62 protein-coding genes, 1 pseudogene and 3 riboswitches (2 of these 66 cut by a window edge) are annotated in these 57671 nt (G+C 34.8%); of the genes and pseudogenes, 22 read left to right on the top strand and 41 right to left on the bottom strand.

The window, feature by feature from the left end; translation table 11 throughout:
* The 5 genes from trxB to QQS35_RS22080 form a co-directional block, all read right to left on the bottom strand.
* A protein-coding gene (gene trxB, locus QQS35_RS22100; RefSeq protein ID WP_285934429.1) for a thioredoxin-disulfide reductase crosses the window boundary here: on the bottom strand, positions 1-717 show its 5' portion. Its footprint begins 237 nt before the window's first position; the window shows 717 of its 954 coding nt (coding positions 1-717); its start codon is at positions 715-717; its stop codon lies beyond the left edge, outside the window.
* 126 nt (positions 718-843) lie between these two features.
* Positions 844-2142, bottom strand: a complete 1299-nt coding sequence (locus QQS35_RS22095) for an arsenic transporter (protein ID WP_285934428.1) — start codon at positions 2140-2142, stop codon at positions 844-846.
* A 16-nt stretch (positions 2143-2158) separates the two neighbouring features.
* Positions 2159-2509, bottom strand: a complete 351-nt coding sequence (locus tag QQS35_RS22090; protein WP_285934427.1) for an ArsR/SmtB family transcription factor — start codon at positions 2507-2509, stop codon at positions 2159-2161.
* 236 nt (positions 2510-2745) lie between these two features.
* Positions 2746-3660: a protease HtpX gene (htpX, locus tag QQS35_RS22085; protein WP_285934426.1), complete on the bottom strand. Its 915-nt coding sequence runs from the start codon at positions 3658-3660 to the stop codon at positions 2746-2748.
* 119 nt (positions 3661-3779) lie between these two features.
* Complete coding sequence (locus tag QQS35_RS22080) at positions 3780-4289, bottom strand: antibiotic biosynthesis monooxygenase family protein (RefSeq protein WP_285934425.1); 510 nt, start codon at positions 4287-4289, stop codon at positions 3780-3782.
* 240 nt (positions 4290-4529) lie between these two features.
* Between QQS35_RS22080 and QQS35_RS22075 the strand changes: the two are divergent.
* Positions 4530-5162 (top strand): annotated as a pseudogene (locus tag QQS35_RS22075) (alkaline phosphatase family protein); the annotation flags it as partial.
* An 88-nt stretch (positions 5163-5250) separates the two neighbouring features.
* Complete coding sequence (locus tag QQS35_RS22070; protein WP_285934424.1) at positions 5251-6531, top strand: MFS transporter; 1281 nt, start codon at positions 5251-5253, stop codon at positions 6529-6531.
* A 283-nt stretch (positions 6532-6814) separates the two neighbouring features.
* Here the strand turns inward: QQS35_RS22070 and QQS35_RS22065 are convergent, their stop codons facing one another.
* Positions 6815-7327, bottom strand: a complete 513-nt coding sequence (locus tag QQS35_RS22065; protein ID WP_285934423.1) for a type 1 glutamine amidotransferase domain-containing protein — start codon at positions 7325-7327, stop codon at positions 6815-6817.
* 199 nt (positions 7328-7526) lie between these two features.
* Between QQS35_RS22065 and QQS35_RS22060 the strand changes: the two genes are divergently transcribed.
* Positions 7527-8741 (top strand): MFS transporter, encoded by a 1215-nt coding sequence (locus QQS35_RS22060; RefSeq protein ID WP_285934422.1) that lies wholly within the window; start codon positions 7527-7529, stop codon positions 8739-8741.
* Between the two features lie 17 nt (positions 8742-8758).
* Here QQS35_RS22060 and QQS35_RS22055 read toward each other — a convergent pair whose 3' ends face one another.
* Positions 8759-9598: a hypothetical protein gene (locus QQS35_RS22055; protein ID WP_285934421.1), complete on the bottom strand. Its 840-nt coding sequence runs from the start codon at positions 9596-9598 to the stop codon at positions 8759-8761.
* 125 nt (positions 9599-9723) lie between these two features.
* A complete protein-coding gene (locus tag QQS35_RS22050) occupies positions 9724-10482 on the bottom strand; it encodes a TrmB family transcriptional regulator (RefSeq protein WP_285934420.1) in 759 nt (252 codons plus the stop codon).
* Positions 10483-10660: 178 nt separating this feature from the next.
* Between QQS35_RS22050 and QQS35_RS22045 the strand changes: the two genes are divergently transcribed.
* Positions 10661-11842, top strand: a complete 1182-nt coding sequence (locus tag QQS35_RS22045) for an MFS transporter (RefSeq protein ID WP_285934419.1) — start codon at positions 10661-10663, stop codon at positions 11840-11842.
* Positions 11843-12055: 213 nt separating this feature from the next.
* A complete protein-coding gene (locus QQS35_RS22040; protein ID WP_285934418.1) occupies positions 12056-12652 on the top strand; it encodes a LysM peptidoglycan-binding domain-containing protein in 597 nt (198 codons plus the stop codon).
* 55 nt (positions 12653-12707) lie between these two features.
* Here QQS35_RS22040 and QQS35_RS22035 read toward each other — a convergent pair whose 3' ends face one another.
* Complete coding sequence (locus QQS35_RS22035) at positions 12708-13541, bottom strand: cytochrome c oxidase assembly protein (RefSeq protein WP_285934417.1); 834 nt, start codon at positions 13539-13541, stop codon at positions 12708-12710.
* Positions 13542-13772: 231 nt separating this feature from the next.
* On the opposite strand from QQS35_RS22035, the gene QQS35_RS22030 reads away from it, so the two are divergent.
* Both QQS35_RS22030 and QQS35_RS22025 read left to right on the top strand, forming a co-directional pair.
* On the top strand, positions 13773-14003 hold the full coding sequence (locus tag QQS35_RS22030) for a Parvovirus coat protein VP1-like protein (protein ID WP_285934415.1): 231 nt from the start codon (positions 13773-13775) through the stop codon (positions 14001-14003).
* Positions 14004-14138: 135 nt separating this feature from the next.
* Positions 14139-15377, top strand: coding sequence for a GGDEF domain-containing protein (locus tag QQS35_RS22025; protein WP_285934414.1), 1239 nt, complete (start codon positions 14139-14141; stop codon positions 15375-15377).
* Positions 15378-15652: 275 nt separating this feature from the next.
* Here the strand turns inward: QQS35_RS22025 and QQS35_RS22990 are convergent, their stop codons facing one another.
* From QQS35_RS22990 to QQS35_RS22010, 4 genes are all read right to left on the bottom strand, one after another.
* Entirely contained in the window at positions 15653-15853 is a 201-nt protein-coding gene (locus QQS35_RS22990; RefSeq protein ID WP_407934003.1) for an SDR family oxidoreductase, read from the bottom strand.
* Between the two features lie 294 nt (positions 15854-16147).
* A complete protein-coding gene (locus QQS35_RS22020) occupies positions 16148-17686 on the bottom strand; it encodes a sensor domain-containing diguanylate cyclase (protein ID WP_285934413.1) in 1539 nt (512 codons plus the stop codon).
* 110 nt (positions 17687-17796) lie between these two features.
* Positions 17797-17877: riboswitch (cyclic di-GMP riboswitch) on the bottom strand.
* A gap of 91 nt (positions 17878-17968) precedes the next feature.
* On the bottom strand, positions 17969-18310 hold the full coding sequence (locus QQS35_RS22015) for a hypothetical protein (RefSeq protein WP_285934412.1): 342 nt from the start codon (positions 18308-18310) through the stop codon (positions 17969-17971).
* 114 nt (positions 18311-18424) lie between these two features.
* Positions 18425-18964: a GNAT family N-acetyltransferase gene (locus tag QQS35_RS22010; RefSeq protein ID WP_285934411.1), complete on the bottom strand. Its 540-nt coding sequence runs from the start codon at positions 18962-18964 to the stop codon at positions 18425-18427.
* A gap of 926 nt (positions 18965-19890) precedes the next feature.
* On the opposite strand from QQS35_RS22010, the gene QQS35_RS22005 reads away from it, so the two are divergent.
* The gene (locus QQS35_RS22005; protein WP_285934410.1) at positions 19891-20247 is read left to right on the top strand and encodes a SpoIIAA family protein; all 357 of its coding nucleotides are present in this window, start codon (positions 19891-19893) and stop codon (positions 20245-20247) included.
* A 90-nt stretch (positions 20248-20337) separates the two neighbouring features.
* On the opposite strand, the gene QQS35_RS22000 is transcribed toward QQS35_RS22005, so the two are convergent.
* Complete coding sequence (locus QQS35_RS22000) at positions 20338-20949, bottom strand: flavodoxin family protein (RefSeq protein WP_285934409.1); 612 nt, start codon at positions 20947-20949, stop codon at positions 20338-20340.
* 222 nt (positions 20950-21171) lie between these two features.
* Here QQS35_RS22000 and QQS35_RS21995 point away from each other — a divergent pair, with 222 nt between their 5' ends.
* The 3 genes from QQS35_RS21995 to QQS35_RS21985 are packed head-to-tail and all read left to right on the top strand — an operon-like array spanning position 21172 to position 23710.
* Positions 21172-22146, top strand: coding sequence for an ABC transporter ATP-binding protein (locus QQS35_RS21995; RefSeq protein WP_285934408.1), 975 nt, complete (start codon positions 21172-21174; stop codon positions 22144-22146).
* Entirely contained in the window at positions 22147-22794 is a 648-nt protein-coding gene (locus tag QQS35_RS21990) for an ABC transporter permease (RefSeq protein ID WP_285934407.1), read from the top strand.
* A gap of 13 nt (positions 22795-22807) precedes the next feature.
* Positions 22808-23710 carry an ABC transporter substrate-binding protein gene (locus QQS35_RS21985; protein ID WP_285934406.1) on the top strand — a complete coding sequence of 301 codons (903 nt, stop codon included), beginning with the start codon at positions 22808-22810 and terminating at the stop codon, positions 23708-23710.
* A 300-nt stretch (positions 23711-24010) separates the two neighbouring features.
* Here the strand turns inward: QQS35_RS21985 and QQS35_RS21980 are convergent, their stop codons facing one another.
* The 7 genes from QQS35_RS21980 to QQS35_RS21950 all read right to left on the bottom strand — a co-directional run bounded on the left by QQS35_RS21980 (position 24011) and on the right by QQS35_RS21950 (position 30101).
* Positions 24011-24241: a hypothetical protein gene (locus QQS35_RS21980; RefSeq protein ID WP_285934405.1), complete on the bottom strand. Its 231-nt coding sequence runs from the start codon at positions 24239-24241 to the stop codon at positions 24011-24013.
* Positions 24242-24336: 95 nt separating this feature from the next.
* Entirely contained in the window at positions 24337-24543 is a 207-nt protein-coding gene (locus tag QQS35_RS21975; RefSeq protein WP_285934403.1) for a hypothetical protein, read from the bottom strand.
* Between the two features lie 52 nt (positions 24544-24595).
* Positions 24596-24901 carry a DNA-binding protein gene (locus tag QQS35_RS21970; protein WP_285934402.1) on the bottom strand — a complete coding sequence of 102 codons (306 nt, stop codon included), beginning with the start codon at positions 24899-24901 and terminating at the stop codon, positions 24596-24598.
* A 211-nt stretch (positions 24902-25112) separates the two neighbouring features.
* Positions 25113-26849: a M56 family metallopeptidase gene (locus tag QQS35_RS21965; protein WP_285934401.1), complete on the bottom strand. Its 1737-nt coding sequence runs from the start codon at positions 26847-26849 to the stop codon at positions 25113-25115.
* Positions 26850-26858: 9 nt separating this feature from the next.
* Entirely contained in the window at positions 26859-27926 is a 1068-nt protein-coding gene (locus QQS35_RS21960) for a LolA family protein (RefSeq protein ID WP_285934399.1), read from the bottom strand.
* A 10-nt stretch (positions 27927-27936) separates the two neighbouring features.
* Positions 27937-29394, bottom strand: a complete 1458-nt coding sequence (locus tag QQS35_RS21955) for a sensor histidine kinase (RefSeq protein ID WP_285934398.1) — start codon at positions 29392-29394, stop codon at positions 27937-27939.
* Complete coding sequence (locus QQS35_RS21950; protein ID WP_285934397.1) at positions 29391-30101, bottom strand: response regulator transcription factor; 711 nt, start codon at positions 30099-30101, stop codon at positions 29391-29393. Before QQS35_RS21950 ends, QQS35_RS21955 begins: the two co-directional genes overlap by 4 nt.
* Before the next feature lie 213 nt (positions 30102-30314).
* Between QQS35_RS21950 and QQS35_RS21945 the strand changes: the two genes are divergently transcribed.
* The 3 genes from QQS35_RS21945 to QQS35_RS21935 all read left to right on the top strand — a co-directional run bounded on the left by QQS35_RS21945 (position 30315) and on the right by QQS35_RS21935 (position 33298).
* The gene (locus QQS35_RS21945) at positions 30315-30992 is read left to right on the top strand and encodes an NAD(P)H-dependent oxidoreductase (protein ID WP_285934396.1); all 678 of its coding nucleotides are present in this window, start codon (positions 30315-30317) and stop codon (positions 30990-30992) included.
* 271 nt (positions 30993-31263) lie between these two features.
* The gene (locus QQS35_RS21940; protein ID WP_331490917.1) at positions 31264-31740 is read left to right on the top strand and encodes a GNAT family N-acetyltransferase; all 477 of its coding nucleotides are present in this window, start codon (positions 31264-31266) and stop codon (positions 31738-31740) included.
* Positions 31741-32299: 559 nt separating this feature from the next.
* Positions 32300-33298 (top strand): hypothetical protein, encoded by a 999-nt coding sequence (locus QQS35_RS21935; RefSeq protein ID WP_285934394.1) that lies wholly within the window; start codon positions 32300-32302, stop codon positions 33296-33298.
* 165 nt (positions 33299-33463) lie between these two features.
* Here the strand turns inward: QQS35_RS21935 and QQS35_RS21930 are convergent, their stop codons facing one another.
* On the bottom strand, positions 33464-34069 hold the full coding sequence (locus tag QQS35_RS21930; RefSeq protein WP_285934393.1) for a YpjP family protein: 606 nt from the start codon (positions 34067-34069) through the stop codon (positions 33464-33466).
* A 191-nt stretch (positions 34070-34260) separates the two neighbouring features.
* On the opposite strand from QQS35_RS21930, the gene QQS35_RS21925 reads away from it, so the two are divergent.
* The gene (locus QQS35_RS21925) at positions 34261-35511 is read left to right on the top strand and encodes a hypothetical protein (RefSeq protein WP_285934392.1); all 1251 of its coding nucleotides are present in this window, start codon (positions 34261-34263) and stop codon (positions 35509-35511) included.
* Positions 35512-35736: 225 nt separating this feature from the next.
* On the opposite strand, the gene QQS35_RS21920 is transcribed toward QQS35_RS21925, so the two are convergent.
* The 7 genes from QQS35_RS21920 to QQS35_RS21890 form a co-directional block, all read right to left on the bottom strand.
* Positions 35737-36993 carry an MDR family MFS transporter gene (locus QQS35_RS21920; RefSeq protein WP_285934391.1) on the bottom strand — a complete coding sequence of 419 codons (1257 nt, stop codon included), beginning with the start codon at positions 36991-36993 and terminating at the stop codon, positions 35737-35739.
* A 181-nt stretch (positions 36994-37174) separates the two neighbouring features.
* Positions 37175-37870 carry a hypothetical protein gene (locus QQS35_RS21915; protein ID WP_285934390.1) on the bottom strand — a complete coding sequence of 232 codons (696 nt, stop codon included), beginning with the start codon at positions 37868-37870 and terminating at the stop codon, positions 37175-37177.
* 148 nt (positions 37871-38018) lie between these two features.
* On the bottom strand, positions 38019-39956 hold the full coding sequence (locus QQS35_RS21910) for an SEC-C metal-binding domain-containing protein (protein WP_285934389.1): 1938 nt from the start codon (positions 39954-39956) through the stop codon (positions 38019-38021).
* Positions 39957-40149: 193 nt separating this feature from the next.
* A complete protein-coding gene (locus QQS35_RS21905; RefSeq protein ID WP_285934388.1) occupies positions 40150-40287 on the bottom strand; it encodes a YvrJ family protein in 138 nt (45 codons plus the stop codon).
* A gap of 68 nt (positions 40288-40355) precedes the next feature.
* Entirely contained in the window at positions 40356-40568 is a 213-nt protein-coding gene (locus QQS35_RS21900) for a DUF2922 domain-containing protein (protein ID WP_285934387.1), read from the bottom strand.
* Between the two features lie 35 nt (positions 40569-40603).
* Positions 40604-40828 carry a DUF1659 domain-containing protein gene (locus tag QQS35_RS21895; RefSeq protein ID WP_285934386.1) on the bottom strand — a complete coding sequence of 75 codons (225 nt, stop codon included), beginning with the start codon at positions 40826-40828 and terminating at the stop codon, positions 40604-40606.
* A 280-nt stretch (positions 40829-41108) separates the two neighbouring features.
* Complete coding sequence (locus QQS35_RS21890; RefSeq protein WP_285934385.1) at positions 41109-42224, bottom strand: NAD(P)/FAD-dependent oxidoreductase; 1116 nt, start codon at positions 42222-42224, stop codon at positions 41109-41111.
* 337 nt (positions 42225-42561) lie between these two features.
* Between QQS35_RS21890 and QQS35_RS21885 the strand changes: the two genes are divergently transcribed.
* A complete protein-coding gene (locus QQS35_RS21885) occupies positions 42562-42759 on the top strand; it encodes a hypothetical protein (RefSeq protein ID WP_285934384.1) in 198 nt (65 codons plus the stop codon).
* Positions 42666-43037 (top strand): MFS transporter, encoded by a 372-nt coding sequence (locus tag QQS35_RS21880; RefSeq protein ID WP_285934383.1) that lies wholly within the window; start codon positions 42666-42668, stop codon positions 43035-43037. The genes QQS35_RS21885 and QQS35_RS21880 overlap by 94 nt, the downstream gene beginning before the upstream one ends.
* Positions 43038-43080: 43 nt before the next feature.
* Here QQS35_RS21880 and QQS35_RS21875 read toward each other — a convergent pair whose 3' ends face one another.
* From QQS35_RS21875 to QQS35_RS21865, 3 genes are all read right to left on the bottom strand, one after another.
* A complete protein-coding gene (locus QQS35_RS21875; RefSeq protein ID WP_285934382.1) occupies positions 43081-43383 on the bottom strand; it encodes a hypothetical protein in 303 nt (100 codons plus the stop codon).
* 136 nt (positions 43384-43519) lie between these two features.
* Positions 43520-44029 carry a type 1 glutamine amidotransferase domain-containing protein gene (locus tag QQS35_RS21870; protein ID WP_285934381.1) on the bottom strand — a complete coding sequence of 170 codons (510 nt, stop codon included), beginning with the start codon at positions 44027-44029 and terminating at the stop codon, positions 43520-43522.
* Positions 44030-44071: 42 nt separating this feature from the next.
* Positions 44072-44212, bottom strand: a complete 141-nt coding sequence (locus QQS35_RS21865) for a hypothetical protein (RefSeq protein WP_285934380.1) — start codon at positions 44210-44212, stop codon at positions 44072-44074.
* 139 nt (positions 44213-44351) lie between these two features.
* Between QQS35_RS21865 and QQS35_RS21860 the strand changes: the two genes are divergently transcribed.
* On the top strand, positions 44352-45416 hold the full coding sequence (locus tag QQS35_RS21860; protein ID WP_285934379.1) for a DmpA family aminopeptidase: 1065 nt from the start codon (positions 44352-44354) through the stop codon (positions 45414-45416).
* A 241-nt stretch (positions 45417-45657) separates the two neighbouring features.
* Here QQS35_RS21860 and QQS35_RS21855 read toward each other — a convergent pair whose 3' ends face one another.
* Together QQS35_RS21855 and QQS35_RS21850 are read right to left on the bottom strand one after the other, a co-directional pair.
* Positions 45658-46332 (bottom strand): peptidylprolyl isomerase, encoded by a 675-nt coding sequence (locus QQS35_RS21855; protein ID WP_285934378.1) that lies wholly within the window; start codon positions 46330-46332, stop codon positions 45658-45660.
* A 113-nt stretch (positions 46333-46445) separates the two neighbouring features.
* Complete coding sequence (locus tag QQS35_RS21850; RefSeq protein ID WP_285934376.1) at positions 46446-47147, bottom strand: class I SAM-dependent methyltransferase; 702 nt, start codon at positions 47145-47147, stop codon at positions 46446-46448.
* 153 nt (positions 47148-47300) lie between these two features.
* Between QQS35_RS21850 and QQS35_RS21845 the strand changes: the two genes are divergently transcribed.
* Positions 47301-47804, top strand: coding sequence for a metallophosphoesterase family protein (locus QQS35_RS21845; protein WP_285934375.1), 504 nt, complete (start codon positions 47301-47303; stop codon positions 47802-47804).
* On the opposite strand, the gene QQS35_RS21840 is transcribed toward QQS35_RS21845, so the two are convergent.
* Positions 47801-48208 (bottom strand): GNAT family N-acetyltransferase, encoded by a 408-nt coding sequence (locus QQS35_RS21840; protein ID WP_285934374.1) that lies wholly within the window; start codon positions 48206-48208, stop codon positions 47801-47803. The genes QQS35_RS21845 and QQS35_RS21840 overlap by 4 nt on opposite strands.
* A gap of 37 nt (positions 48209-48245) precedes the next feature.
* Positions 48246-48833: a YdcF family protein gene (locus tag QQS35_RS21835; RefSeq protein ID WP_285934373.1), complete on the bottom strand. Its 588-nt coding sequence runs from the start codon at positions 48831-48833 to the stop codon at positions 48246-48248.
* 695 nt (positions 48834-49528) lie between these two features.
* On the opposite strand from QQS35_RS21835, the gene QQS35_RS21830 reads away from it, so the two are divergent.
* Positions 49529-51001, top strand: a complete 1473-nt coding sequence (locus QQS35_RS21830) for a potassium/proton antiporter (RefSeq protein WP_407933999.1) — start codon at positions 49529-49531, stop codon at positions 50999-51001.
* Between the two features lie 50 nt (positions 51002-51051).
* Here the strand turns inward: QQS35_RS21830 and QQS35_RS21825 are convergent, their stop codons facing one another.
* From QQS35_RS21825 to QQS35_RS21815, 3 genes are read right to left on the bottom strand one after another with little or no spacing between them, the layout of a single operon-like run.
* Positions 51052-51846, bottom strand: a complete 795-nt coding sequence (locus QQS35_RS21825) for a histidinol-phosphatase HisJ family protein (protein ID WP_285934372.1) — start codon at positions 51844-51846, stop codon at positions 51052-51054.
* Between the two features lie 46 nt (positions 51847-51892).
* Complete coding sequence (locus tag QQS35_RS21820; RefSeq protein WP_285934371.1) at positions 51893-52159, bottom strand: DUF3006 family protein; 267 nt, start codon at positions 52157-52159, stop codon at positions 51893-51895.
* Between the two features lie 7 nt (positions 52160-52166).
* On the bottom strand, positions 52167-53441 hold the full coding sequence (locus tag QQS35_RS21815) for an MBL fold metallo-hydrolase (RefSeq protein WP_285934370.1): 1275 nt from the start codon (positions 53439-53441) through the stop codon (positions 52167-52169).
* 137 nt (positions 53442-53578) lie between these two features.
* Here QQS35_RS21815 and QQS35_RS21810 point away from each other — a divergent pair, with 137 nt between their 5' ends.
* Positions 53579-53992, top strand: a complete 414-nt coding sequence (locus QQS35_RS21810; RefSeq protein ID WP_285934369.1) for a hypothetical protein — start codon at positions 53579-53581, stop codon at positions 53990-53992.
* A 58-nt stretch (positions 53993-54050) separates the two neighbouring features.
* Here QQS35_RS21810 and QQS35_RS21805 read toward each other — a convergent pair whose 3' ends face one another.
* A complete protein-coding gene (locus QQS35_RS21805) occupies positions 54051-55553 on the bottom strand; it encodes a sodium:solute symporter family protein (RefSeq protein WP_285934368.1) in 1503 nt (500 codons plus the stop codon).
* A 400-nt stretch (positions 55554-55953) separates the two neighbouring features.
* A riboswitch (SAM riboswitch) is annotated at positions 55954-56070 on the bottom strand.
* 35 nt (positions 56071-56105) lie between these two features.
* Complete coding sequence (locus QQS35_RS21800; RefSeq protein ID WP_285934367.1) at positions 56106-56774, bottom strand: sulfite oxidase-like oxidoreductase; 669 nt, start codon at positions 56772-56774, stop codon at positions 56106-56108.
* 68 nt (positions 56775-56842) lie between these two features.
* Positions 56843-56948: riboswitch (SAM riboswitch) on the bottom strand.
* Positions 56949-57451: 503 nt separating this feature from the next.
* Between QQS35_RS21800 and QQS35_RS21795 the strand changes: the two genes are divergently transcribed.
* Positions 57452-57671, top strand: the 5' portion of a protein-coding gene (locus QQS35_RS21795) for a UvrD-helicase domain-containing protein (protein WP_285934366.1). 2006 nt of this gene lie beyond the right edge of the window; 220 of the gene's 2226 nt are visible here — the first part of the coding sequence; it begins with the start codon at positions 57452-57454; its stop codon lies off the right edge, out of view.

Below are 57671 nucleotides of genomic sequence, written 5' to 3'. Positions count from 1 at the left end.
GTTATGTCCAATCGCTATAAACAGGCCGTCTGTTTCTATCAGTTCTTCTTCACCTGTCTCATTGTCCTTGACGACCAAGCCTCTCACCTTGTTATCTTCACTTTTGACTTCAATAGGTGTTTTATTAAGGCTCCAAGATATTTTTTCGTTTTCATTGGCACGGCTTTGCATAATCTTAGATGCTCGAAGTTCATTTCTACGATGAACAATTTCAACTTCACTTGCAAATTTGCTTAAAAAACTGGCTTCTTCCATTGCGGAATCTCCTCCACCAACAATGACAACTTTTTTACCACGGAAGAAGAAACCATCACACGTTGCACACGTACTTACGCCTTTTCCAACATTTTCTTTTTCACCAGGAATATTTAACATTTTGGCAGAAGCACCTGTGGATATGATTAGTGACTCTGTTTCGATTTCTCCTATCCCATTCACTTGTAATTTATATGGTTTTTTAGAAAGGTCTACATCTGTCACCCAACCATTTTTAAAGACTGCACCGAATTTTTCTGCTTGTTTTCTCATATTATTGATTAGTTCCGGCCCCATAATCCCATCAATAAACCCAGGGAAGTTCTCTACTTCTGTAGTCAAGCTAAGTTGGCCACCTGGCTCGATACCCTCAATAACAATTGGATTCATGTTTGCTCTTGCTAAGTATATAGCAGCTGTTAAGCCTGCTGGTCCCGTTCCTAAAATAACTACTTTTTCCATGATAAAACCTCCTAACACTAATATTTTATTTTAACTCGTAAAGCTAATATTACTCACCTGATTCTACTCTATTGCAAATTAGATAATGTTTTGTAGGAATATACTTTATAACTGAAAAAATTCGCATTAAATAATCAATAACCATAGATACAAACCAATAAGCGTGATAAACAGTATTGGTATGGTTAAAATAATTCCTGTTTTAAAATACGTGCCCCATGATATCTTGACCCCTTTTTGATTTAGAACATGAAGCCAAAGTAAAGTTGCAAGTGAACCAATTGGTGTAATTTTCGGTCCCAAATCAGCCCCAATGATATTTGCATAAATAAGCGCTTCACGCATGACACCCGACGTATCCGTTTCAGCTATTGCTAGTGCATCAATCATCACTGTTGGCATATTATTCATAATTGAAGACAAAATTGCAGCAATAAAGCCCATCGAAATTGTCGCAAAAAATAGCCCTTGTTCCGCACTCGCTTGAATAACCTTCGCTAGAACATCTGTCAGCCCTGCATTTCTTAGCCCATAAACGACAACATACATTCCAATGGAGAAAAAAACAATTGCCCACGGTGCACCCTTTATTACTAATTTTGTGTTAACCGCTTCACTATTTCTAGCCATCAGTAAAAAGAAGATTGCGATAACTCCTGCAACAATTGAAACAGGAAGATTAATAAATTCACTCGCAAAATAACCTATTAATAGTAGAGCAAGTACATACCAAGATAAACGAAACATTTTCTTGTCTCGAATCGCTTCTACTGGTTCCTTTAATTGTGTTAAATCATAATTTCTTGGAATGCTTTTTCTAAAGTATATATAAAGTACTAGTAGCGTTGCACCAAGCGAGAAGAAGTTTGGAATAATCATTCGAGAAGCATATTCGACAAAACCAATCTCAAAAAAGTCAGCAGATACAATGTTAACTAAATTACTTACTACTAATGGTAGTGAAGTAGTATCAGCAATAAATCCACTTGCCATAATAAATGGAAAGACCATTTTTTCACTGAATTTCAAATTACGTACCATTGCTAAAACAATAGGTGTAAGGATAAGCGCTGCCCCATCATTAGCGAAAAATGCGGCAACAACTGCACCTAATAAACTTACATAAATGAACATCTTTACACCATTACCTTTTGCAGCCCTTGCCATATGTAGTGCAGCCCATTCAAAAAATCCAATTTCGTCTAGTACTAATGAAATAAGAATAATAGCAACAAAAGCTAACGTTGCGTTCCATACAATCTGTGTTACTTCTATTACATCACTAAATCCAACAACTCCAACTAACAATGCAAGAATAGCCCCTCCACATGCGGACCACCCAATTGACAAACCTTTAGGTTGCCAAATTACAAACACCAATGTAATGATAAAGATTAACGATGCCAAAATAACTGATAACGACAATTTCCTTTCCCTCCAATTAACAACATGTTATGCGCGTGCCCTGTTCCTCTAATTCTTTTAATTTATGATCTTGGCTAGGCAGTTGACCAAGGACCTGTTGAACAAAACAATAATATGAATTATCCTTATTAAGCGAGTAGAAAATCCATTGCCCTCTTCTCTCTTCTTTCACTAAACCAACATCTCTCAATTTTCGAAGGTGTTGACTGATTGACGGTTGACTTGTTTTAAAAATTTCCACGAATTCACAGACACAACAATCATGACTATCCAAAAGTTTAACCATAATCAAACGTGTTTTATCACCTAACAATTTTAAAGTCATTGCTACTTTTTCAACATCCATCACTTCATTCGTTTTTAGCATCTCAAGACACCTCCTACGCGATTCGTATATAAGTATATAATAATATACTTATATACTCAAAGGATTCGATTCCTATATACCCTTTCACCCTGAATTATCCACTTTTTAAACAAACATTTGTATTCAATTCTTTAATTATCTACATCAAATCAACATTTATGCCCATTTCCACTGATTAAATCTACTTGCATAAAAAAAGCTGTTCAATTTTTATTGAACAGCTTTTACTTTATTATTTATCGTTGTTCTAAACGTGCAATTCTTTCATCTAAATCAGGGTGAGAGGAAAAAAGTTTCATTCTACGTTTCCCACTAATTTTCATTGTTTGAATTGCAGAATCATCCGTACGGTCATTAACTTTTGCTCGTTCTACGTGATTTTTTAATGAACGCAATGCATGAGCCATTTTATCACGACCAGCTAAATCGCCGCCCCCACGGTCAGCATGAAATTCACGATGACGTGAGTATGCACTTACGACTATACTACCCAAAATTGAGAACAAAATTTGGAAAATAATAATTGCTGCAAATTGAACAACAAAACGCAGTTCCTCACGAACGAAACGAGACGCAATAATCGCTGCAATTCTTGAGAAAAAGACAACAAACGTGTTGACGATACCTTGTAATAATGTCATTGTAACCATGTCGCCGTTTGCCACGTGCGCAACCTCGTGTGCAATAACACCTTCAACAGCATCATCATCTAAGTTATTAAGTAAACCTGCTGAAACAGCAACAAGTGATCTTTTTTTCGAAGGACCTGTCGCAAATGCATTTACTTCAGCCGATTGATAAATACCAACTTCTGGCATATGAACTAATCCTGCTGCACGAGAAAAACGGTGAACTTTCTCCACAACAGCACGTTCAGCTGATGATAGAGGACCGTCTGGATCTAATACTTTTACCTTCATCATCTTTTTGGCTACCCAGCGAGAAATAGCTAAAGAAAAGAAAGAACCTATGAAACCTACTAGTATACTGAATACCATCAGCGAACCATAATTGATTCCTAAACCAACACCAGAATCATTCACAAAAGTGCCGCTAACACCTGTATAAGTTGTAATTAACGTCCAGACAATTACAATCGTTGTCATGACAAGAATATTTGTTAATAAAAAAAGTAATAATCGTTTACCCATATAACCTTCGCCTCCATTTTTTCACAACGTACTTGTACTATTTTAACACGATTGTACCGATAATGAGAAATTAAACTACTTCTCTTAGTTATAAATTGTTTTATTATATAATACTTTACTTAATTAAGTTTTATACTACTAATCGTATAAGTCTCTACAAAAGATGGACGAGGGAAAATTTGTGGCTGTTGTTTATCTATACCGGTTGAAGTTCCGCGTTTTTTATGGGCATGCTGATAGGAAGTCGATGTTTGCCAATTCTTAAAATCACTTTCTTTTTCCCAACATGTGAGTACAACATACGTATCTGAATTCAACGGGCGACATACTCTTATCGCGAGAAAACCTGGTTCATCCTCTATTTTCCTCGCCCGCTTTTGAAACCTTTGTTCAAACTGACTCCTGCCATCAATGGTGACTGGAATATTATTAAAGACTGCAAAGCAATCACTCTTAATCGTAAACGTCCCATCGATTACTTCATAGACCTTTTCTTCTTCTGTAAAAACATCTATCTTTAGCTCTTTTTCACTTTCTAATAAATACATTGATTGATCAGAATTACTCATTTTGAATGTCGCTTGATTAATATAGTGTTTATCTATATCTTTCAACAAATATATGTACATGTATATCACTCCTTTATCTGAGTCAATTTCACAATTACATTATTCAGTCATATGCGACAAAATTGGTATTGTGAAATTGATTAATCTATATACATTATATACCCTATTACGTTTTCATTTAAATAATTAATCTTGAATGACCATCTTCCCCCCTATGCACCCCATTGTTTCTACTATATGATTAAACTAGCTTACATTCTTAGTCCTTATTGGAGGTTATGATGACAAAACTTACAGACCACCTTAAAGGATGCTGGTCTATATGGGAACGCCACAATTGTTGCCCTTGGTGATCATAGTGCATTGGATGAATCTTATGCAATTAAACCGAACGTCCTACTACGTGAACACGACCTTATCCAAGTCAACCAAGCAGGAAAAGTGAAGGACTGGAAAGCATACTGTAAAAGCTGTGATGGTTCTGCTTATATCTATATAAAAGATGAATCGGATACAAAAACGAAGACAATCGTTTCCGATCTTTTCAAGAAACTTGTTCAAGATGATAAAAATGGAATAGAAACAATACTTACAGGAAAACAATCCCAGAATAAAGGGGCAGATGGCAATGCTCTATTCCTTTTAGAAGCAAAAAAAGACTATTATTTCAAAGAATTTATGACTGGGGAATTCATCGATAAGATTACCAAAAAGGATGTAGAAGACGGTCGCTATACACATGCTAGTCATGGATATTCCCCAACAAAAGAAAACTACAGTACGCTATTGATGGCAAAGGGAAAAGGAATCCAGCCTAATACAATCATTCCTTCCATGCATCTCATTGATGAAGGTCCAACCTTTGCAAGAATGCTCGGCCTCAATCTTGGCAAAACGGATGGACGAATAATAGATGAATTGTTAACAATGTAAACAGTATGTAAAATTTTACAATTGTTAGTTTTCCAAACTACTTTTCTTGTAATATGGAAGTACAGTTTACTAGGAGGCGTAATTACTTATGAAACGTTTTACCAAATCCGAAAATAGCTGGATGTTCTACGATTGGGCGAATTCAGCTTATTCGATTATTATTACAACAGCAGTATTTCCGCTATTTTTTAAAGCATCCGCAACAAATGCAGGGATCAGCGGTCCTAATTCTACCGCTTACCTTGGTTACACCATTTCTATTTTCACATTTATACTAGCTATGTTGGGCCCTATTTTAGGAACTATCGCTGACTACAAAGGTTTAAAGAAAAAGTTTTTCACATTTTTCTTTTTTCTTGGTGTTTCAGCAACAGCCTTATTAGCCTTTATTCCTAGTGATCAATGGCTTCTTTTACTCGTCTGTTACACGTTCGCAGCACTTGGATCAACCGGCGCTAATATTTTTTATGATGCATTTATCGTTGATGTGACCACAGAAAAACGTATGAACCGTATTTCTGCTCGTGGCTATGGATTAGGATATATTGGTAGTACGATACCATTTATTATAAGTATCGCAATTATTGTTCTATCTCAAAATGAATTACTACCAATCTCAACAACAATTGCAAGTAAAATTGCTTTTCTAATAACCGCATTATGGTGGGGGATTTTCGCGATTCCGATGTTTAGAAATGTTCATCAAATACATTATATTGAGCGAGAATCACAACCGATTATAAAAAGTTTTAAACGGCTCGGTAAAACAATCAAGGAAATCCGGAAGTACCGTGCCCTATTTTTGTTCTTACTAGCCTATTTCTTTTATATTGATGGTGTAGGGACAATCATATCCATGTCGACTTCCTATGGTAGCGACCTAGGGATTGGAGCAACAGATCTACTGATTGTTTTATTTTTTACCCAAGTTGTAGCTGCACCTTTTGCAGTACTTTACGGAAGGCTAGCCGAAAAGTTCACAGGCAAGAAAATGCTTTATGTAGGAATTATCATTTATATTATTGTATGTATCTATGCGTACTTTCTTGAAACTACACTTGATTTCTGGATTCTAGCAATGCTTGTCGCTACATCACAAGGTGGTATCCAAGCCTTAAGTCGCTCTTATTTTGCTAAGCTCGTTCCAAAAAAGAATGCAAATGAATTCTTCGGATTTTATAATATTTTCGGAAAATTCGCTTCGATTACGGGACCCTTATTAGTAGGGGTTACTGCGCAACTTACTGGCAGTTCCAGCATGGGAGTTTTTAGTTTAGTGATTTTGTTCATTATAGGTATCATTATCCTTTACTTTGTTCCCGAACCAAAAGAAGTTTCTGTACCTGAAATAACTAGCAGGGTCTTATAACATGTAATTTAAGGAACAAAAGCGTAGGCGCCTTGCTCACCCCCGACAAGCTTAAGCCGAACCTCTATGTGGTGCCCTTTACCACAAAGAGGTTCGACTTAAGACCTCGAGGGGGTAGGCGCTGTAGCTGGACGTAGCACATGCTAAGAGTAAGTTATCCACAGGACATTTAATCTATAATCTCCTGGCTATGCTAAAATAAATAAGGGATAACACTATTTATGTGTTATCCCTTCAACTTGAATTTGTTCTCATTACATAATTCTACAAAACTATCAGAAATTTAGTGGAGCAAATGAAGAGACTCTTTAATAAACGCTGGAATATCATCAGGCTGTCTACTAGTAACCAATTGATTTTTTGAAACAACAACCTCTTGATCTTTCACAGTTGCTCCAGCATAAGCAAGATCCGTTTGTATTGACTTAAAGCCAGTTACCTCACGACCTTCGAGAGACTTCGCTGTAATTAATAATTGGGGTCCATGACAAATAGCTAAAACAGGTTTTTCAGCATCCATAAAATGTTTAGCAAACGTTACGAAAGTCTCGTCCCCACGAAGTTGATCAGGAGAAAAACCACCTGGAATAAACAATGCATCAAACTCTTCAGGTTTTGCATCATGAATACTTCTATTAATGACAACAGATGCTTCTCCTTGTTTACCTGTTACATGTTTTCCTTCTTCCTTTTCTATTGTTATAACTTCATGACCAGCCTCTTTAAAAGCATCAGCTGGTTCTGTAAATTCAACATCCTCAAAATAATCTGTTATGACAGTAGCAATTTTCGCCATTGTGTATCACTCCTTGATAACTTTTTCTATTTCACTACTAATATAGGTGTACCACGTACAGTGAACAGTAAACATTCCTAAAAACATTTAAAACTCTAAAATAATTTATCAGTACTTATTTATTGCAATATTACAGTAAACGTTTACACTTCAACTATATAAAAAAGAATTGGTACATACATAAAAGGGATGAGTTTCCATGAAAGTTGAATCTAAATTTAATTACTACATATTATTAATCGTTGTTTTTGGTGGATTCCTTATGTTTGGTATTTCAGAAAACATAAAAGGCCCCGCCCTCCCTGAAATCCAATCTGATTTCAGTGTGAGCGAAGCACAACTTGGTACGCTACTCGCATTAAATGCACTTGGTTTTCTGCTAGCATGTTCTTTCACATCTACTTTAATTAATAGAATAGGTTTAAAGTTAACTAGTGTACTTATGTTTGGCTCCATGGCATTATCAGGAGTTTTTATATATCTATCAAATAGTTTTATTTTCTTGTCTGCTTCGTATTTCTTTTTAAATATCGGAAACGGGATGCTTGAAATTAGTTTGGCGATTGTTGCAGCAAGAATTTTTACAAAGAATACTGGAATGATGTTAAATCTATCCCATTTCTTTTATGGACTAGGGTCTACTGTTGCGCCAATATTTGCTGCTTCCATGATGGGATGGTATGTCTATAATACAGAGCTTGGTTGGCGAGGTATGTTTTTTGTCATGCTTTCTTTTTCACTTTTACCGTTAATCCCTGTGTTACTAAGTAAGTTTCCAAAGGATGACCACGAACAAGAGGATCGGATTTCTTTAAAGCAATTAATCCATGACCCTATTGCTTGGTTGATTGTTTCGACACTTAGCTTTGGAGTAATCGCAGAGCTCGGTATGGCAAGTTGGCTAGTTAATTATTTAGTTAAAGTCTATGAATGGAAAATAAACGATGCTTCCGAACTTCTGTCATTATTTTTCTTGCTGTTTATGTTTGCCCGACTTTTGCTTGGATCTATTACCGATAAATTTGGCTATGCAAAATCTATCATCTTCTTTTCCGCTTTTGCTGGCCTTTGTGGAATCTCCGCGATACTAATTGGCGAAAAAGTAGCGCTATTATTTGCGATTGCAGGAATCGGAATTGCCCCAGTTTATCCTACTGTCATGGCATTACTAGCAAAGCGCTACCCGAAAGGTACCGATACAGCAATTACGTTCACTGTAACGTTAGTAGGTATTGGAGGTGTATTTGGTAACTTACTCATTGGATTTCTGATTGATTTTGCAACTAAAATAACAGAAAGTAACACACTAGGTTTTCAGGCTGGATATGCATTCATTTCTTTTTCCGCACTTATGTGCTCTCTATGCTGTGTTGTCATTTTTGTCCAGTTAAGAAAACAAAATCAATTACTATAGTTATAAATAACATTCAATTAATTTTTCATTTTTTTAATGAACCATTGAAGATAAATAAAACGGAATAGAAGAACACTAACTAGAAGGATAATTACAAAATAATACACATGCCAAAAAGGTGCAATATGCATGTAGCCATATTTAATTAACAAATGGTCAATAATCCATTCAGAAGCTAACAGAATTAAAACAGAATACCAGCGAAACCAAACGGTGACAACTATTGTTACCGGAATCATCCATATGAACAGTATTAGTGCATTTCCGGCAATATGATCTCTTAGCGGATTAGAAAACCACCCCACAGAATAATAATGCGTTGAAAACTGCATAACCATAAAAAATCTTAATGTAGTAACGTAAAAACAGATAGCCATGTATATGGTAACCAGTTGGGTAAAAATAGATGGTTTCTGAAGTGATTGATACCAATTTTTGGCTAGGTAAAACCCTATCAACAAAAGAAAACCTGTGTACCAGGTTTTCCACCAGTGATGCTCATATACATCTACAGCTAAAAATAGTTCTTCAATTCCCATGAAACCAACGGAAATGAGTATAATCCATAAGAAATTTAAATGAAAACCAGCAATAGCCATCGCAACCGTTGGGACCAAAATACCTTGTGAGAATATCGAACCAAATGTGGAATCAAACCACAAAGATTCTGAGAGACCCGGTTTGTACTGATAACTATTGAAAACGATTAGTACAACATAGTCTACAATATACGCTATACCTGAGATATAGAGAAAGGTTTGAATTAATCGCTCTCTATCTGATAATTTCTTAATAGTAATAATGAATATAGCAAGGCTAATAATAAATAAAAACAAAAACCACACATAGTTAGGCATTGTTACTAAAAACTCTCTTTCCACTTAAAGATTTCATATTTAATTATTATAACCAATTCACAGCAAATCACTCTTGAAAATTATACAATTGGCAGCCTAGTTTATTCCCAATTCCACCTTTAGTTTTAATACCTCAGTTTTAACAATGCCTCTCGAATATGTTTATCTTTCATTATCGTATCTTTATACTTTTCTGTTATTTTCGTTAACGCAACATCATGATAGAAAAATTCAGTGAAAAACTTAACAAGCGATCGAGATTTTGTTCTAATTGCTTGCCAATCTGTTTCCTCTATCCCAGCAAATAGCATTTCTTTTTCATCGATAATTAAAATTCGGTTTCTTTCTAAGGTTTCGTGTTCCTCATCTGGAATTAACGTTGAGACGTTCGGAATGGAAGTCGATAATTCACCAACCGAATGAATATTAACACTAATTCCCTCTGTACGTTTTGTTTCTAATGTGGGTAGAAATAAATTCAAATCGTCTGCCCATCCAGAAATAAAAATAGAATCTGTCGCTTGTTCTATAAGCTGTTTTAGTAAGACTTGAATAGAGACATCCTCTTTTAACGTCCAGACCCGATCATCTATTGGGGTTTGTTTTATTTGTGTGTCTTTTAGTTGCTTCACCTTTTCATCGAAGTCTGTTTTCAATTTTTCAATCATAGACGTAAGTGGAAGTGCAGCATATAATCGTTTTTTTTCTACTGTCGTTTCAAGAATTATCCCTTTTTCAGTCATCCGGTGTAGCACTTCATATACTTTGGATCTGGGGACCCCAGAAGTCTTCACAATCGCTGTTGCATCTAGTGGAAAATCTACTGTTACTAGTGATTGATATACTTTGCTTTCGTATTGCGTGAATCCGAATTGTTGTAACATCTTCTAACTCCTTGGTAAGTTATAATTTATTTTCATCATAGCATAATCATCTTTTTTGTATGCGAAAAGTTTTGCTTTGTATAAAATTTCTCAAGAGTGAAATTAAATTTACTCTTGTTTTCCTCCGTCAATAAAGTTACTATTGTAGTGGTAACATTACAAGAAAGGACGTAATCACATGGATAAACGAGTTTATTTATTAACCATAGTTTCGTTTGTTGTTGGAATGGTGGAATTAATTATAGGTGGAATTTTGGACTTGGTTGCTACTGATTTGCATGTAAGTCTTGGAAAAGCAGGACTTCTTATCACTGTATTTTCACTTGTATTTGCGGTAGCAGCTCCGATTTTATTAAATATAACGAGGCACATCGAGCGAAAAAGATTAACTTTATTTGGCTTAGTTGTTTTCTTATTAGGTAATGTATTAGCAGTTATCAGTCCGTCTTATAGTATCTTACTAATCGCACGGATTATTTCGGCTGCAAGTGGGTCATTGCTTGTAGTTTTGTGCGTAACAATGGCTTCCAATATTGTAACAAGAGAATATCGCGCACGTGCTATTGGCATTGTCTTTATGGGTGTTAGTGGTTCACTTGTATTAGGGGTGCCAATTGGACTCATGTTAGGAAATGCTTATGGATGGCGTGCACCTTTTATATTAATTACATTGTTAACCTTGCTTTCCATAATGGGTGTATATCTATTCATGAGTAAAATTCAACCAAAACCTGCCATTCCAGTAGGTGCGCAATTACGCACATTAAAAAATCATAAAATACTTTTTGCACAACTAACTACCTTTTTATTTTTGGCAGGGCATTTAACATTATATGCTTACCTAACACCCTTCTTAAAAGAAGCTCTAGGTTTAAATGCGGGATGGGTAAGTATCGTATATTTAATATTTGGTATTGCAGCGGTTGCTGGTGGGGGAATTGGTGGAACATTAGCAGATCGATTTGGAACAAAACCAACCATTATATCTGTCATTATCGTGTTTGGGTTATCTATTTTTGCGATTCCATATACAACGTTCGCCTTACCATTATTCTTAGTTGTAATGATAATTTGGAGCATGCTTAGCTGGGCAATCACACCTGCAATGCAAAGCTATTTAATAGATTCATCACCAGAAACTTCAGATATTCAGCTAAGTCTTAATAACTCTGCACTTCATTTCGGAATTGCATTTGGTTCTTTGATTGGCGGAATTGTAATTGAACACGCATCCGTTGAACAAAATCCAACTGTTGGTGGCTTGTTTGTTATCATTGCACTTGGCGCTGCTATTTACTCTATGACCAGTAGAAAATATGTAACTATTCCAATGCACACTAATAAAGAAAATGCATTTTAAAATATGCTAAACAGGCACCTCTCTTAGGCATCGTCTAAAAGAGGTGCCTATTTTAATATTCTGGATAGTTATAAGCCTTTACCTTATTTTCATCTTCACAATATGACAAAAACATGAATTTTTCGACAAAAAATCCGAAATTCATGTTTAATCTTTTGGATATGCAGGAATGTGTATTATGTAAGTTGATACTACAAAAGGAGGAGTTAGACAATGAGAAAACTTTCTAAAATTCTGGCACCTACCGTAGTAGTAGGATTAGTGTTTGGAACTGTTGGTTATTCGGTTAGTGCCGCTACGGAAACGGTAGAATCGGGTGAAACACTGTGGGGAATTGCACAAGAACATGATGTTTCCACAGATGAGTTAATTAATTTAAATAGTGATTTAGACCCACAAATGATACCAGTGGGAACAGAAATTCAATTGGATGCAAATGAAAACAATAATGGTAATGAGAATACCACCGGAGAAATGGTATCACACACAGTACAACCTGGTAACACACTGCTAGGCATTGCAAGCCTTTATGATGGGGTAACTTTAGATAATATTTATCAGTTAAATGAAGGAATTGATCCTTATAACTTGATGGTAGGATCGGAAGTAACCGTAGTAGGAAATAACAATCAGTCTAGTGAAAGTACCGATGGAGATGTAGTTTATCATATCGTTCAACCAGGTAATACGTTTAATGAAATTGCAAGTGTTTATAATTATGTAACAGCTGAAGAAATTATGAATGCAAACCCTAATGTTAATGCTTCATCACTTCCAGTTGGCACTGAAATCGTGATTCCACTTGATTAATAGTTTTTAATATCATTTAAAAGGAGTATTCAGAATTGGATGCTCCTTTTAATTTCTAAAGATTGGTATATTGTCGTTTAAATATCATAGGTAGGATTAACCATAACAATTGACTCCCCAACAACATGACTCCACCGTTTTTTTGTTCCTCTATTGGTGGGAAAGGAAGTAATGTCTCTAAAAAGTCACTGGGTAATGTTTGAATAGAATCTCCTGCAGGAAGACATACTGATAACGCAGTTAGCAAAAGGTCAAAATCCATGTATATTATGTATAGATTGTTGTTCATAAATAGGAGTACCAATTCTATTGGTAGAAACAAAACCATATTCCATAGACCATAAAAAAATTTATTTCTGTAGGATAAACGATTTCTTTGATAATCTATTGGAAAAATCGGGCTCCATACTAGAAGTGCCGTAACAAACATAGTCAATACATATAAATAATTTAAACTGTAACTCATTCGCACATAATCAAATACTCCTGGAATGTGATAAATAATAAACATTCCGTGAAACAAAACAATAGCAACAATTGGATTGGTAAATATGTTATATCCCTTCCTAAAAGTGGAATAGGAAACAAGCTTGGAAATGATTTCAGTCTTCATCCCCACTAACAACAATGGAACAACAAATAAAAACAGAATAATCATTTGAGCAATATGTGCTCGAAAAATAATTCTCCCTAAAATATTTAATGGGCTTCCTAGTGCGATATAAAACAAGGCCATGCCAATTATAAAAATAACCGTTTTTGATACAGTATGTTCTTTTGAAGTAGGTAAAAGAAATAAATAGAATACGATACCTAGTAATACTACTAATAATATACCTGCATTCCATTGTGCTAAAAAACTGAAGTTAGCTAATATATCCCCTATCACTTTGTTCACCCTTCGCAAGAGTCCTATTAAGATTAATTCTCTGCTCACTTTTAAATAATGTGGTTTAAGTGTCATTAATGTCAATAGTATTTTTATCAAGTTCCCTGTTGGAGGTATCCTCCTTCACTTCTTTTTCTAAAGAAGGTTATCCTAATAGGATATCTTCCCAATCATATGTTGCTTACTAACATAAACTATAGATAACCTTTATAAAAAAGGAGCGAGATAAGTATGCCTTGTTATAAGGATTATCGATATTGCGGACCACGCTGCAGTGGGCCTGGTGCCCCTATAAATCAATTAGACGCTATATGTATGCAGCATGATGCGTGTTACCAAAGATTTGGAGCTAGTCCGCGTTGTGATCAACTTTTTTTGAATCGAGTCAGGCCATTTATCGGTCAACCTGGACGTATTGGAAGAGATGCAACTTTCATGTATAGGGTTATGCAACAAAAATAAGCTTTTTAGTATGGGAGATTGTTAACATGCAATCTCTTTTATTTTTCATTAAAAAGTTATTTGAAAAATGACAATTTATAGTAAATTATACTGTATAATAGGTATAACTTTTCATAAGGGAAGGAAATTAGTCCTATGTCGAAAGCAAGATTGTTTGATTTTTCATTATTATTCGTTGCATTATTAATTGCCTTTAATTTTAATCATATTGTGGTAGATACACCTATCTATATAAAGGCTTTACTTATTTACTGGATTTTCTCTAGTTTATACTATCATTTGAGCATAACAAGCAAAAAAGGGAAAGCAAATATTGATTATGGCATTAGTTACACTTCTTCTTTTGGCATTTTTGCTGGTCCATTAGGTGTATTAATTTTTGAAACGTTATATCGCTTTACTGTTTATTTTTACAAAAAGCAGACTAAAACAGCGGACCCTGGTGAATTCCTAGATACTTTTTATAATATAGGTACTTTTGTTATTTGTGGATCCATTGGCTATTATTTATATGAACTCTTGTTTCCTTTTTTTCATCCGTTTCCCTTTGGATATTGGCTGTTAATATTACTATTAATATGTATTATTACTTCCCTTTCTTCTCTTCTTTTATCTATTGTACTTTATATACTTGGTGATATAACTTCTGTTCGAGATGTTGTCGATTTGCTTTTCAGAAGTAGGAGCATTCTTGATATAGGGAAAATCACCTTTACCAATGGACTATTACTTATTTTTCTACAAGAACAGAGATGGGAAATGCTTATTATTCTATTTCTACTGAATTATGTTGTTAGCCTTTCTTTTTATTCAAAGTCTCAAAGTCTTCAAGATAAGGTTGAACGAGATCAGTTTGAAAAGATGGCCTATACCGATTTTCTAACGAACATATATAATCGCGCCTTTATGGATAAAAAAATGGTGGAATTAAATGATACAAAGGAATACATAGGAATTGTAGTTGCTGACATTGATACGTTCAAGAAAATTAATGATACATATAACCACGCAGTTGGTGATCAAGTTATTCAAGACTTTGCAAATAAGCTAAAAAGTTATCTAGCAGAAGATGATTTATTATTCCGAAGTGGTGGAGAAGAATTCACACTATTTCTTAGACAAAGAAACTTTCAAGAAAACGTAGATTTAGTTAAAAGTATAAGATACGGAATCGAAAATACCTCCGTTAAATCTGAGTATAATAATGAATCTATTACTATTTCCTATACTGCTTCTTATGGATTGTTTTTCTTTCAAGCGAATGACCACATAACGATGGAAAAAGCATATGTGCAGGCTGATCAACTACTACTTCAATCTAAGAAGTTAGGTAAAAATAGAGTTTCAGTAAAAAATGGCCTTAGTTATATTTAAATATGTTCCAAAAGTTTGTTGTTTATTACAAATAATATGTAAAGTGCGCACTAAGTATTTTTTACATTTGTAAAATTCTTTTCTGTTTGAATGGTGATTGAGTTGTAATACTTCGTTCCGGCAGAATACTCCGCTTTCCACGGGCACGAAGACGATGAGACCCCACAGAGTATGGAAAGCTCCAGTGAAATGACATCGCACGCAGAAAAAGCGTTATTCTTCAAGGAGACTCAGCGCAAGCCCGTGGAAAGCGTAGTGAATTTCGCAGTGCCTGATTATATGTCATCCTGATAGTTTGTAACCTCATCTTCTTTAGAAACGTCCGCTTGAACTGTAATCACTTCTCCATACTTTTCAAGCTTATCCTTAGCTTCTTTTAGAGAATCAGCATCTAAATCAACTAGAGCTACTTTCGCTCCTTCTTTAAGAAAATCCGCAGTTGTTTGTTTTCCAATACCACTTGCACCACCAGTAATAACTGCAGTTTTATTTTATAATTTTTCCATGGTATTCAAATCTCCTTTCAACAGCTTTACTATCATCTAATCTTGTAATCTATTCTATATATAAAATGTTCCACCTATAATAATTCACTAAACTTCAGATTCTTTTAGTAATATTCAAATAATCCACGACATCATCGGGTATCAGGTGTATAGGTGGATGTTGCTTTATCTATAACTCCTTTATTAAAGCTTTTATTATGGAAGACTTTTACTACCAACATTTTAATCTCCTTTTAGAAACATACAAAAAGCCGAGCGCTGGTTTTAATCACTGCTCGACTTTTGTTCAGGTATTTCCATCTGTAAATTCTTTTCTTGATACATCCGGTAATCAGCAACTTTAAAAAGCGAATCCATTTCCTGTCCGTCTATTGGATAAGAACTTATCCCAAAACTAGCAGAAATTTTTAAAGGCATATGATATACTATTTTTAAAGGAGAAAATAAGTTTTGTTTTATTCTTGTTATTAGTTTATTTGTCTCTTCTATTCCAGAAGATAGTAGCACGAACTCATCTCCACCTAACCGAGCAATAAAGTTTCCTTCCTGCACTTCATCTTGCAATGTATCCGCGACAAACTGGATTGCTTGATCTCCAACTTGATGACCATAGTTATCATTAATTTGTTTTAACTTATTTAGGTCAAGTAGGATAAAATCAAATGGATTTTGCCTTTCCAATAAGGAATCAAATTGCTTCTGAAAAGCAGCTCGATTAGGTAATCCTGTCATTATATCATGATAAGCAAGATACTGAACTTGAGCATCTTGCCTTTTTGCCTCTGTTATATCTTTGACCATCACAAATTGGAGTAATTCTCCTTCTACCATTACAAATTCCGAGTCCACAGTAACTATTACTTTGTTCCCTGCTTTATTTTCAAAGGTAATCTCCTCGTTTATCATCTTTTGCTGTTTTTTAAAAGCGTAGTTATACTGAGAAGTATATGTTTTTTCATTTATATTTAAATACTTCAACACAGATGTATTTATGATATCTTGCCTATTAACACCTAAATATGTTGCAACTAATGGACTTGCTTCACGGATATTTGCGTTTATATCCATAATCATAATTCCTAGTGGGGATCTGTCAAATAAAATTTGATACCGCTTTTCGTAAGAAGATAAATAGTCGTACTTTGACATGCTTATAAAAATGGCACCTGACCAGAATAGTGTTCCATGGGGAATAAAATAAGCCATTATTCCTATAGAGGATTGCTGAAATACTAATCCTACAATTGTCGTTGTTACAGACCATACTCCGAACAAAAGCATACCCTTCAACCAAAGTTTTGCCGCTTGGTCCCCCTTTTTCATTTCTGCAATCGTTAAGCTTATATTTATTGCTAAATAAACAATACCAATAAACCATGTGAGGTATAATCCAATACCTGGAATAAATATTGGCGGGTCCGCAATGGGATCAAATTTATATATCATCCAAGATTCAAATGGAGTTGTAGCTAAAAGAACTATACCTGGTATAAACAAAAGACTATATATTTGAAAGCCCTTTTTCTTATACTTATTTGTATTCAACAGCCACAAATGTAATGTTAATAAAGCACAAATTTGAATTGAAGCATTTATCCAATAAAGACCGATACTATCGAATAAAGACCCGGGAATAAGATAGGCTGTGTACATACCTAGGAACCAAAAAGATAAGACAACAAATAAAACACTACACGTTTTATGCTTAGCACTTTGACGGTTATTGCTATAAATTATTCCTGCGAAGAATAGATACAAACTTGAAGGAATCAAATAAATAATAGACAAAAACAGAATATTCATATGCCCACCTACTTTCATGGTTGAGAGAAATTCACAGATATAACAAATAGAAAAATTCTGGAAAAATAAAAAAAACTGCCACAGCAGTTTTTTTGATGTAGAATACATCTTATTGCAACCCGGCTATCTAGCTATGCTGTAGACCCGTGGCTTTGCGTCCCATGCTTTCACATGGTTTGCTAAATAATATTTATTTTCTTGTACTCTATTATAGTACATTTTCACTATACAGAGAACTATTTTTAAAATAAATAGTTTTTTTTTACCATTTTCATTCTGGATTTACTCTACTAGCTTTATTATTTTTTCTGATTGAATTAGATAATCATCATAATCTTTTCTTTTTAAAGTAATTATACCTACTAACGTAAGCTCACTTAGTATGAGGAGAGCCAGTCCCATTAATAATCCATTTATAAATAATGATTCACTAATATCAATGGAATAAAAAAACCAAGAAAAAATTGCAACTACTCCGTGCAGTACGTTTAGCATCGTTGCAAAAATAACACTTTCCTTAAATAAACCTGTGTCTTTTATCATATATCTAGCAGCAAAATAACTAACAAAAAAAGCAGCAATCATAAACATTATGAATAAGACAATCGCTATCGTCGTGTACATTCACCCGCTCCTCCTCTACAATTATGTCTATTAGACTATATGCAAGGATAAGATTACATATCACTAAAAAAAGCTAAGACCTTTTTTATATAAAGATCCTAACTTTTTTTTGAATTATTTCCACTCTTTTTTAAGTAGAGAAAAGATTAAAGCATCATGAGATTGATAATTCTGATAGAGGTATCCCCTTAATCGTCCTTCTTCCATAAAACCTATTTTTTTTAACAGGTTGATGGAAGCAGTGTTATCGGGAAATGTTACTGCACCCACTCGAAATAAATTCAATTCCTCAAATGAATATCTCAAAACTTCTTTCATTGCCTCTGATGTCAGTCCCCGGTTCCAGAAATCTGGATGAAGTTCATAACCTACCTCTGTTTTTTTACTCCACGCATTTAAATTATTCAATCCAATTGTTCCAATAAATTCATCTTTATTTTTTGTTATTAATCCCCATCGAATACCACGGTTACATTTATATGTATTATGAAACGATTCAATTATTTTTGAAGCTTCATGGATACTATTCACTTTATCCATCCCATAGTATTTAATTACTTCATCTTTTGACATTATTTCAAAAAACGACTTTGTGTACTCCTTACCAATTTGTACTAATTTCAATCGTTCTGTTTCAAGTGTTGGAAATCTCATACTATCTCCCCTAACCTATAAGCTAGACCTATTTAAAATGTCTTTTCAATGAATCACATTTATAATGGCTAATTAGCAAAGCGGAAATCAAACATAGCAATTACATTTGATTTATAACGTTTTAGCCTTACAACTGAGTTCAGTTTATTTATTTTTAAAACTTACAAACACCACAAATGTAAAACAAACCAAAAACACTAGGCCTATAGATAGTAATATACTTATAAACATATCCATGAATGAATTGCCTCCCAAATTGAAATCTTCATAACGTTCTACCCTTATGAATATAATAATAACAAATTATTCCAGAAATTTGTATAGAAGAATGGATCTAAGTACATTTTTTAGTCTGCAGATGTAAAAAAACAACCTTGCCTCATTAAACTTAGAGACAAGGTTTATAATGTCTTCTTAATTTTTTTTTAGATTAAAGGTAAATTCCTTATCTGGATTTATGTTTTTACATGATGTCTCACAAGTTCGATTTAATTCACAACTCGTTCATAAACCTTTTTATTTCTATTGACTAACTTAATCAATGTTCATGTAGTGTATCCAAATTTATTCAAAGGAAGAAGCGGAAAGTATGTGATAAATATAACAGAAATAAGTGTTTTTTTAATGAGCTTCAAACTTACTTTTTATGCTCGTTCTATAGAATTATATGTCAGTTTTTTGCTTTCATTTGCCAAATAATCATCATATATTAACTTTCAAAGCTCATTTATGCTTAGAGCTCTATAATCTATGCCCCTCTCCATCTATGCACTTACCTTTGCTTAAGCCTTCTGCTTTTTATAAAGGAACGAACTGTACACGTATTTTATCGAAATTCGATAATTTTTCTTTTAAGACCCTATGTTTGCTAAAGTTGTTAGCCGGGTACCGTTTTTATATAGATAAATAAAGGAGGATTGCTAGACATGCTTTCAGTAAAACAAAATCCATTAGATATGGTGTTCGAAATTAACGTAGATGGAAAAATAACCTCTTCAGATATGGAGAAATTCAAAAGCCACTTCAAACGTCAAAAAGAAATGCATGAAAAGGTCAACCTTTTATTAGTCATCCATGATATAAAAGGATACTCTTTTCAAAATTTAATGGATGATTTAAAATTCGAAGCAAATAATTGGAAAGAGTTTGGTAAAATTGCAGTGTTATCTGATAAGAAGTCCATTGCTACCGCTACAAAAATAGGAGGTTATTTACCAAAAATTAATATGAAACACTTCGATATGAATGAAAGAAATCAAGCAACAGACTGGTTAATCAAATAAACTCTTCTGCATCATAAAAAACCCGATTCAGTTTATAGAATCGGGTTTTCTTATATATATATAAATACTTCTAAGCTTTTTCCATTTCCTTTACAACAAATTTCCCTTAGCTGGAATCGGTTGTTTTTCTAGCATTTTTGCAAAATGCATAACATTATAGGATAGAGTTTTTGTATTTTTTAGTGTAAACTCATTATCTTGCCCACCTTCTATATACGATGGGCCTGGTCCTGCTTCCCCTACCCAATAAGCATCGACATTTGGAGGTATAGTAAAGCCAATATGTTGTAAACCATAAAGAATCGACTTAGCCGCATCTTTGCCGCCGTCTTCATTTCCAGTGACAATTGCGCCACCAACTTTATTGTAGTAAATGGACTGACCTTTGTCATTTGTTTCAGAGCTCGATGCATATAACCGTTCCATTACAAGTGTTGATACACTACTTTTTTCTCCAATCCAAATTGGTGTACCAATAATAATAATGTTGGCTTCCTTCACTTTCGCTAGAATTTGTGGCCACTGATCACCTTGTCCCATGTCAGGCTTCATTCCAAAAGCGATATTATAATCAGCAACTCTAATTTCTTCTGTTTCAACTCCCTCTTTTTCTAACCATTGTTTTGACTTTTTAATGAGGGCAGAAGTATTCGACTCTTCATCACCCATTTTTAATGAAGTATTTAAATAAATTGCTTTCATTCTATATTCTCCTTTCCTTATTTAAAGATTGAAACTTTATGATATTACTCTTTCCCTTCCTATTCCACATGATAAAATTATCAAACTTCAGGAAAATCTTTAGAAGTAACGTCAATAATTCGGAATCTTTGACTGTTTAAGTTGGTATTTATAGAATAGGTTGTACTTAAGTAAAAGAATATCACCAAAATTTTACAATAATAAATAAAGGAAGTGGCAAGGTTGATTACATTTAATAATGTAACAAAGACTTTTGAAGATGGAACGAAAGCAGTAGATAATGTTTCATTTACTGTAAATGAGGGAAATCTAGTTACATTAATCGGTCCAAGTGGCTGTGGGAAAACAACAACGATGAAAATGATTAATAAATTAATTTCTATTACTTCTGGAAAAATAACTATTAATGGAAACGATATTGCACATGAAGATGATGTTGAATTACGTCGAAATATAGGTTATGTCATTCAACGAATTGGATTACTTCCGCATATGACTATCGAAGATAATGTTGCTTTAGTTCCGAAATTGAAAGGCTGGAAAAAAAGCGAATATCTAAAAAAGGTAGATGATTTACTCGATATGGTTGGCCTTGAGCCTAACATATACAAAAAAAGATACCCACTAGAGTTAAGCGGTGGTCAGCAGCAACGAATCGGTGTAATTAGAGCATTGGCTGGTGAACCACCCATCATCTTAATGGACGAACCTTTTAGTGCCCTCGATCCTATAAGTAGAGAACAGCTTCAAGACGAATTAAAACTACTGCAAAAGAACATACATAAAACCATTGTATTCGTCACCCACGATATGGATGAAGCATTAAAAATAGCTGATGAAATTGTTGTTATGAAAGAAGGAGGAATAGAGCAAATTGCTACTCCATCTCAACTTCTTCAACATCCGGCCAATAATTTTGTTGAATCGTTTATTGGTGAGGATAGAGCGAAGCGAGCTATAGTGTCTGGCGAAACTCGAAAAGCTAATGCTATCATGCAACAATTACCATCAACACTTGAAACAAGCAATATGCATGTAGTAACTCAGGATACAGCTATTCAGGAAGTTGCACGTGTTATGTTACTAAAAAACACAGATACTATTATAGTTACTAATTCCACTGGTGCGCCAACTGGATTAATAGAAAAAAACCAATTACTTCAAGAACTAGCTGGTATTAAAGAGGAGGTACAGTAATTGGAGGCCTTTCAAGTTTTTTTAGATACAATTTTAACTAGACAGGATTTAATTTTAAAAAGTACGCTTGAACATCTTTATTTATCATTTTTAGCAATACTCATTGCTGTTGGAATCTCTTTACCACTTGGGATTTACATTTCTAAAAAAAGAAAAGTGGCCGAGTTTTATATTGGAATTACTGCAGTTCTCCAAACAATACCGAGTCTGGCACTATTTGGCTTCCTCGTTCCAGTCTTAGGAATAGGGGCGGTTACTGCTCTTGTAGCACTAATTATTTATGCCCTTTTACCAATCCTGAGAAATACATATACAGGAATTACTGGAGTTGACGAAGGTATTATTGAAGCTGGAGAAGGAATGGGAATGACGAAACGACAAATTCTATGGAAAATTCAATTACCACTATCCCTACCTTTTATGATGGCAGGAATTCGGACAGCGACAGTCTTAACAGTTGGTGTGGCTACACTAGCTACATTTGTAGGTGCTGGAGGATTAGGTGATGTGATTTGGAGAGGACTTCAGTCGTGGAACAATAGTCTTGTGTTAGCAGGTGCCATACCAGTTGCTTTAATGGCACTATTATTTGATTACATTTTAAAGTTAGTAGAGAAAAAAGTTACACCTAAAGGGATTAATTTATAAAGGAGATATTAACATGAAAAGAAATACGTTTTTTTTAACAATAATAATCACATTACCATTAATGCTCGCTGCTTGTGGTGAAAACGGAGATGCCTCTAAAGACCCACTCGTTGTTTCAGGTAAAAACTGGACAGAGCAATATATCTTATCTCAAGTACTCGCCATCTATATTGAAGAAAATACAGACTACCCTGTTGAATTAAAAGATGGATTAGGTGAAGTTGCTGTATTAAATCCAGCGCTTGCAGACGGTGAAATTGATATGTATGTAGAATATACTGGAACTGGCTTAGAAGCTGTACTTGATGAACAAGCCGAACCCGGTGAATCTAGTGATAGTATCTTAAATAGAGTTAGAGAAGGGTACGAAGAAGAATATAATGCTACATGGCTTGAACCATTAGGATTCGAAAATAACTACACACTTGCCTATACAGAACAGGCAGATTTTGAAGCAGAAACCTATTCTGATGTTGCTGCAGCTTCTGAAAATTTATCCTTTGGCGCACCTCATGCTTTTTATGAGCGACAAGGTGATGGATATGACGCATTTAAAGAGGCTTATGATTTTAACTTTGCTCAAACCGAAAGCTTTGATCCTAACGTGATGTATAAAGCTTTGCTACAAGGAGAAGTTGATGTAATTCCGGCATTTACAACCGATGGTCGGATTGAACGTGAAAATATTCAAACAACAGAGGATGACCTTGGTTTCTTTCCAAAATATGATGCTGCTATTGTGATTAGACAGGAGATTTTGGAAAATTACCCTGAGCTTGAGGAATCTTTAAATGGTTTAGCAGGACAAATTTCAGAAAGTGATATGCAACAAATGAATGCCAAAGTTGATATTGATGGAGAAGAATACGAAGCAGTAGCAAGAGAGTTCCTTGAGTCAAAAGAACTTATTGAATAAACAATCAACTTTAAAATCCTTTTATTAGTAACAGATTTTCTTTTCGAGTGCAAAACATACTTTTATCAACCATCATAGCACTATAATAAATCACAACCATTTAAGAATGTCTTAAATCCTTATTTATGAACGTTTATGAAATTTAACAATTGAAGGTCATACACTAACTAAGAGGTTGAGAATAGATATCTCAACCTCTTAGTTGATATGATAAAGTGCTCGATTTTTCAAGTAACTTTTTAGAACCAATCCTAATTTCATCTAATTATTTCAGTAATCGAATATTCAACAAGAGAACCTTTAATTTTCAGGCATGGTAAAGGTCACAGAGATACCATCGTTTTCTTCAATCTTCCTTACTATTTCATTAAGAATTTCTAATGCTCTTTCATGTGATTCGTACTTACCTAAATCTTTACTCCACTCATCTAAACTCGCACTTCCAATAATACCGTGAATTTTTTTACCTTTTACAGTAACTTCTTTTACATTTATTAAGCTTTGTTTATCTTTTGTAACAATCCATAACATAGATAAATCCATCCCCTTCAATAGATTTTCACTTTTATTTGTAGCACGATCTACTTATTGCACCTGTATGTAAACCTGTTACTTTTTGTTAGGACCTAGTTATTATATTGCATGTTTAACTTCGTTTGTCTATATAATTGATTTGCTCGAGATACGCTAGAAATGAATAAAGCTAGATTGATAAAAAAACAAGCTAACCATAATTCTTGATCATAGACTGCTAATATGATTGTTACCACACTAACAAATACAGCAGAAATGGATCCGACCAATAATGTTCTATCTTTTAGAATAGGGTTCACTTCTGTCCCTCCCTTGATCGATATAAGTAATACACTTATTTTTGTCACGAGCCTATTTTTTATAATCCATAAACCACTTGCGTAAATTCTTTTTATTAAAATACACATTTCCGTTCAAACGAATATAGGGTACATCTGGGTATTCCTTTACCAATACTTTTGTATCTGCTTTAGGGATACCTAAAAACATTTCCAATTCATCCTCATTAACTAATTCATCTTCATTTTCCTCATTTAACTGGTCTATTAAAGTCTTTTCACTTGAATGCAAGCCTGTTCCTATACAATATCCAGCTATAGCAATGCCGACTCCAATTGCTATAAAGTCCAACTCAAGAAATATATGCCAAAAACTCAACAGCCATCACCCCTTATCTTCATCAGAAAATAATATTGACTAAAACTAAAGAAATAGTAGAAATAGAGTAGATTACAACTGCTATCAGTCTGTTTTCAGATGGTATTCCCTTCACTTTAATAATTCGGATAAACTTAAAGGATAAAAATATAAATAAAATTAGTGATAATAAAAGGACGTTATCCATGTTCCTATCTCTCCTTAACCTTAGTTAGCGAGCCTTTAACTTCCTTCTTATAAAAAAGGACTCTTTAAATCGATCTATGAACCAACGCCTTCGAATTCCTTTTCCCCAAGTAAAATGATAATTTGCTAATACGTTTACGCGCCAATACATTGGCGGATGAGGCATCATTTGAAATTCTAACAAGCGCATTAGCCATGGGGAGCGGTCAAGTGAAGATTCTTTTAATATTTTTTCATTTTTCACTGCACTGTATTCGAAAGTTTTCTTTAAATCCTGATCCTGTTTAGTAGCTAAAGTTGCTAAGCTTTTAGCCATTTGTTCAGTTCCACCTTCTAGATAAGTAGCACCTAGATGATCCGCCCTGACCTCCATCCACTGCGAATAAAAAGACTGATAAACCGGAAACATAATCATGACAAACCAAATAATAAAAAATAGCAGTATGAGTATAGATTCAAGATCAGTTACTTGATCGATAATGAATAACATAACTCCTAAATAAGACGATAAAAAGGCTACATTACATAATTGTCCCCACAAAACATCATGCTTTTTTACATGGACAGCTTCATGGGCCAAAATTCCTTCAATCACCTCTATTGGTAATTTAAGTGTAGCGGTCGTGAGAGTTACCATTGACCTTCCAATGTTCATTCCTGTAGCAAGGCCATTATATTGAGCAGACTCTGTCTCATATACAGTTACTTTTGGTATTCCTGCTTTTGTAAAAACACGTTGTGCTGCTTTTATCACATCTGGATTATTTGTTACTTTTGCATCCATCGCTATTTTTAGGACCCGATCAGAAATATATAAATTAAATAGCCAAAATAGTATTGCAAAGCAAAACATTACTAACACAGGTGCTTTCAAAAAGTATAATAATAGTAAAACGCCAGTATAGGCGGATATTCCTTTTACCGTCATTGCGAAGTAAAGTTTACCCAGTAATCGTTTTATATTTTTCTTATGGTAAAAAGGGAACACCGTAACCTGCTCATCACTGATATTTTCTAACGGAATTTGTTCTTCAAGTAGTGCTTTCCATTCTTCTACTTGTTTGATAGTTAGATAAACAGTTTCTCCTGGAAACTGAAGCTTCAGCACACGCTGAAAACTAGTTGTAAAATCCGTATTAGATGTGAACAGGGTGAAAAAAGGATGAAGTTTTAGAATATCTACAGCTGATTCCATCGTAACCGCTTGTAAATCTGCAATAGGGAATTTTCTAGAGTCCAACCGCGACACAATAAAAATACTTGCTTGATCATCTTCAAAATAATATAGTTTTACATGTGAATACGTGATGATTCGTTTTATCATAACCGTCACGGCTGAAAGCATCCCATAGGCAATAATGAACTTTAATGGACTTGCTTCTGGTCCATATAGCAAGAATAAAATAGCTCCTGCAAAAACAACGAAAGCAAATCCAACATCCAGGAAAATCCGTGAAATATTTCGTGTAACCTTTATCTGTTCAACACTAACCTGGTTCAATTCTTGTTTTAGTTCTCGATACTTTGCTTCGCCATAGGTTAACGAAAATGCGGCGGTCCATCCACTTGAAATAAATGCAATATACATAAACCCATCTGGGAAATCGTACATATAAAAGACAAATCCAACTGCTACGAAAGCACATATTACCTCAACCGTAACACCTAATTTCTTAATCCACCTAGATACTAGTTCACCACACAAATGGATCATGACACCAATAGATAAATAGATTAATATCTCGACCATGTTTGGTAGCATTTTCTCCACCTACAATTCTGAGCTTAGTTTCATCTTTTCTAGTATCTTTTTGATTTCTTCCATCGTTATATCTGGGTGATCAATCATTACTGAATAACGCAATCCTTGTTCATCCCAACTAATGTTACGAATTTCTTCCATTAACTCAGCATTTAATCCTCGTAGCTGAGCATCATTATTCAATTCCATCCCTTCTCCTTGAGGGGTAGGAAATACACTAACAGAAAAAGATGGAATCTCTTCATTTACATAATAGAGAGTTACTTCTGTACGGTTAAGTTCACCATCAAACTCATGAATCTCGATACGGTCTAATTGTTGTTGCTCTTCATCGATAACTAGGAAATCCGCACCAAGTGCTTCTACTGCTTCTTCTATCGTACCTGGTTCAGGTATATTATCATCCAATGCTTCCATCTCTACACCTTCTGGTAAATCCAGTGTAAATGTATCTTCCTCAAAACTAGGATTAAATTCAATCGTTGTATATTCTGTTTCAGTACGAATCTCTCCGGAAGCTGAATTTGCCTTAACAATAAACCATGTCTTTTGATCTACCCAAAATTCCATATCACCAAGTAGAGAACTTTTAGAATCAGCAGTAAGTTTGATATGATACGTATCCAATTCCATTACTTCCTCTTCCCCCATCATTTCTAGAGAATGAGAATCCTGCATCATATCTAGCATGTTACTGAACTGTTCTTTTTGTGTGAATGTTAAAGGTGATTCTGTACCAGTTAAATCAATTTGTTGAGCTGTTTCGCTACCTTCTTGATAGTTTACCAGTATATCTTGATTAATTACTGCAGTAGATTTTATACCGGATTTCTCTTCAATCGTAATCATTTTCTTTTCCCCATTTGTTCCTGCATATTCCGTAAATAAAATCGATTCCGATACTCCATCATCCTGATAAACAGTTATCTTTCCTTCACCGTAATATGAAATCGGTTGATCGTCAGTTTCTATTATATTCGAAAAAATCTCTTCAGATGACACGGATACTTCCTCCCCACAAGCCGAAATAAGCAACAAAAATACTCCTAATAGGCTCCATTTGATTAATTGCTTCATCTTTTCTCCTCTACCTCTCTTTTATCCTAAATGCAACTAGTGTTCCATAACCATCACGTGACCATAGCATTATATCTCCACCATGGTTTTCAATCAGTCTTTTGGCGATACTCAATCCAAGACCTGAGCTTCCTCCACTCGCTCTTGCATCTTCCACTTGAACAAATGGTAAAAAAATACGTTTTTGCTGGTCTGCGGGGATTGCTCGTCCCTCATTTTGAATAATAATAATAGTCCCCTCATTACGAAAGGTTTGTAAACTATCATGAAAAGGGGCAAAGACCCATTCCGGCAATCTACAATCACTTGCAATTGCAGCTAAACCTATCATTTTACCTGTTTCTGTATGACGAATACTGTTAGCCATTAAATTGTCTACAACTCGAGTCAGTTGACCAACATTCACCTGATAGTTTTGTTTTATACATGCTTCCGTTTTTAAAATAACACTCTGTTTTGCACAAGGCTCATCATATCCAGATAAAAGCATATCAAAAAATTCTTCTCCATCTACTTCTACAAACTCCGTTGGTTCATGATTTGATTCTAGTTTTGTAAAAATAGTTAAATCATCTAAAAGTTGTTTCATGTAGTCTAATTTGTTAAATAAAATGCTAGAATATTCACCTTTTTCCTGATTAGATAAATCCTTTCCAGTAATTAATGCTTCTGCATACGCTTGTATAACTGTGAGTGGTGTCTTGAGATCATGTGACAAGGCTGCAATAATGTAATGTTTTTCTTGCTGTTGGTTCACTAATGCTTTTCTAGTTTCTTCTATTTGTGTCTTCATATGATAGAAATGTTTAATTAATTCACCAATTTCATCGTTTGCCTGGTAAATATCATCCTTCACCTGTTTGCCTTGGGCAAATGCAGTCATTTCTGATTGTAATAGTTTTAAAGGTCTATTTAATTTTCGATGTAACAACACGATAACAACGATATATAAAGCAATAATAAAACCAACCAATATGATACCCGCAATGAATGTACGATTATTAACACCCTCAACCCAGTCTTCTCTACCTATAGTTATCTCAAATATTCCAACTAGTTCTTGATTATCAAAAACTGCTTTCTTAATAGAATAGGTCCGTGCGTTTTTTTGTAGTTCATTTAAGTTTTTATATAAGTGCATCCTATTTACTTGAATTAAACGCTGTGAATTTATATCCTCTAATGTTGAATAAAGTGTTGTACCATCACTTCTGTATAAAGTGATTTTCAGTGAATCATTTGCTAAATTTGCAATTGTATCGTAATGGTCTGAAGATTGTATTTGGTAGAATCCAGGTTCTGTTAAATATGGTTCCAATTCTTTAACTAAGCTACTTGCTTCAATAAATTCTTTCACATCTTGTTTTTCATCAAAATAATTGATATTAATATATAGAAAATAGAGAGCAATTAAGGGTAAAATGATAACGACAAAATAGCTAATGATTAGCCAATATTTAATTTTCATCGCATTGGATCCCCAATGAATCGATAACCAACACCCCATACAGTTTGTATGTACTTTGCTGCTCGCGTCTGATCGTTTAGTTTTGCACGTAAACTCTTAATATGGACAGTAACTGTATTATTCCCGTCTACGTCCTCTTGTTGCCAGACATGTTGATACAACTCTGACTTGGAAAATGTCTGTAATGGGTTTCTCGCTAATAAGAGCAATAACTCTATTTCCTTTGCAGCTAACATAAGAGGTTGACCACCAAGATAGGTAATCTTATTCGTAAAGTCTATCTCTAGTCCCGCTGGATACATTTGTTTGTTAGTTGCTTCCTCTTTTTGCAGGTATCTACGATATCTCCGTAGGTGAGAACTAATTCGTGCGTTTAATTCTTCTAGACTAAAAGGCTTAGTTAAATAATCGTCAGCCCCTAAATCCAGCCCTTGCACTTTATGCTCTTGTTCTTGCCTAGCGCTGACTATTAGAATTGGAACGTTGCTTTCTAAACGAATTTTTTTACAAAGTGTAAAACCATCCATTTCCGGCAACATTAAATCTACTAAAATAAGATCAAAATTAGCTTGTTTAAAATCTTCCCACCCTTCTAGACCAGTAGATGCCCATGAAGGTAAATAGCCCTCTTTACGCAAATAATCTAACATAATGCGTGCTATCTCATGGTCATCTTCAACAATTAAAATTTTTTCTTGATCGGACATCGCTTCAACCTTCTTTCATCATCTATTATAAGTGTAATCTATGTAGGGATTTAAATAATTTATAATTACTTTATATTTTGTAGCTCAACAAATTTTTAGTTGGTATCATCAAAATTCTAATACAATTATGCAATTGGTCAATACTAATTCCATGAATTTATTGGCTTAATATGTTAATTTGTTAGAATATAAGGTGAATAGGAGTGACTCATAATGCGTGATAAAGAAAAGTTAAAGCAAGAAATTCTTGATGCCTTTCATTTCAGACATTCGACTAAGGCATTTGACCCCGACAAAAAAATAACAGATAATGACTTTCGTTTTATTTTAGAAACAGGCCGTCTTTCTCCAAGTTCCTTTGGATTTGAACCATGGCGCTTTGTTGTTGTGCAAAACCCTACCCTCAGAGAAAAAATAAAACAAACATCCTGGGGTGCTCATGGCAAGCTTCCTGACGCAAGCCACTTTGTTATTATTTTAGCTCGAACAAAAGTAGATACAAAGTTTGATTCAGACTATTTACAAGATCAATTTAAAAATGTTACACATATTCCCGAAGAATTCTTGCCAAAGTTTCTAGAACGAATTGAGGAGTTTCAACGAGAAGATTTCAAATTACTTGAAGGTGAGCGTCCCCTCTATGATTGGGCCTGTAAACAAAGCTATATTGCTTTAGCGAATATGATGACAGCAGCTGCTCAAATTGAAATTGATTCTTGTCCAATTGAAGGATTTAATATAGAAGAAATGAATCAGCTATTAGAAGAAGAAGGATTGTTAGAGGGTGGTCATTTTAGTATTTCAGTGATGGTTGCTTTTGGTTATCGAGTAAACGAACCAAATCCAAAAACACGTAGATCTTTTGAGGACATTATTAAATGGGTAGAATAAGCCTACATGAGTAGCGACATGAAATTGTACCAAATTTTATCACAGAATGAAATGGTGCAAGGAACCCATTATCAGGGATTCCTTGCACCTAAAGGAGTGGGCTTTCTCGTTCGGAAAATTTGTAATAGGGACACATGGAAAAGGTCTTAATCATGCATAATTTTGATAGTCAATACGGTTATCCATTATTGTGCAAACTTGATATGCCAGACATATATAAGTTAACATTTGAACAAACCAGATTAATAGAAGTAAATAGAATCTTGGAGGGATGAATTTGCATATCAGAAATTTAGACACGCAAGATTTCCAGCGCATATTACCACTAGTTGATAATTGGTGGGATGGTAGAAAAATGTCTCACCTCTTACCCCGATTTCTATTTGAACATTTTCAAAATACTAGTTTTGTCATTGAAAAACAAGGTGAAATTATAGGCTTCTTAATTGGATTTCTATCCCAATCCAATGTACATAGTGCTTATATTCATTTTATTGGAATTGATCCAAATTATCGCAGAGCTGGATTAGCAAGTGAACTTTATACTCATTTTTTTCAAACTGTAGAGAAGTATCGTGTTAAAACAGTTCATTGCATTACTTCCCCAATCAATAAAAAGTCAATCGAATACCATATGAAAACAGGCTTTAGTATCCTCCTTGGTGATCAAAATATAAATGGATTAGATGTACATTCTAACTACGATGGCGAGGGCAACGACCGAGTAGTTTTTGTTAAACACCTTTAATCAACAGAACGTTGCCTCAAGCAGATTGAACGATTTATAGTTGGGAGGGTTGTCGTGTTGGACACACGGGTCTGAAAAGGAACAACGAGCGAACCGGTAGCAACTGAATCGTCTCCATGCTAGTGAGCAATCACCTTTACTTTCACTTGGGAAGTTCACTATTTTAATGGTGAGCGGATGTCACGAGAGACATACCCTGATTTTTCTAAACAACAACGATTAATGTAATTGAATAATTATTTAATAAAAAGAAACATGCTCTATTTTGACTATGTTTCTTTTTTGTAGCTTTTATTGGACAAAACCTTGGATTCTCAAACCATCTTGTGACAATTTATATAAACATCCGATTATATGAACAATATATCGTACCAATAATTAAGTAACGTTACAAATAACCAAATCCAAAATCCCTCCTATTTAACTTACAAAAAACACCCTTGCTCATTTTTTCACAAAATATACACACTTTGTATCTTTATAAGTATATTTTTTATGTTATTATTTAATTGTGAAATGAATCACATTAATTAAACAACAACTTTAGGGGGAAACAAAGATGAAATTTAGATTATTTTTATTGTCAATTTTAGTCGTAGGGTTACTAGCTGCTTGTGGATCTGATGATCAAGCTTCTAATGAAGAAACAACTGAAGATGATGCAACAGCAGAAGAAGGTGAAGCTGATGTTGTAACTACTGCTTCTCTCGTAAATGATGCTGATGCTTTCGTTAACGCTGTTAGTGAAAATGGAACTTGGATTATCGCTACGCTTGGTGACGTAACAATTGAAGAAGATGTCGTTGTTGCTGGCGAATTCCATGACAAAGGGGACGAAGCTAACGATATTTATCGTAAAATTGCTCCTTATACACAGGATGAAGATCACAACATCACAGAATCATTCACAATCACTGTTCCTAAATTAACGGTTCAAAGTGAAAATTTAAAATTACAAGGTGGTACATTAGCTGGTGATGTTTACGTTGAAGCGAACGGATTTACTTTAGATGCTTCTGCTACAATTGACGGTAACCTTTACTTCGCAAGCGAAGATGTTCAAGCCACTGCTGTTATTGATGGTACGGTAACTGGTGCCAATGAAGTTGCAGCTGCAGAAGGTGAAGCTGATGTTGTAACTACTGCTTCTCTCGTAAATGATGCTGATGCTTTCGTTAACGCTGTTAGTGAAAACGGAACTTGGATTATTGCTACGCTTGGTGACGTAACAATTAAGGAAGATGTTGTTGTTGCTGGAGAATTTCATGACAAAGGGGACGAAGCTAACGATATTTATCGTAAAATTGCTCCTTATACACAGGATGAAGATCGCAACATCACAGAATCATTTACAATCACTGTTCCTAAATTAACGGTTCAAAGTGAAAACTTAAAATTACAAGGTGGTACATTAGCTGGTGACGTTTACGTTGAAGCGAACGGATTTACTTTAGATGCTTCTGCTACAATTGACGGTAACCTTTACTTCGCCGATGCAGATGTAGAAGCTACAGCAGTAATTGATGGAGAAGTTACAGGCACTACAGAAGTTCAATAATCTATGCCATACTTAAAAAGCAGTTAGCCGATTTTCAATTGATTAACTGCTTTTTTTATTTGTGGTGAGACTAACTACTTTTCTTCTCCCTTCTCTCATCTACAAAAATTCAGCAATTAAAAAAACCAGGCTAATTAAAGTCTGGTTTCCTCTCATTAATGCAGTTTAAGCCATCCATCTTGGAGGTGTGTCTTTGGACCAATATATTTCACCTATTGCATAATGTTCTTCAAAACCATCGTTACTTAAGTGATAATGAAAATTGAACCAATACCCTTCGCCAGGTCGATTATCGCGTCTAACATGAAACTTTGCAATATCTTGGTTACTACGATAATTATATAAATTAAAAATCTTTTCTCCATATCCAGGTGAAGGTTCTTCAGTGATTCCATAATATTGAAACTCATCTTCACCTACATCAGCTAATATCATCGAAACGACTTCTTCCATATTTGATAGAATGTTTGATGTAAAATCAGCTTCTATTCTACTTATAATTCTTGGACCTAATTTTGAAATTGTTTGGTTTTTAGCTTGTTCCACAATTATACTGGTTAAGTATTCGGTCGAATCTAAATCTTCTACAACTGATTCTTCTTCTGTTTCAAGCTCCGCAATTGGTATTAACTGATCATCATTTAAATCCGCGTTTTCAGAAAAAAATTCATCGCTTTGCGCATTTGTATTCAAATATGTTGGTGGGATGTAGACCCCTAAAGTCATAAATGTTATTAGGATAACGGATATTTTTTTAATCCACATTTTCATATAAATTACTCCCTATTATGTACTTATATAGATTTTACCACGATAATTTTAAAAGTCTATATTTCTATTAAATATTTAATGTAAGCGTAATATTTTTTCATACTTTTTACTAACTTTAATACTCATCATGTTTTTTATTCGATTTTTACGTGAACAGTATTATAGAAGGACTTAAGAAAGGAGAAATTGAAATGAGAATTTTAATATGTTTCCTTACAATAACAAGTCTTGTTCTTGTTGGTTGTAATCAAGAGGAGTCACCTTCAGAAAATAATACTGAAACACAAGAAGATAAAAACAACAATCAAGATCAATCAACAGATTCTAACTCAAATAGCGAACAAACTAATGAAGATGAAACAAGTATCCCAAACTTAACAAAAGAAAAAGCACAGGACATATTATCAACTTATAAAGAAACTTTTTCTGTTGAGACAACAAATGGAAATGTAAACAACTATGATACAAAGGAGGAATTATCTAATCACTATCAGACAATTATGTCTAAAGAACTAGCAACTAGTTTTATCAATGATTTCTATCGAATGGATAATGGTCAACTACAGTTACTTGCTACGGAGGCACCATCATGGTTAGATTCAAGTAAATCCTTTCAACTTGAACAAATAGATAACAAAACTTATCACGTTACACAGGAGCAAAGTAATGAATTAATAGGCCATCGAAACCTTATTTTTGAATTAATTTATAATGGGGATAACTGGATTGTTCAGTCAGTAAAAAGTGAAGATCTTGGAGAAATCTCAAAAGAAAATGCAAAAACAACAGTTCTTAATTTCACTTCTGAAGAGGTAGAAGTATCTTTCTCTCACGAGCAAAATAATAGATATGTTTACAAAGTAACCAACGATAAAAAAGAAACATGGTACAGTGTAGATAAGCTTTCCGGACAAGTAATGATGTCACAAACTGAAAATGGTGATCCAGTTGACTTAACTGGTATTAAAAACATGTCGATTGAAATTGTAGAGGCATTGGCTAATGAAAACCTAGCCAAAGTTTCAACGTTTGTTCATTCTGAAAAAGGATTACTAATTTCCCCTTATCAATATATAGAAGACAATGCAGTCAGATTCGAAAAAGAAACAGTGACTAATCTTTATAGTAACAATACTGTCTATCGATGGGGAGTTGAAGACGGAAGCGGTAAACCAATGGAATCAACTGCTAGAGAATATTTTGAACGGTACAAGGATTTTACCAATCCAGACAAAATACTCATTAATAACATCAAACAACGGGGAAATACGGTCAACAATATAAAGGATAAGTTTCCAAACTCTCACGTTGTTGAATTTCATAATACAGGAACAAAAGCAAATAGTCATATGGATTGGTCTAGTTTATATGTAGTACTAGAAAAGGGAGAACATGGCACGTTACAATTGGTTGCACTTGTAAGTGGTGAATGGACAATTTAACTAAGAAAAGCTCGGGGCGCCTTGCTCACCCAGGGGCAATAAAGACGAACATCTATGTGAGGCACTTTACCATAAAGATGTTCGTCTTAAGATTTCAGACGGGGGAGGCGATGAAGCTAGACATCTTTTACTTTTTCAGCTACTAAAATGACCTTTTTATAAATCGACGAGAAAGCAAAGTAACAGTTTCCTTCACTCATATAAAAGGATCTGTCACTATTCATTTTAGCTAGCTTGTTTTAGTTCTGCTTCTGCTTTTCTTCTATCCAATTGTGGTGTAATAACAAAATAAATCCACGTACCCATCAATCCTACACATGTAATAATAATGGACATCGTTAATGAAGAAAGGAAGGACCCTACTGTTACAGTAACCGATGCAATTAACATACCCAAGTTGAACTTTAATCCATTAAATGCCATATAAGAACTTCTTGCATCATCCGGAGGAATTGCTGCCATATACGCTTGTTCTACTGGTACACGAAACACTTCTCCAATAGTTAAAATCACCATAGTCAAAAATAGCAGCCATATACTATTCGAGTAGGAGATTACTGCATAGCCACAAGTAAACAAAAAACAACTCATAACTAGCATTGATCTGTCTTTAAATCTACGTGATACTTTTGTGACAAACAATGCCATCAATGCAACAAGAATAGTATTTTCACTACGCAAAAATCCCATCATTTTTACACCATCAATTTCCCAGAATAAAAATTGTTGAGTGGGCATTTCATCACTGAGACGAATACCAATATAATTTGTTAGCTGAAACTCCATCGACATCACCAGTACACCGGCGATTACGAAAAGAACAAACAATCGATCCTGTAACACGCTTTGGTAACTAGTAAATATTCGCAACACATGTTGATATACTTTTAAATTTGTTTGAGTATTAGGAATATAGCTTTCTTGAATAAATGCTGCGATAAGAAATACAACTACTGCCCCAACAATACTAAGTATTATAAAAAGTTCAAATAAATAGTCTTGATATAAAAATGCACCAATTATTCCTCCAATTGCGATTGACAGGTTATTTGCCCAGTACATAATGGAGTACATTAATTTCCGTTGTTCTGGTCTACTCACATCAATTAGCATTGCTTGATTTGCTGGACCCGCTAATGCCCAACAGACACTATTAACGGTCATCATGAAGAAGGTAACTAAGGAAGATTCAAACCATGGCGAATTACAAATCATCATCGTAACAAACGCCATAAATCGCAACACTTCTGCGAATAACATTATTTTCCTTCGACCAAATTGATCAGCAAAATAGCCACCAATAAAATTTACTCCTATACCAACTAATACATTTACAATCAACAAAAATCCAGCAACCTTAGCCCCAAAATGATAGGCTAAGTAAATTGCCATAAACGGAAAAATCATACTCCCCACGAAGCGACTTATAAATGATTCAATAATTCGAATTTGAACATTTTTATGAAAATCTCGAAACCTCATTCTTCTTTCCTTCTCTCTTCTACAAGTAGACTGAGAGAATATTATATAACTTCTAGGAATTAAATGGAAGTTTCTTAAGCGGAATTCTTAGCATTTTCCCTAGAAAGTCGAGTTTCCTTCTACCATTCTGTTAGTTAAAGGTTCTTTTTCGCTTACTCTGACTAAAAATTTTTTTTGCCTGTCAATCATACTTGAACTTAATTGGTGCTGCTAAAATCCTTTTATATTGTTTCTTTTTCTTTGAGAGATCAATACTCTGAATGAAAAGTAATGAAAATGCTTCCCATAAAAACACCCAACCACCAACTGTTAAACCCAATAAAACAATCTCTTTGACGAATTCGTTATCAACAATATTTTGCAAAAAGTAAGACACAATCGTAAAAAATAAAGAAGCTAAAATATAAAAAAATGATCTTTTTCTTCTGAAGGAAAATTGATTTTTAGTTATATATTTACAATAATTAAAATAATTCCTAATTCCTTGTTCAATTTTCTTTTCTCTTTCCATATCTTTTATCTGATTCTTTATATTAAATCGCAAAATAATATCTTTACTCTTTGCAATATCAGCGGAACATTCCTCCAAAAAGGATTTGAGGCTAGAGTCTAGATCTCTGATATTATATACAGAGGAATCCCAACTATTGAATATATCATCATAATCATTTAACGCTATTTCAATAATATATTTTCCCGTCTCTGCATCGTACGTATAAAATTGATCTAAAAAATTATGTGTTTTCATATTAATCCCCTCACCTTCAATAGTGTCTTTCTTAAATTCTAACAATTGAACGTATCTAAAAAAACCTAGGAGCTTTGAGAGATCTAATCCTTGAATCACATGTATAAGTATTGTTAAGCGCAACGTCATTACAAGAAACCACCCTTTACGAATACACCACTGCTAGCAAAGTTAAATCGCACGTTGATGATCAACATGCGATTCAGTAAACAGGAGATATCTATTTCACATCATTACGTATTTATTCAATCTCAAAATAGCCTCTTCTTCTCTACTATTATTTTTTCAACCACTCCATTAATTCCTTCTCCTGCTTCCATAGAAAGTGAGATTCCAATACGTACATCGCAGCTTCATTTTTGTCACCAGGCTTGTAATATTCAGGAACCTTATTAGGAACTTTAGTACTTCCAATCAGATATTTGATTACATGTGGATTTACATTCTTTGCTTGTTTCAAAAGCTTGTTCAATTTAGATGTAATTCCATTTAACAAGTATTCAATTAAAACATTGTTATAAGCACCGGATGCCATGAAATCTTCTGAAAATTTATCTAACAAATTCTTTGCTAACTGAAACTTTTTTGTACCTACATAAGCTAAAAAAAGAATGTCTCTTATCCCTTGGTTATCATTTTCATTTAGTTCTATCAACTCTTCCATCTGCTTGATAGCTTTTTCAAAATCACTAATTTCCATTAAAGTTACTGCGTAATTATATTTAGCTCTCATATATGGACGTGTTTCAACAAGCCCCCAAAACATTCCTTCATTTCTCTCAAAGAACTTTTTACCAAGATCTTGTTCGCCAACTTCCATACCAGTTTTATATTTTTGCAGGGCTTTTATTGGATTTGATTCTATATCACCTAGTATATTATACGCGTCAGGAGTATTAGGATATTGATTTAATGCCTGCTTTGCTAACCTAATTCTGTTTTCCTTATTGGTCGTTTCATATGCTTGATAGATTAAATCTTGTGCCTGTTCTCGCTTGGAACGTTGAACATTATTTTTGAGTTCTGGTTGATTAATCACTTCCTTTACATACTTGTCTAGTTCTTCGATAGAATCAAACTCTTTATCTTGTATCGCTTCCGTTGCTTGGCGCATCGTTTTCTCTATAGACATTCTTTCAAAAGGTTCTTCTTCTTCCTCCATTTGGTTCAGATATACGTCTAATTGATCCATTTCCTCGGTTAAACCATCTTCCAATTTCCGGTATGCTTTAGAAAGTGAAGTAACAGCTACTTGATAACTTTCTGCTAGTTCTTTTTGTGTGTACATCTCCAAGAGCGGAAAATTCGTATCCGCAAAGTAATGAAGTGCGGCTGCATAAACTGCGGGCTTACGGAAAACTGGATCTTCTTTTTGACAATATAAGTACCACAACATTATTCCTGTTTCCGTATATTCATTTGGATAATTATTCTCTTCATTCACTCGCTTTTCAAATATGTCAGCTACCATCTTATGGAATGGATTGCTCCATTCAAGTTGCGTGAAACCAATATTATCTTCTCCTGTGATAAATAGCTTCACATAATCTGGAAATGTGTGAACCATATATTCGTTTGGATCTATAAACTCACTTTCTTGAAAACTATCTTCTACCATTTCTATGATATCTTCAGCTTGTTCAGCTGAGAAATCAAGAAAAAGTGGCAAATAAGTGTGAAATTCTCCATAAGGAACCATAAATCCTAATAACAAACCATTCTTTTCTAACTCTAAATGTTCTCCAAAGTGGTGGACTTTTTTTACTTCCTTTGTAAATAAATCCTCTACCTCTATAGAGGACTTGCTTAGAACATCCCTAATAACTGAAAATGTGGGAGGTGTTCCCTTCCAATGCTCTAAATGTTTAAAAACAGATGGCCTGACTGATTTTTTATTTTCTTTTTCTTTAATAAAATCATTAACAATCGTACTATCGTCAATCTCCACTTGAAAAATAACCCACATAAGAAACAATACAAAAGTAAGCTCTTCTTCACCATCTTTGTCTCGTATATCTGTCTCCCCAAGCAGATCGGAAATTATTTCAGAAAGTTCAACTTCATAATTATGTTCTGCATAGAAAAAAAGTTCCTGTTGTAGTTGGTCTAATTCACTAGTAATCACACTATCTAAAGATACAATATTATTCATACAACATTTTTTATGTTTTTTGCCGCTGCCGCATGGACAAGGGTCATTACGTCCTATACTCATTTATCCCCCAACCTTTCTCATTTTTTTATTTTACTATATTAATTTTTTAAAAGTGTGTAGCAAGGGCATAATTAGTACACCTAACTTTTCTTTTCTACATTTAACCTATGAATACCTGCTTATAAAGGAGTCTGAGCAATCTAGATACAGAAAAAAAGAGTGGCACCTCCGTCACCGTTGGGCCACTACTATTCTACTTTAATTTTTCAGGTAAGGAAATAATGGATTCGATTAATGTGTTTAGTTTTCCTTCAATCCGATGTAACAAATAAAAGGTTACAGCCACAGGGAATCCAACGTCAGTAATTAATGATAACCATGTTTCCTCCACGTTTGGCCCTCCTTTCTAACAGTTTTTTCTATTTAAAAAGGGACGACAGATTGATCGCCCCTCCTAGATTAAACTTCTATATCAAATACATTACGTTCCACGATTCTGGCACTCTTTTTACTTACTAAGTCACCACCTGAAGAAAAGAAAGCATTTTGTGCAATTATTTCATCCATTGCTTGTTCAATAGCTGCTGAATCAGCAGGTTCAACTGGATTATCTAAAGATAATGTAACTATCTTTTCTTCTTCATTTAAAAATTTAAGCTCTAACGTTTTCAATTTGTTCACCTCCTCCTTGAATCTTAGCTTACACTTTACTCAACAGTAATTAACTCTGTGTCATTGCGTTTCACTGAATAAAGGGTAAGTTGTTGCAATGGTACTAATGCTGTTGTAACTGCTAATAGCTGGTCTGGAGTTGCGGAAACCTTAATGTTATTAAAACTTTTATTCTTGATAATCACTTTTCCATTTTCTAAATCAACCCCGTTCTCGAAAGCTAATTGAAGTCTTGAATCAATTGTTTGTGCTACTGCCATGTCATCCACCTCCTTTCACATTTATAATCGATCAAAATGAAAAGATAGGTGTCTAACTTTTATTAAAAAACTTTCGGTGGTAGGCGCAAGAGTTGGAAGTGACTGTTTCTGCGTGTTATCTACGTTCAGTAGATTATATAATTTCCTAGACTAATCAATTTCATAATACCAATTTTGTCGTCACCTACAACTATGTATTGTTGTAGGTGACTGAATAAGGTAATTATGAAATTGACTCAGACAATAAAAAACTCTAGGCATCATTCGCCTAGAATTTTTATTATACAAACGCGTAATTCACATCATAGTCTTTCAAGTCAAGTTCTGTTGCTTGTCCAATCGCAATATTAGCAAGCTCCCTGCCTAAGTATGGACCACTCGTTAATCCCGAAGCCCCCAGTCCATTTGCAACAATTAACCCTGTTGTATGTGGTACAGGGCCAATAACAGGTAGAAAACCAGGAGTGAATGGGCGAAAACCAACTTTTGTTTCCGCATACGTAGATGTAGCTAAACCTGGAGCTACTCGTAATGCTTTATCCAGAATCCCATGAACCCCACCCATAGTTACACGATAATCAAACCCTGCATTATCTTCATGTGTAGTGCCAATAACTACCTTTCCCCCTTCAAAGGTTAGCATGTATTGATTATAGGGTGGCATAACGACAGGCCAAGCACTCGTATCTGTATTTGGTATTTGCAAATGAATGATTTGTGCTTTTTGGGACGTAACTTGAAACTGCATTCCAAGTGGTGCTAACAATTGATGTGCCCATGCACCAGCAGTTACAATTACCTGATCAGCAAATAAGTTTTTTCCGTTAACACACACGCCCATTACCTGTGATTCCTCAAACAGGAGCGATGCATTACCACGTTCGATTTTGGCTCCATATTTTTCAGATGCCCTTATAAGTGCATCACGTAATGAAGCACCGTTTACCCGAGCCGCACCACCGATATGAACTGCACCAAACTCCTCTGATAACGGAGGAAACAGTGCTTTTGTCTCGGCGGGAGTCAATCTAGTAATTTCACCCATTTCAGGTGTGTTTTCTTTTCGTTTTAAAGCAGTCTCCATCTTTTTATCTAATTTCTCATCTGTATCAAATATATTTATTGCACCAACATTAGCGTATCCAGTATCTTTCTCACCAGCCTCCTCTAATTCTCGAATTAGCTTGGGATAATACTTAGCTCCATTTTCAACAAGACGATACCATGCTTTATTCCGCCGATTCGTAAGCCACGGACAAATAATTCCTGCTGCCGCTTCTGTCGCTTGTCCTAAATCTTTGCGATCTATAATTGCTACCGTTTCACCTAGCTTTGCCAAGTGGTATGCAGTCGAAGCACCAAGAATACCTGCTCCAACAATAATATATGAACCCATGTGTACAGCCTCATTTCTAATTCAACAAGCATCATGGCTTGTTACTTTTATAATTCTACATGATAAAAGAATAGGACTCAATCAATCATAAATCAATCATCTAATAGATGTGATTCTAAGATTAAACAAAAGAAGCATATTACTTAATGCAGAGCTTGTGTCTATGATACATTTAAATAATTACAAACTAGAGAGGGGAAGCTTTTATCAAATTAAGTAAACAGATTTCATTTTTAAAAGCGCTTACTTTGTTTCATGCAAGTGGAAAAGGAATTATTCTTCCCTTCCGTTATTTTTACATAATCAAAATTTTTCGTCTGTAGAAATTGGCACAATCATGGGAGTTGCACCTATGATTAGTATTATTGCCCAGCGGTTTGTAGGTTTTTTAAGTGGTAAATACAAAACGATTAAAGGACTACTTATTATCTTGTATTTTCTATGGAATATAATCATTTATTATTGCTTGGAATCATTGCGATTCTTTATACAATTCGTTGGTCAATGTACGGTTTCATCGATTCACCATTCGTAATTACACTCATGCAATTATCACAAGGTCACACTTTTGGACTATTCTGGCTGATTGCTTTACAGACAGCAGTAAGTTTCATTCCAAATCACATACGTAGCACAGGGCAAACGTTGTTAACATCAGTTTGTTTCGGTTTAGGAGGAGCTTTTGGAGGGACAGTAGGCGGCGCTATATTCGAACAACTTGGGTCACTGAATATGTATCGTATTATGGCAGGTATTACTTTATTAGCTTCTTTTCTCATATTTTCAACATACCGTTTATCACTAAAAAAGTAAGCAGTCCTTGAAAATGCAACACAGATAATCCATCAATAAATGTTTATATCATTGGAAGAAGCATATTGTTAATAATCACTAGTGCTACTATCGAGATAATCATCAACCCTACATCTGTTATACCAAGTTTTTTGTTTTCCGCCATGTTATAAAATATTATCTTCGTTAAGGACCAAAAAAAGAAAGTAATCATTGTTAGTTGTAAAGCAATAATCATTACTTTCCCACTAAATAGAATTTGTATGACAAATAATAAAATTGAGTAAATAGTTGAAATGGCAGTTTTTGTTTTTTTAAATTCTTTTGAGTTAAATAGAAATTTTTTTATAGTTGAAGTTTCTTCCATCTAAATCGATCCTTTACAGATTAGTAATTTACTATATTTTCCCATACCATTGGTTATCTGACAACTACTATAAGTACCAAAAATGGCACACTCTACATGAATAAGAGTGTGCCATTTCAATTTACTTCCATCAATTCTATTTATTTAATCTTTTTAAAATTTCTTTAATAAAAGCGGGTTCATCTTTTGGAGTACGTGCGGTAATTATATTTTCACTTACCACTACTTCTTGATCTTGGTAGGTTGCACCTGCAAGTTTGATATCGTCTCTAATCCCTACAAAACATGTTGCATTTCTATCTTTTAAGATATCTGCACTAATCATGACCTGTGGTCCGTGACAAATACCAGCAATTAGTTTTTTTTGTTCGTTTACTTCAGTCACAAGTCGTATGACGTCATCATTTACACGTAGTGTTTCTGGGGCCCCACCACCTGGAATTATTACTGCGTCAAAACTAGTACCCTTAGCTTCAGAAGCTGCGAAGTCAGTAATATATGTTGAACCATGTTTACCAATTAATGCCTCGCCATTTTCTAATCCAATTATCGTTATTGTGTGTCCCGCTTCTTCTAACGCTTTATAAGGGTTATCCATTTCAGAGTCCTCAAATTGATCTGCTAAAAGAAATGCTACATCTGCCATCTCGGGTCCTCCTAAACTCAAAAATCAATTTTTAATTCTTTTTTAAAAAAATGTTTTTACTACTTCTTCTTCACTATTACATTCTTTACATTTATAAACAATTGCTAATGCATCTTCACTTACAATATGATTTGTTTTTCTTCTACACTGATTGCAGAATCGCTGTTCTTCTATTTCTTCCATGGAATCACCACTATTCTTTTAGTTTCCTTCTACTTTTGGTTTAACCAAAAATCGAACATCTAAAACATGTCTTATAATCTATAACTTGGTTATGGTAAAATATTTTTAAAATAAATCAGCATTGATGAAAGGTGAACTTATGTACAATCAAAAAAGACTTAGGGATTATGGCGTTACGATTGGGCAGTTGCAACCAGGGCTTCATAACGCAATTACAGACGTAGAAGGTGTGACAGTCGGTCATGTAACAATAAGCGAACAAAATATTCAAACTGGTGTAACTGCGATTCTACCTCATCAAGGTAACCTATTTAAAGAGAAACTTATCGCATCTAGTCACGTCATAAACGGTTTCGGAAAAACGATGGGAATAATTCAAATCAGTGAGTTAGGTACACTTGAAACTCCTATCATGTTAACAAATACGTTAAGTATTGGTGCTACTGCTGATGGATTAATCGAATACATGCTTAAGAGGAACCCCGAAATAGGCCGTACGACTGGTACAGTGAATCCTATTATAGGTGAGTGCAATGATATGTTTCTCAATGATATTCGGTCACGATCTATTACAAAAGAACATGTATGGCAAGCAATTGAAAATGCATCCACGATGTTTAAGGAAGGTGCAGTCGGAGCTGGTCGGGGCATGTTATGTTATTCCTTAAAAGGCGGGATCGGTACAGCTTCTAGACTAATGAGTATGGATCACGGCACCTATACCATCGGCGTTTTAGTATTAGCTAATTTTGGAATTCTAAGTGACTTAACCATTGACGGAAATGCTATTGGAATGAACTTAAAAGAAGCGATATTGCAGTCAGAGGAGGAAAAAGATAAGGGATCGATTATGATGATTGTTGCAACTGATTTACCTGTTTCGGAAGAGCAATTAAATCGAATCCTGAAAAGAACCGTAACAGGACTATCACGAACTGGTTCGATAATTACCAATGGTAGTGGAGAAATTGCTATCGGGTTCACTACTGCAACAAAAATCCCTCACGAAAACACAAAACAAGTCCTATCTACAACGATGGTTCATGACGAAGATATCGATTTAGCATTTCGAGCTGTTGGAGAGGCAACCGAAGAAGCTGTTCTAAACGCGCTAGTTACTGCAACCCCTGTAATAGGTAGAGATGGTAATCAAAGACCTACTTTAAAAGATTTACTAGAAAAATTTAACATTAAATTAAAATAAATATAAAGCGCATGCGACTTCGAAACAATAAAAAAACTTGTTTCTGTGATGTCTTTCTATGAAGTATTCCTTTGTGCTCAACCTAGAGCAATTATGATGAACATCTATCTTGTCTTCTTACCACAAAGATGTTTGACTCGGGTAGGCGCTGGAGCTAGTCTCCGAATCTATATACTTTCTTAGCCTTTTAAAAATGGTATTGAGTTAAATCTCTCAATACCATTTTTCATATATAATTCGTTTATTCAGTTACCACTGGATCCGGATAGTCATACCCTTTTGTATCAACCGTTACTGTTTTCATCTTTTGGTCTTCTAATGGTTTATCATTCTTTGCTTCAACAGCAACGATTTCATCGACTACATCCATTCCTTCGATTATTTTTCCGAAGGCAGCATATTCTCCATCAAGATGCGTCGCCGCTTCTGTCATAATAAAAAATTGTGAACCAGCTGAATCCGGGGATTGGGAGCGTGCCATTGAGATAACCCCACGCTCATGGACTAAATCATTTTCATAGCCATTAGAGCTAAACTCACCTGGTATGGAATAACCAGGTCCACCTGAACCATTCCCTTGAGGGTCTCCACCTTGAATCATAAACCCAGGAATAACGCGATGGAAGATTAACCCATCATAAAAGCCATCTTCTACTAAAGATACAAAATTACTAACTGTATTTGGAGCAACTTCCGGGTATAGCTCGATTTGAATCTCTTTACCATTTTCCATGGTAATCGTTACGATTGGATTTTCTTCAACTGTAATCTTGGGTACTTCGTTTGATTGTTGTTCTTGCTCTTCTGCTACATCAGGTTCTGCTGATTGTTCATCTTCAGTATCTGTTCCACAAGCCGCGAGCGTAAGTAAGATGAGCAGACTGAAAACGAAAATAAATCCTTTATATTGGTTCATTTTTCTCCTCCTGATAACGATCTATGATACTTGATATATTTTGACAAGGTTTACGAGTGTATTTTACCATAGGATAAGATTTAAATCCTACCATTAATTTTTTAAGAATCCTTTTATTTAACTCCACCAAAAACAGCTAGTTCCATCCATTTAAAATAGCAATCAGCATGGTTAAACCCAATCTTACGCAACCAATCCACTTGGATATCAACTTTTTCAAGAATGTTATCATCCTTATCCGGTCGTTGAAAATATGCAGTGGCAACTTCTTCTCTATCTTGCTTATTATGGGTTGCTAGATGACTAATAAAAAGTTCGTCATGTAACCTTTCAAGCTCTGGTGTGGCAGATGCTGTATGCTCAACATTGATGAAGAGGCCCCCAGGGGCTAACAAGTCATATATTTCCTTATATAATTCTTTTTTTCTTTGATGACTAAGATGATGAATAGCATATCCAGAAATGATACAATCAACAGAGTTTGGATTAGCAAACTGTTTAATCGATTGATAAAGGTCACCATGAAATATCTCACAGCGCTGTTTGTATGGTTCCATATGTAGACGTGCAGCTTCGACCATGGGTTCGGAATGATCCACAAGAATAGCAGTGGATTCTGGATACGTTTGAAGTAACACTTCCGCCAAGATGCCATTGCCACAACCTAAATCCATTATTCTAGTAGGTGTTGGTTGAAAATGATTCACTACTTGTAGCATCATATTTGTTTGTGCAGCGCCAAACGGAACGGCACCTCGAACCTGTTCAAGATAATGATTCGTAATATCTTGCCTTTGCCAATGTGTGTTTGACATATCCCATTCCCCCTAGTTAAAATTTTCATGATAATACTTTGAATTTTTTCTATCATATATTACTTATCGCATTCAAACAACCCCTGTTAATTTCCCATAAAACATTTGATAATAGAAGGGTAAGCTACTAAGGAAAAATAAGGAGGGTTGTTCATGAAAATTGCAGTTATTGCCGATACACACATGCCTAAACGGGCCAAGCAGCTTCCTAAAAAGTTAATCGAAGACTTAATAAATGTTGATCTTATTCTTCATGCTGGAGATTGGCAAACGGAAGAGGTTTGGGAAGAGGTAAGTGTGTTAGCACCTGTAGAAGGCGTTGCTGGAAATGTTGATAACGATAAACTTCACAACCAATTGGGAAAAAAGAAAATATTTGATTTTCACAACGTTTCCATAGGCTTAATCCATGGGGATGGAAAGTCGAAAACTACTGAAAAAAGAGCACTAGATGCATTTGCTTTCGACGATGTGGATATCATAGTTTTCGGTCATTCACATATTCCCGTGTTAAAGGTCGTTGATGATATCCTATTATTTAATCCAGGCTCACCAACAGACAAGCGCAGGCAAGAACAGTATTCCTATGGCCTTATCGAAATAGAAGAAAAAGTAGTGCTAAAACACATGTTTTTTTCAAATAAATCCTCGATTTAGCTACTCTTTGGCCTGCGCATGCACTCACTTAAATCGAATTGAAAGCTGCGGTAAAAGTCATGCGCATCCTTTGTTGCTAGAGCAATATTCGTATTTTTAATATCTGGATGCTCTAAGAGACAACTTATCAACCATTTACCTAGCCCGCTCCCACGATAGCTTTCTAAAATTGCGACATCTAAAACCCATGAAAACACTACCGTATCTGTCACTACTCGTGCAAATCCAATTTGTTTGTTTTCATTATATAAACCAAAAGCTAGGGAATTCTCGATACTTTTTTGAATCGTTTCTATCGTTCGATCAGCAGCCCAATAGGTATTGGAAAGAAGCTGATGAACAAAAGCCACATCAATCAAATCTTTATTATCACTAATGACATAATTACCCTTATACCAATTCATTTAACATCCTCCATATACAATTTCTCATTCATTTAAATTAATAAAATAAGTACTTATAAAATGCAAAAAATTCTCTAAAAATAGAATAAAAGTCTCTCATCTGAAATATTTCGGCATGTGCTCCATATACAGTTTCGAATCCTTGTTTTTCAAAAGCTAGTTTCGACCTTGTAATATGATGATATTGTGTAATAACTGTTACTGTATCCAATTCCAATTGATACATAATTTTATTGGCATTTTCCGCTGTCATTAATGTGTTATAACCGTCACTATCCGTCGTAATGTTTTCTGTTGGAATACCTTCATTTACTAAGTAATTTTTCATCACTTCTGCTTCATCAAAGCCTTCTTTTCCAACACCACCACTTACGATTACATGTGAAATATAATTTTCCAAATATAGATCTATTGCTTTATCTAATCTAGCTCTTAATCTATCAGAAGGTTGTCCATCTAATTCCACTTTATTTCCTAGTACAACACCTACATCTGTTTCATTTAAATTATCGTTTAGACCATCTGCGACAATGACAATTGAATGAACAACGAACCATAGAATCATTAATATAATTAAAAATAAAACTATTTTTCTAAATTCGAATCGTGGTTTTCTATATTCCATGCTATTACCACCCCTATCCTAGGCAAGATCTTCTGAAAATAAATTGTATTTTGATATAATAATGATTAAATATACCTTTTCGTAAGTCTTTAATTGCGCAGTTGATAAAAAGTCTGCACTAAATATTCTTAACTTTTTGCATTTTTTCTAGTTGAGTGGTAATTACGCCGCTTTAGAAAAAAACTCGCTTTCCGTGGGGAACGCTTCAGTCTCCTCGCTCGCAAAGAACGCTCCCTGCGGGGCCTTCAGACTGTTATTTTCCCACTGGAGTCTCGCATTTTTTCTCCGCTCAGTATAGTTATTAAATTCATGAGAGAGGTGAGTCGTTCAAGAGCGTAGGGTATTTCTTTAGCCTAGTAAAGTTATAGTACTTTTTCTATAACGTCAGTAAATCAAAAAACAACTACTCACATTAGATTGTTGATTGGAGCATAGGGTAGTCGACTCCTACGGAAACAGCAAATGTTTTAGGGTGGGGCGAGTAATCGCAGTCCCACGAGCTGAAGATCCACTCAGAAGTGTTCTTCTTCTGAGTTAGCTGAAGTCCGTGCCCTAAGGTGTGCGACTGCCCCGAGCGGAAATCAACATAGTACTTAGCGCAGACTTTATATTTATTTAGTCAAACTGCATTCCTGTATAAAATATACTTTTATTAATTATTCATTTTAGCATAGTTAGAATAGGTGGTGGAATATATGTTTACAATAATTAACAACTCAATAAATAACACAATTTTACTTGTTGCAATATTACTCATTGTTGGTGTCTTAACAACGAAGTTCTCTGCTCGACTTGGTTTACCTTCACTTGTTTTTTATATCATTGTTGGTATGATACTATCTAATTTCATCTATTTTGACAATGCATCACTCACACAATTATTTGGCATTTTAGCATTAATTGTGATTCTATTTGAAGGTGGTATGCAAAGTAGTTGGAAAGATTTAAAAACTGTAATTAAGCCTTCTATCTCACTAGCAACCATTGGGGTATTGTTTACAACTTTAATTATCGGAATTTGTGCAAAAATGATTCTAGACGTATCTTGGTTGGAAGGCATGCTATTTGGAGCAATTGTAGGCTCAACCGATGCAGCAGCTGTTTTTGCTGTAATTGGAACTAAAAATATAAAAAGAAGACTAGTATCTACATTAGAAGCCGAGTCAGGTACAAATGATCCAATGGCCGTTTTTTTAACAATAGCTTTTATTACCTTAATACAAAACCCCGATTCAAATATACTTAGTATTTCATTAAGCTTTTTTTGGCAAATGGGATTTGGATTAATCACGGGGCTACTTATGGGTAAACTTACGGTTTGGAGTATTAATAAAATAAACCTGGATTCTTCAGGACTATACCCAATATTGGCATTAGCATTTGCGATATCAACTTATAGTTTTACTTCACTATTTAATGGTAGTGGATTTCTAGCTGTGTACACAATGGCATTACTCGTCGGCAATGCTGATTTAACTTTCCGACACTCCATCTTCCGTTTTAATGAAGGATTTGCTTGGATGATGCAAATTTTAATGTTTATTCTATTAGGATTATTAGTCTTCCCAAGTCAATTATCCGAAATTTTTTGGCAGGGTGTCCTACTTTCTTTAATGCTTATGCTTATTGCTCGACCAATCGGTGTATTCTTAAGTACCTTCAAGATGGGATTCACATTGAAAGACAAGATTTTCATTTCCAGTGCGGGTTTAAAGGGTGCAGTTCCTATTGTACTGGCAACCTATCCAATGCTCGCTGGAATCGAAAATAGTCAGTTGATTTTTAATGTAGTTTTTTTCGTTGTGTTAACTTCTGCATTAATACAAGGTATCTCTATCTCTCCACTTGCTAGTATTTTAGGACTTTCAGGTGGTGAAAAACTGACATCTCCGCACTCACTTGAATTAGTATCGATGGGACAATCTTCTTCAGAAATAATTGAGATACAAGTTAAAGAGAACAGCGTAGTAATAAATAAGACGTTATTAGAAATAAAGTTACCCAAACACACATTAATTACCGCTATCATCCGAGCAGACCAAGTGCTAACTCCTACTGGAAATACAGAAATACTCGAAGGCGATATACTCTATGTATTAGCACCAAAATCAAAGAGAAAGCAAGTTAACCATGCTTTTATGACAAAACAAGGTGAAAAGGGAGTGTAAAAAATGACAGGTACCACCCTGATAATTGACAGAAGGTACTTGTCATTTTTCTATATTTTAATAGGTTTAGATTCTCTTTTGTCAAATGTATAAATGTGGGTAAAACCTGCTTGTTTTGCCATCTCAAGTGCTTGTTTGAAATGAGCACCGACAGTTTTGGCATGATGTGAATCAGATCCGATTGTAAGTATTACTCCACCTAGGTCACGGTACAACTTAACTACATCAAAGGAAGGAAAAGTCTCTCCCAGTTTCGTATTGTTTAATCCCGAAGTATTAATTTCGATACCTATTCCTCTATCAATTGCCTTTTCTAAAATACTTGCAATACTAGATTTAAAGTCCCCAAAAGGATAGTTACCAATCGGGCCTATAGCATAACGTTTCATTAAATCAAAATGTGCAATAACATCTATATCAGCGTCATTTACAAGAGCGTAAACTTCGTCAAAATAATCTTTATACAAAGCATAAACTTCTTTATTTTTTAAATAAATTCTTAGTTTTTCATTTGCAATATTATGAACAGAACCAAGAATAAAATCAAATTCTAATCCATCTAAAGCTTGTTCATATTCAGTTTTCAGCAAGTGTGGTTCACACAGTTCAATCCCTGCTCTAATGATCAAGTCCTCTTGGAACTTATCACGGCATGCTTTAATTTGATTGAAATATCTTTTAAAGTCCATATGCCCATATGTAGGGGCTATTGGATTTACAGAAAAGTGCTCGGTAAAACAAATTTCATTGATACCTCTTTGAATTGACATTTCACAAACTTCAAACATATCTGCTTTTGAATCAAAGGAATTATCTGTATGGTGATGATAATCCATGACATACATCTTGTTTCCCCCTTATTAACACCTGCTTAGTATAATTAACTGTTTTTCAACCACGTTTTTTAAATTTACTACCTTTATTTTTGGTTCTAACTCGATTGATTAGGTTTTCTGTTTTATTTTTCTGAATTTCTGTAGTTTTTCTGTCTAAGCTTATATTTATGATATCACCATCTTTTTCAGAAAGTTCAAACCAGTCATGGATTTGACTACCACTTGGCAAATGATTTTTCGCTATCACGAATTGTTGGTTTATCTCCTCAACAATGATTACAGCATGTCGGTCATTTTCTATTCGATCTAAAAAGCCTTTCATTATTATATTATCCTCCTATACAAGCAATGCCTTCTGCTTTAATATCATCAATACGAGAAGGACCGATGCCTTTTATACTGCTCAAATCAGCCACAGAATTATATGGCCTTAAGTCAACTAAATTCTCAGCTCTTGCCGGACCGATATGAATAATAGCTTGTACTTCTTCTACTGAAGCTTCATTAATATTTACACATTGACTTGACGTATTCTCTTCAGGCTCATCCTTATCATCTTTATTACTCTCTTCTAGTTTACCAGATGAACTTTCAGCTGATGGTGTAATTGTCCCATCTTGTTTTGTTGCAATAGCATACTCAACACCATCAGTGGTTACAACAATTGTGCCATGTACATCTGTTCCATATAATGTTGCGCCATAGTCTTGAACTAATTCAACTACTTCACTAGCAGGATGACCATAATGGTTCCCTGCTCCTGCACTATAAACTGCAACCTTTGGGGATACAGCATCTAGAAAAGCTTTACTTGTTGATGTATTTGAACCGTGATGACCAAGTTGTAAAAACTCTGCGTCTAGATTCACTTCAAGATTCATCATTTCTTGTTCTTGATTCGTTTCAGCATCTCCCGTAAAAACAAATCCAATGGCACCGTATGTTAATTTAAGAGATATCGATTCTTCGTTTGGATTTCCAGTTATGTGTGTTGGGTGCAGGATATCTATTTGGAGAGAACCAACTTCGTATAAATCCCCTGCTCTTGGTTCATCATAATCAGCACCTGATGAGTCAACAGCCTCCATCACTTTTTCAAACGTTTCAGATGTACTACTATTTCCTGACAACCATACTTCGCCTACATCAAATTGGTTAATAACTTTATCTAATTGTCCAATATGATCAGCATCGGGATGGGTACCAATCGCAATATCAACTTCTGATATATTTTTCGTTTTTAAATAATTTACAACATTGTTACTGTTCCAATCACCGGCATCAATTAAAATCGTGTAAGAATCAAATTCCAGTAAAGTTGCATCCGCTTGACCCACATCAATATAATGTACTTTTAAATCCGGTAGGCTTCCTTGATTGGCCATTGCTTTTGAACCAGTTTCTTCATCGGTTCCTACATTACTTTTAGAAGTAGAGTTTTCAACCACTTCTTCTCGCGTTATTGTTTCTGTATCTATTTGTTTATCATCTGCTTCTATTTCTACCTCTTTATTCCCGTTAGTGGTCGTTTCTGTTTGCTCTGTACCACAACCACTAGCAGTAATAGAAAGTAACATAAATAAAAGGAATAATTGCTTTTTCATAACCTCTCCACCTCCATTATGCAATTTTAACATACAAGAATAGGTCGAAAATTCAATTTTCACTTATCATCTCTTTCTCAAATGCATAAAAAAGGAAACGACCTGAAAAAATAACTAGAGTGAAAGGAGATGTTAATATGAAAAATCTGTTCATGCTACTCCTACCCTTAATAGTTTTTAGCGGTATTTTGGTAGGATTCACCACCACACAAGAGGATCATGATGCGTTTAAAAACAACAACGGAGAGAATATAGTCAACAAAATTGAGACGATTCAAAACTCTGTGGAAGAATTGAGTAAAACACTCGTAAACAATAAAAATAACTTTCAGAAAATAAACCGAATTGGTTCTGAAATTGCTAACGAATGGGATGTCATTGATACTACCATTGAGGATCAATACCCTGATGAATTTACAAAACTTCATCGAAGCCTTTTTCCAATTATTACACTTGCCACCGAGGCGACTCCTTACACTCATAAGCTCAAAAAGCTAATAGGACCTGCACAGCAAAGCTTAGAAAGATTTCAAAAAAACATTTCTTCCTAATGCCTACATTCAATCTAAGTAAAATCCCCAAGCACTAAACTGCTTGGGGAAGAAATTCTTATAGTGTATCTTTAAGAAGAACATTTTGTCTTGCACTTTCCTCAGATGTCAATAAACCAATGATAATCATTACAATGAATCCTGCGATGGAACTAAATAACATCGCCAAATAAATGTTTGCTATCAAATTTTGTGTAGTTAACACTACATATAGAATTGCACCTGTTAGAAGTGCTGCTATTGCTCCGTAACGGTTGGCCTTTTTCCAAAAGTAACCAAGTACGATTGGAGCAAGCACACCACTAATAATTGTTGAATAACTAAACTGAATTAACAGTGAGAGTGAATCGGGTCGATCAAGCGATATGTAAAGTGTTAGTAACCCAACTACAACTAGTGAACCCTTAGCTACTTTAACAGCTCTACGATCAAGCTCGTCTTCTGAAAGCTTATTTTTAGACAATATTGGTGCAACCACTTTATATAAATCATTACCAATACTTGACGTAACACCTAAATACAAACTATCTGTACTGGATAAGATTGCTGAAATAATTCCGACAATCATTATAGCGGCAATGACTGGTGGAAATGCCTCCATAATATATAACGGTATCGCTTGGTCTGCACTACTTAGTGCAGGTGCTAACACACGTGCCGCTAAACCACCGATGACCATTAGAGTGGAAATTAAAAATAGCACTAATCCGGCCGAAATGGTAAAAGGACGTAGTTGTTCTTCCGTTTCTAGTGACAATACTTTATTTAATAAATGCGGCATCAGTACAAAACTAAATAGTAAAAATTGCACAGCCATAATCGCAAGTACACTGTTATAAGGACCTGCAGTGTTGATTGGCGAGATTAGTGCTGGGTCAAGTGCTTCTAGTTTTGTTGATAACGTACCGAATACATTTAATCCTCCACCAATCGTCCAAAATAAAGAGATAAGCACAAGTACAGAAGTAATGGCCATTAAAATCCCTTGTACTCCATCACTGACAAGTTGAGCAAATGCTCCACCCAACCCGATGTAAAGAATTGTAATGGATACACCGATAATAATTCCCCAAAAATAAGGAATACCTATCACAGTCTCAAAAATGGTTGCTAATCCTACATTTTGTCCAACAATATAATAAACATTAAATAGAATTAAGAAAGTAACTAACACTTGTAATACTCTGCTGTTATATCTTTTGCCTAACCATTCTGGCAGTGTAGAAACACCACCGAACTTCTTACCGTATCGCCAAAATGTCTTAGCAAATAATAAAAGCCCTATCCAAGATGCACCAAAGCATCCAAGTGTGTACCAAAGCACGGAAGTACCATATTGATAAGCTAATCCTGGAACCCCAATAAATAAATTGGCACTTGCATAGGTAGCCGCAAAACTTGCTCCAACAATCCAAGGACTAACACTTCCGCGTGCCGTAGCAAACCCTACCATCGACTTACTATGCTTACTCCCTTTTTTCCCTATCCAAAAAACAAAAACAAAATATGCTAATAATAATATACCAATTACCCATAAAACATACCCCGATAAAACTTCCATTATTTATTCCCTCCTTTATTTGAAGGATAAATTTTGTGCCATAGTCCTAAACCGATTACCCAAAATCCTATAATTGCTAAAAAATATGTTACAAACATGAAATTCTCCTCTATTCCCCATTTTAAAAATTCCCTCTATTTATCTTTCATCTTGCTTGTATAAAGAACAAAAGCTCAGGGCGCCTTGCTCACCCTAGGGCAATTAAGTCAAACATCTATGTGGTGCTCTTTACCACAAAGATGTTTGACTTAAGACCTCCAGGGGGTAGGCGCTGTAGCTGGACGTGGCACATGCAATAGTCAGTTATCCACAGGACACTAAATCTGTAATTTCCTATAATTCCTATAATATAATTAAAATCCTCATTCACATGATGAAGAGGATTTGGTCAGTAGTTTCCTCCTCATCTTTCAGACCATTTTCGTCTGCTGGACTTGGCACCTTTTTATCTATCTAGCAAATAAATGGTTGCCGCGGGATCTTCAGACCAGTTTCCTCCCCCGTCTCTTGATAAGGTTTGATTTATTCGCTTTTTGATGATTCTAATCTTGTTTAATAATCAAAATCACGATCTTTAAAGTTTTTTAGCTCAAATTCCTCACCAGAGAATCGTTGTTCTTTATATGGATCTCCATAATAATGAAACCCATTTTGTTCCCAATATCCATTTCGGTTTTCCTTTAAAAATTCTATCCCACGAATCCACTTGGCACTTTTCCAAAAATAAAGATGTGGAACTACAAGACGTAATGGATAACCATGTTTCTCTGTTAAGGCTTTACCATTGTATGAATGCGCAAGAATAATATCATCTTTTAGCAAGTCCTCTAGTGGTAGGTTTGTTTGATAGTCATAGTCACCATGAACGACAACGTATTTTGCTTCGGGCTTAATCTCAAAATGGTTAAGTAAATCTTTAAACAATACGCCCTCAAATTCGTTATCAAATTTTGACCAACGCGTTACGCAATGAACATCGCATACTACTTTTTTCTGAGGTAGCGCCAATATGTCCTCAAATGTAAAAACTTTCTCCTCATTGATTTCACCAAATATCTTCAGGTCCCATTTACTAAGGTCGTCATAGATTGGCGTATCACCTACGGTAAGTATTGGAAATCTTTCTGTTAATACTTGACCCTGGGGGAGTCTATCTCCAAACCTTGCATCACGAGCAGGCGTTTTTGATTTCTTTAACCGTTCCGCTTTACTTATTGCCATTTCTATTCCTCCCTACTAAATATAAAAGCCTCTTTCAATTGAAAGAGGCTGAAGTAATATGCTTCGACCTCTTATCTTCCAGACAACTCTTTGTCTGTTGGAAGTAGCACCGTGCTTTTTTGCCGGTTGCCGGGCGTCATAGGGCCAAATCCCTCTGCCTACTCTTGATAAGAGATAATACTATGTAATTTTCTAAATATTCTTTACACATCTTACCTAAACTTTCACGAAATTGTCAATAGTTTTTTAAAAGGGCTGAATTCTAAAAATCGTCTGACTAGTAATCTATAGAATCCACAACTGATACGGTGATTTCCGCACCTTGAAAAAGAAAATCATTTTTCTATGTACGATGTAATAAGGCCAAAGCTTTCTTTTTTCCTGCTTATTTTCAGCTGTTTGGACTGGGAATACTTGTCCTACCGAAGACCTTTTACTTTCCACAAGACTTTGAATTCATTTCCTGATTTACAGCTTGCTTACAAGGAAGCCATTATAATGATACGTCGGACTTTCTATCAACCGCTTCGGTTAAAACGCTAAATTAGGAAGTATTAAATACAGTCCCATCCCACCAAATTATTGTTCACTATATAATTATCCGCATTTAGTCATTGTCACTTTACTCTTTATCTATTAAAATTAAGGTTTATTAACTCAAACTGCAGGTGACCCAATTGATAATTACAAAGGAATTCACAACTACCCCAAGTGGTACACAAAAGAGTATATCTGATGCAACACTTGCAGATACAACTACAAGTGTTGATTTAATAAATGACCAGGACAATGATGCTAGTTTCTTTCGTTCTTTAGAAGAACAGGGAATTAAATTAAATAAGCCACAAATTGATGCTGTCCGTCACTTTGATGGGCCAGCTCTTGTTTTAGCAGGAG

It is taken from the genome of Aquibacillus rhizosphaerae (genome assembly GCF_030282825.1).
In the GTDB taxonomy this organism is placed as follows: Bacteria; Bacillota; Bacilli; order Bacillales; family Amphibacillaceae; genus Aquibacillus_C; species Aquibacillus_C rhizosphaerae.
Note: the sequence above shows the minus strand (reverse complement) of the source record. Positions and strands in the feature narration are given on the sequence as shown.

Coding starts and splice junctions, on each gene's coding strand:
- QQS35_RS22090 (WP_285934427.1), bottom strand. CDS start 2,509: ATGCTAAAAACGAATGAAGTGATGGATGTTGAAAAAGTAGCAATGACT.
- htpX (WP_285934426.1), bottom strand. CDS start 3,660: ATGGGTAAACGATTATTACTTTTTTTATTAACAAATATTCTTGTCATG.
- QQS35_RS22080 (WP_285934425.1), bottom strand. CDS start 4,289: ATGTACATATATTTGTTGAAAGATATAGATAAACACTATATTAATCAA.
- QQS35_RS22070 (WP_285934424.1), top strand. CDS start 5,251: ATGAAACGTTTTACCAAATCCGAAAATAGCTGGATGTTCTACGATTGG.
- QQS35_RS22065 (WP_285934423.1), bottom strand. CDS start 7,327: ATGGCGAAAATTGCTACTGTCATAACAGATTATTTTGAGGATGTTGAA.
- QQS35_RS22060 (WP_285934422.1), top strand. CDS start 7,527: ATGAAAGTTGAATCTAAATTTAATTACTACATATTATTAATCGTTGTT.
- QQS35_RS22055 (WP_285934421.1), bottom strand. CDS start 9,598: ATGCCTAACTATGTGTGGTTTTTGTTTTTATTTATTATTAGCCTTGCT.
- QQS35_RS22050 (WP_285934420.1), bottom strand. CDS start 10,482: ATGTTACAACAATTCGGATTCACGCAATACGAAAGCAAAGTATATCAA.
- QQS35_RS22045 (WP_285934419.1), top strand. CDS start 10,661: ATGGATAAACGAGTTTATTTATTAACCATAGTTTCGTTTGTTGTTGGA.
- QQS35_RS22040 (WP_285934418.1), top strand. CDS start 12,056: ATGAGAAAACTTTCTAAAATTCTGGCACCTACCGTAGTAGTAGGATTA.
- QQS35_RS22030 (WP_285934415.1), top strand. CDS start 13,773: ATGCCTTGTTATAAGGATTATCGATATTGCGGACCACGCTGCAGTGGG.
- QQS35_RS22025 (WP_285934414.1), top strand. CDS start 14,139: ATGTCGAAAGCAAGATTGTTTGATTTTTCATTATTATTCGTTGCATTA.
- QQS35_RS22020 (WP_285934413.1), bottom strand. CDS start 17,686: ATGAATATTCTGTTTTTGTCTATTATTTATTTGATTCCTTCAAGTTTG.
- QQS35_RS22015 (WP_285934412.1), bottom strand. CDS start 18,310: ATGTACACGACGATAGCGATTGTCTTATTCATAATGTTTATGATTGCT.
- QQS35_RS22010 (WP_285934411.1), bottom strand. CDS start 18,964: ATGAGATTTCCAACACTTGAAACAGAACGATTGAAATTAGTACAAATT.
- QQS35_RS22005 (WP_285934410.1), top strand. CDS start 19,891: ATGCTTTCAGTAAAACAAAATCCATTAGATATGGTGTTCGAAATTAAC.
- QQS35_RS22000 (WP_285934409.1), bottom strand. CDS start 20,949: ATGAAAGCAATTTATTTAAATACTTCATTAAAAATGGGTGATGAAGAG.
- QQS35_RS21985 (WP_285934406.1), top strand. CDS start 22,808: ATGAAAAGAAATACGTTTTTTTTAACAATAATAATCACATTACCATTA.
- QQS35_RS21980 (WP_285934405.1), bottom strand. CDS start 24,241: ATGTTATGGATTGTTACAAAAGATAAACAAAGCTTAATAAATGTAAAA.
- QQS35_RS21965 (WP_285934401.1), bottom strand. CDS start 26,849: ATGCTACCAAACATGGTCGAGATATTAATCTATTTATCTATTGGTGTC.
- QQS35_RS21960 (WP_285934399.1), bottom strand. CDS start 27,926: ATGAAGCAATTAATCAAATGGAGCCTATTAGGAGTATTTTTGTTGCTT.
- QQS35_RS21955 (WP_285934398.1), bottom strand. CDS start 29,394: ATGAAAATTAAATATTGGCTAATCATTAGCTATTTTGTCGTTATCATT.
- QQS35_RS21950 (WP_285934397.1), bottom strand. CDS start 30,101: ATGTCCGATCAAGAAAAAATTTTAATTGTTGAAGATGACCATGAGATA.
- QQS35_RS21945 (WP_285934396.1), top strand. CDS start 30,315: ATGCGTGATAAAGAAAAGTTAAAGCAAGAAATTCTTGATGCCTTTCAT.
- QQS35_RS21940 (WP_331490917.1), top strand. CDS start 31,264: ATGAATTTGCATATCAGAAATTTAGACACGCAAGATTTCCAGCGCATA.
- QQS35_RS21935 (WP_285934394.1), top strand. CDS start 32,300: ATGAAATTTAGATTATTTTTATTGTCAATTTTAGTCGTAGGGTTACTA.
- QQS35_RS21930 (WP_285934393.1), bottom strand. CDS start 34,069: ATGAAAATGTGGATTAAAAAAATATCCGTTATCCTAATAACATTTATG.
- QQS35_RS21925 (WP_285934392.1), top strand. CDS start 34,261: ATGAGAATTTTAATATGTTTCCTTACAATAACAAGTCTTGTTCTTGTT.
- QQS35_RS21920 (WP_285934391.1), bottom strand. CDS start 36,993: ATGAGGTTTCGAGATTTTCATAAAAATGTTCAAATTCGAATTATTGAA.
- QQS35_RS21915 (WP_285934390.1), bottom strand. CDS start 37,870: ATGACGTTGCGCTTAACAATACTTATACATGTGATTCAAGGATTAGAT.
- QQS35_RS21910 (WP_285934389.1), bottom strand. CDS start 39,956: ATGAGTATAGGACGTAATGACCCTTGTCCATGCGGCAGCGGCAAAAAA.
- QQS35_RS21895 (WP_285934386.1), bottom strand. CDS start 40,828: ATGGCAGTAGCACAAACAATTGATTCAAGACTTCAATTAGCTTTCGAG.
- QQS35_RS21890 (WP_285934385.1), bottom strand. CDS start 42,224: ATGGGTTCATATATTATTGTTGGAGCAGGTATTCTTGGTGCTTCGACT.
- QQS35_RS21885 (WP_285934384.1), top strand. CDS start 42,562: ATGGGAGTTGCACCTATGATTAGTATTATTGCCCAGCGGTTTGTAGGT.
- QQS35_RS21880 (WP_285934383.1), top strand. CDS start 42,666: ATGGAATATAATCATTTATTATTGCTTGGAATCATTGCGATTCTTTAT.
- QQS35_RS21875 (WP_285934382.1), bottom strand. CDS start 43,383: ATGGAAGAAACTTCAACTATAAAAAAATTTCTATTTAACTCAAAAGAA.
- QQS35_RS21870 (WP_285934381.1), bottom strand. CDS start 44,029: ATGGCAGATGTAGCATTTCTTTTAGCAGATCAATTTGAGGACTCTGAA.
- QQS35_RS21865 (WP_285934380.1), bottom strand. CDS start 44,212: ATGGAAGAAATAGAAGAACAGCGATTCTGCAATCAGTGTAGAAGAAAA.
- QQS35_RS21860 (WP_285934379.1), top strand. CDS start 44,352: ATGTACAATCAAAAAAGACTTAGGGATTATGGCGTTACGATTGGGCAG.
- QQS35_RS21855 (WP_285934378.1), bottom strand. CDS start 46,332: ATGAACCAATATAAAGGATTTATTTTCGTTTTCAGTCTGCTCATCTTA.
- QQS35_RS21850 (WP_285934376.1), bottom strand. CDS start 47,147: ATGTCAAACACACATTGGCAAAGGCAAGATATTACGAATCATTATCTT.
- QQS35_RS21845 (WP_285934375.1), top strand. CDS start 47,301: ATGAAAATTGCAGTTATTGCCGATACACACATGCCTAAACGGGCCAAG.
- QQS35_RS21840 (WP_285934374.1), bottom strand. CDS start 48,208: ATGAATTGGTATAAGGGTAATTATGTCATTAGTGATAATAAAGATTTG.
- QQS35_RS21835 (WP_285934373.1), bottom strand. CDS start 48,833: ATGGAATATAGAAAACCACGATTCGAATTTAGAAAAATAGTTTTATTT.
- QQS35_RS21830 (WP_407933999.1), top strand. CDS start 49,529: ATGTTTACAATAATTAACAACTCAATAAATAACACAATTTTACTTGTT.
- QQS35_RS21825 (WP_285934372.1), bottom strand. CDS start 51,846: ATGTATGTCATGGATTATCATCACCATACAGATAATTCCTTTGATTCA.
- QQS35_RS21820 (WP_285934371.1), bottom strand. CDS start 52,159: ATGAAAGGCTTTTTAGATCGAATAGAAAATGACCGACATGCTGTAATC.
- QQS35_RS21815 (WP_285934370.1), bottom strand. CDS start 53,441: ATGAAAAAGCAATTATTCCTTTTATTTATGTTACTTTCTATTACTGCT.
- QQS35_RS21810 (WP_285934369.1), top strand. CDS start 53,579: ATGAAAAATCTGTTCATGCTACTCCTACCCTTAATAGTTTTTAGCGGT.
- QQS35_RS21805 (WP_285934368.1), bottom strand. CDS start 55,553: ATGGAAGTTTTATCGGGGTATGTTTTATGGGTAATTGGTATATTATTA.
- QQS35_RS21800 (WP_285934367.1), bottom strand. CDS start 56,774: ATGGCAATAAGTAAAGCGGAACGGTTAAAGAAATCAAAAACGCCTGCT.